Source organism: Pedobacter rhizosphaerae (genome assembly GCF_900111155.1).
Classification (GTDB): domain Bacteria; phylum Bacteroidota; class Bacteroidia; order Sphingobacteriales; family Sphingobacteriaceae; genus Pedobacter; species Pedobacter rhizosphaerae.
Genome location: NZ_FOGG01000025.1, coordinates 1 through 57,671, shown reverse-complemented (window position 1 = coordinate 57,671; position 57,671 = coordinate 1). Strand labels below are relative to the sequence as shown.

At 41.4% G+C, this 57,671-nt stretch carries 45 protein-coding genes (1 of these 45 running past the window's edge); 30 read left to right on the top strand and 15 right to left on the bottom strand.

Going from position 1 to position 57,671, the window contains the following annotated elements:
* The 4 genes in view from BMX11_RS17695 to BMX11_RS17680 are tightly spaced (at most 59 nt apart) and all read right to left on the bottom strand, a layout consistent with a single transcriptional unit that may run on beyond the window.
* Positions 1-56, bottom strand: partial view of a peroxiredoxin-like family protein gene (locus tag BMX11_RS17695; RefSeq protein WP_090886701.1) — the start only. It extends 526 nt beyond the left edge of the window; the window shows 56 of its 582 coding nt (coding positions 1-56); it begins with the start codon at positions 54-56; the stop codon falls past the left edge of the window.
* Between the two features lie 48 nt (positions 57-104).
* On the bottom strand, positions 105-338 hold the full coding sequence (locus BMX11_RS17690; RefSeq protein WP_139180218.1) for a hypothetical protein: 234 nt from the start codon (positions 336-338) through the stop codon (positions 105-107).
* Positions 339-397: 59 nt separating this feature from the next.
* Positions 398-664, bottom strand: coding sequence for a zf-HC2 domain-containing protein (locus BMX11_RS17685; protein ID WP_090886697.1), 267 nt, complete (start codon positions 662-664; stop codon positions 398-400).
* Position 665: 1 nt separating this feature from the next.
* Complete coding sequence (locus BMX11_RS17680; RefSeq protein ID WP_090886695.1) at positions 666-1,259, bottom strand: sigma-70 family RNA polymerase sigma factor; 594 nt, start codon at positions 1,257-1,259, stop codon at positions 666-668.
* 129 nt (positions 1,260-1,388) lie between these two features.
* Between BMX11_RS17680 and BMX11_RS17675 the strand changes: the two genes are divergently transcribed.
* From BMX11_RS17675 to BMX11_RS17665, 3 genes are read left to right on the top strand one after another with little or no spacing between them, the layout of a single operon-like run.
* On the top strand, positions 1,389-2,141 hold the full coding sequence (locus BMX11_RS17675) for a DUF1223 domain-containing protein (RefSeq protein WP_245738698.1): 753 nt from the start codon (positions 1,389-1,391) through the stop codon (positions 2,139-2,141).
* Between the two features lie 47 nt (positions 2,142-2,188).
* Entirely contained in the window at positions 2,189-2,902 is a 714-nt protein-coding gene (locus tag BMX11_RS17670; protein ID WP_090886692.1) for a cytochrome b/b6 domain-containing protein, read from the top strand.
* Positions 2,874-3,665: a molybdopterin-dependent oxidoreductase gene (locus BMX11_RS17665; RefSeq protein WP_090886690.1), complete on the top strand. Its 792-nt coding sequence runs from the start codon at positions 2,874-2,876 to the stop codon at positions 3,663-3,665. The genes BMX11_RS17670 and BMX11_RS17665 overlap by 29 nt, the downstream gene beginning before the upstream one ends.
* Positions 3,666-3,792: 127 nt before the next feature.
* Here the strand turns inward: BMX11_RS17665 and nhaA are convergent, their stop codons facing one another.
* Positions 3,793-5,124, bottom strand: coding sequence for a Na+/H+ antiporter NhaA (gene nhaA, locus BMX11_RS17660; RefSeq protein WP_090886688.1), 1,332 nt, complete (start codon positions 5,122-5,124; stop codon positions 3,793-3,795).
* 80 nt (positions 5,125-5,204) lie between these two features.
* On the opposite strand from nhaA, the gene BMX11_RS17655 reads away from it, so the two are divergent.
* Positions 5,205-6,575, top strand: a complete 1,371-nt coding sequence (locus BMX11_RS17655) for a TIGR00341 family protein (RefSeq protein ID WP_090886686.1) — start codon at positions 5,205-5,207, stop codon at positions 6,573-6,575.
* 25 nt (positions 6,576-6,600) lie between these two features.
* Here the strand turns inward: BMX11_RS17655 and BMX11_RS17650 are convergent, their stop codons facing one another.
* Positions 6,601-7,188, bottom strand: coding sequence for an RNA polymerase sigma factor (locus BMX11_RS17650; protein WP_090886684.1), 588 nt, complete (start codon positions 7,186-7,188; stop codon positions 6,601-6,603).
* 129 nt (positions 7,189-7,317) lie between these two features.
* Complete coding sequence (locus BMX11_RS17645; protein WP_090886682.1) at positions 7,318-7,884, bottom strand: fasciclin domain-containing protein; 567 nt, start codon at positions 7,882-7,884, stop codon at positions 7,318-7,320.
* 412 nt (positions 7,885-8,296) lie between these two features.
* Here BMX11_RS17645 and BMX11_RS17640 point away from each other — a divergent pair, with 412 nt between their 5' ends.
* Positions 8,297-8,848, top strand: a complete 552-nt coding sequence (locus BMX11_RS17640; RefSeq protein ID WP_090886680.1) for a hypothetical protein — start codon at positions 8,297-8,299, stop codon at positions 8,846-8,848.
* 40 nt (positions 8,849-8,888) lie between these two features.
* Here the strand turns inward: BMX11_RS17640 and BMX11_RS17635 are convergent, their stop codons facing one another.
* Positions 8,889-9,770: an alpha/beta hydrolase gene (locus tag BMX11_RS17635; protein ID WP_217643867.1), complete on the bottom strand. Its 882-nt coding sequence runs from the start codon at positions 9,768-9,770 to the stop codon at positions 8,889-8,891.
* A 244-nt stretch (positions 9,771-10,014) separates the two neighbouring features.
* On the opposite strand from BMX11_RS17635, the gene BMX11_RS17630 reads away from it, so the two are divergent.
* Together BMX11_RS17630 and BMX11_RS17625 are read left to right on the top strand one after the other, a co-directional pair.
* A complete protein-coding gene (locus BMX11_RS17630; RefSeq protein WP_090886676.1) occupies positions 10,015-10,587 on the top strand; it encodes a Crp/Fnr family transcriptional regulator in 573 nt (190 codons plus the stop codon).
* A gap of 90 nt (positions 10,588-10,677) precedes the next feature.
* Positions 10,678-11,469 carry a type 1 glutamine amidotransferase domain-containing protein gene (locus BMX11_RS17625; protein ID WP_090886673.1) on the top strand — a complete coding sequence of 264 codons (792 nt, stop codon included), beginning with the start codon at positions 10,678-10,680 and terminating at the stop codon, positions 11,467-11,469.
* 310 nt (positions 11,470-11,779) lie between these two features.
* Here the strand turns inward: BMX11_RS17625 and BMX11_RS17620 are convergent, their stop codons facing one another.
* A complete protein-coding gene (locus BMX11_RS17620) occupies positions 11,780-12,331 on the bottom strand; it encodes a hypothetical protein (protein WP_090886671.1) in 552 nt (183 codons plus the stop codon).
* Positions 12,332-12,767: 436 nt separating this feature from the next.
* On the opposite strand from BMX11_RS17620, the gene BMX11_RS17615 reads away from it, so the two are divergent.
* The 3 genes from BMX11_RS17615 (at position 12,768) to gwsS (ending at position 15,289) form a co-directional block, all read left to right on the top strand.
* Positions 12,768-13,007, top strand: coding sequence for a TIGR04139 family peptide modification target (locus BMX11_RS17615; RefSeq protein ID WP_090886669.1), 240 nt, complete (start codon positions 12,768-12,770; stop codon positions 13,005-13,007).
* Between the two features lie 136 nt (positions 13,008-13,143).
* Positions 13,144-14,046, top strand: coding sequence for a grasp-with-spasm system ATP-grasp peptide maturase (gene gwsG, locus BMX11_RS17610; RefSeq protein WP_090886666.1), 903 nt, complete (start codon positions 13,144-13,146; stop codon positions 14,044-14,046).
* 172 nt (positions 14,047-14,218) lie between these two features.
* Positions 14,219-15,289: a grasp-with-spasm system SPASM domain peptide maturase gene (gwsS, locus tag BMX11_RS17600; RefSeq protein ID WP_090886662.1), complete on the top strand. Its 1,071-nt coding sequence runs from the start codon at positions 14,219-14,221 to the stop codon at positions 15,287-15,289.
* 55 nt (positions 15,290-15,344) lie between these two features.
* On the opposite strand, the gene BMX11_RS17595 is transcribed toward gwsS, so the two are convergent.
* A complete protein-coding gene (locus BMX11_RS17595) occupies positions 15,345-16,625 on the bottom strand; it encodes a PepSY-associated TM helix domain-containing protein (RefSeq protein ID WP_090886659.1) in 1,281 nt (426 codons plus the stop codon).
* 29 nt (positions 16,626-16,654) lie between these two features.
* Entirely contained in the window at positions 16,655-19,144 is a 2,490-nt protein-coding gene (locus BMX11_RS17590; RefSeq protein ID WP_090886657.1) for a TonB-dependent receptor, read from the bottom strand.
* Positions 19,145-19,708: 564 nt separating this feature from the next.
* On the opposite strand from BMX11_RS17590, the gene BMX11_RS17585 reads away from it, so the two are divergent.
* The 3 genes from BMX11_RS17585 (at position 19,709) to BMX11_RS17575 (ending at position 21,777) form a co-directional block, all read left to right on the top strand.
* A complete protein-coding gene (locus BMX11_RS17585) occupies positions 19,709-20,422 on the top strand; it encodes a DUF92 domain-containing protein (RefSeq protein ID WP_090886655.1) in 714 nt (237 codons plus the stop codon).
* Positions 20,423-20,882: 460 nt separating this feature from the next.
* Positions 20,883-21,194 (top strand): hypothetical protein, encoded by a 312-nt coding sequence (locus tag BMX11_RS17580; protein ID WP_090886653.1) that lies wholly within the window; start codon positions 20,883-20,885, stop codon positions 21,192-21,194.
* 115 nt (positions 21,195-21,309) lie between these two features.
* Complete coding sequence (locus BMX11_RS17575) at positions 21,310-21,777, top strand: hypothetical protein (protein WP_090886651.1); 468 nt, start codon at positions 21,310-21,312, stop codon at positions 21,775-21,777.
* Between the two features lie 298 nt (positions 21,778-22,075).
* Here the strand turns inward: BMX11_RS17575 and BMX11_RS17570 are convergent, their stop codons facing one another.
* Positions 22,076-22,780 carry a response regulator transcription factor gene (locus BMX11_RS17570; protein WP_090886649.1) on the bottom strand — a complete coding sequence of 235 codons (705 nt, stop codon included), beginning with the start codon at positions 22,778-22,780 and terminating at the stop codon, positions 22,076-22,078.
* Positions 22,781-22,795: 15 nt separating this feature from the next.
* Positions 22,796-24,232: a sensor histidine kinase gene (locus BMX11_RS17565; protein WP_090886647.1), complete on the bottom strand. Its 1,437-nt coding sequence runs from the start codon at positions 24,230-24,232 to the stop codon at positions 22,796-22,798.
* 254 nt (positions 24,233-24,486) lie between these two features.
* On the opposite strand from BMX11_RS17565, the gene BMX11_RS17560 reads away from it, so the two are divergent.
* The 6 genes from BMX11_RS17560 to BMX11_RS17535 all read left to right on the top strand — a co-directional run bounded on the left by BMX11_RS17560 (position 24,487) and on the right by BMX11_RS17535 (position 34,935).
* Positions 24,487-25,896 (top strand): alpha-L-fucosidase, encoded by a 1,410-nt coding sequence (locus BMX11_RS17560; protein ID WP_090886645.1) that lies wholly within the window; start codon positions 24,487-24,489, stop codon positions 25,894-25,896.
* A 359-nt stretch (positions 25,897-26,255) separates the two neighbouring features.
* Positions 26,256-29,498, top strand: a complete 3,243-nt coding sequence (locus BMX11_RS17555) for a SusC/RagA family TonB-linked outer membrane protein (protein ID WP_090886643.1) — start codon at positions 26,256-26,258, stop codon at positions 29,496-29,498.
* Between the two features lie 11 nt (positions 29,499-29,509).
* Complete coding sequence (locus BMX11_RS17550) at positions 29,510-31,435, top strand: RagB/SusD family nutrient uptake outer membrane protein (protein ID WP_090886641.1); 1,926 nt, start codon at positions 29,510-29,512, stop codon at positions 31,433-31,435.
* A gap of 18 nt (positions 31,436-31,453) precedes the next feature.
* Positions 31,454-32,719, top strand: a complete 1,266-nt coding sequence (locus BMX11_RS17545) for a DUF5000 domain-containing lipoprotein (protein ID WP_090886639.1) — start codon at positions 31,454-31,456, stop codon at positions 32,717-32,719.
* A 13-nt stretch (positions 32,720-32,732) separates the two neighbouring features.
* On the top strand, positions 32,733-33,941 hold the full coding sequence (locus tag BMX11_RS17540) for a DUF4998 domain-containing protein (protein ID WP_090886637.1): 1,209 nt from the start codon (positions 32,733-32,735) through the stop codon (positions 33,939-33,941).
* 40 nt (positions 33,942-33,981) lie between these two features.
* Complete coding sequence (locus BMX11_RS17535) at positions 33,982-34,935, top strand: hypothetical protein (RefSeq protein ID WP_090886635.1); 954 nt, start codon at positions 33,982-33,984, stop codon at positions 34,933-34,935.
* Positions 34,936-35,221: 286 nt separating this feature from the next.
* Here the strand turns inward: BMX11_RS17535 and BMX11_RS17530 are convergent, their stop codons facing one another.
* Positions 35,222-36,394, bottom strand: a complete 1,173-nt coding sequence (locus BMX11_RS17530) for an IS4 family transposase (RefSeq protein WP_262502424.1) — start codon at positions 36,392-36,394, stop codon at positions 35,222-35,224.
* Between the two features lie 1,089 nt (positions 36,395-37,483).
* Here BMX11_RS17530 and BMX11_RS17520 point away from each other — a divergent pair.
* From BMX11_RS17520 to BMX11_RS17475, 10 genes are all read left to right on the top strand, one after another.
* Positions 37,484-38,215 (top strand): aspartyl/asparaginyl beta-hydroxylase domain-containing protein, encoded by a 732-nt coding sequence (locus BMX11_RS17520; protein ID WP_245738697.1) that lies wholly within the window; start codon positions 37,484-37,486, stop codon positions 38,213-38,215.
* Positions 38,212-39,159 (top strand): hypothetical protein, encoded by a 948-nt coding sequence (locus BMX11_RS17515; RefSeq protein ID WP_090886629.1) that lies wholly within the window; start codon positions 38,212-38,214, stop codon positions 39,157-39,159. Before BMX11_RS17520 ends, BMX11_RS17515 begins: the two co-directional genes overlap by 4 nt.
* Positions 39,159-39,680 (top strand): adenylyl-sulfate kinase, encoded by a 522-nt coding sequence (gene cysC, locus BMX11_RS17510; protein WP_090886627.1) that lies wholly within the window; start codon positions 39,159-39,161, stop codon positions 39,678-39,680. Before BMX11_RS17515 ends, cysC begins: the two co-directional genes overlap by 1 nt.
* Before the next feature lie 263 nt (positions 39,681-39,943).
* Positions 39,944-40,855 carry a bifunctional UDP-sugar hydrolase/5'-nucleotidase gene (locus BMX11_RS17505; protein WP_139180217.1) on the top strand — a complete coding sequence of 304 codons (912 nt, stop codon included), beginning with the start codon at positions 39,944-39,946 and terminating at the stop codon, positions 40,853-40,855.
* 50 nt (positions 40,856-40,905) lie between these two features.
* A complete protein-coding gene (locus tag BMX11_RS17500; protein ID WP_090886623.1) occupies positions 40,906-41,448 on the top strand; it encodes a phage tail protein in 543 nt (180 codons plus the stop codon).
* Positions 41,449-42,603 (top strand): ABC transporter substrate-binding protein, encoded by a 1,155-nt coding sequence (locus BMX11_RS17495; protein WP_090886621.1) that lies wholly within the window; start codon positions 41,449-41,451, stop codon positions 42,601-42,603.
* A gap of 11 nt (positions 42,604-42,614) precedes the next feature.
* Positions 42,615-52,445, top strand: coding sequence for a YDG domain-containing protein (locus BMX11_RS17490; protein WP_090886619.1), 9,831 nt, complete (start codon positions 42,615-42,617; stop codon positions 52,443-52,445).
* Between the two features lie 71 nt (positions 52,446-52,516).
* Entirely contained in the window at positions 52,517-53,404 is an 888-nt protein-coding gene (locus BMX11_RS17485; protein ID WP_090886617.1) for a PorP/SprF family type IX secretion system membrane protein, read from the top strand.
* 106 nt (positions 53,405-53,510) lie between these two features.
* On the top strand, positions 53,511-54,023 hold the full coding sequence (locus tag BMX11_RS17480; protein ID WP_139180216.1) for a hypothetical protein: 513 nt from the start codon (positions 53,511-53,513) through the stop codon (positions 54,021-54,023).
* Between the two features lie 1,089 nt (positions 54,024-55,112).
* Entirely contained in the window at positions 55,113-56,387 is a 1,275-nt protein-coding gene (locus BMX11_RS17475) for an ATP-binding protein (RefSeq protein ID WP_090886612.1), read from the top strand.
* A 189-nt stretch (positions 56,388-56,576) separates the two neighbouring features.
* Here BMX11_RS17475 and BMX11_RS17470 read toward each other — a convergent pair whose 3' ends face one another.
* On the bottom strand, positions 56,577-56,852 hold the full coding sequence (locus BMX11_RS17470) for a hypothetical protein (protein WP_139180215.1): 276 nt from the start codon (positions 56,850-56,852) through the stop codon (positions 56,577-56,579).
* Positions 56,853-57,076: 224 nt separating this feature from the next.
* Between BMX11_RS17470 and BMX11_RS17465 the strand changes: the two genes are divergently transcribed.
* Positions 57,077-57,388, top strand: a complete 312-nt coding sequence (locus BMX11_RS17465; RefSeq protein WP_090886608.1) for a hypothetical protein — start codon at positions 57,077-57,079, stop codon at positions 57,386-57,388.
* The last annotated feature ends 283 nt before the right edge of the window (positions 57,389-57,671 follow it).

Below are 57,671 nucleotides of genomic sequence, written 5' to 3'. Positions count from 1 at the left end.
TTTGCAGTTGAAATCACTGCAATAAACGGTGCAATAAATAGTATAACTCTTCTCATAAACTTAAATAAATTTAGGCAGGGGATTGAAAAACCCCTGCCTGTTTTTTACATTTTGCTTTTCGACATTTTGTCTTTTGCCATTTTAGATTTCTCCATTTTGACTTTTTTGGCGGAATCTGCCTTCATTTTCGACATTTTGCTTTTCTCCATCTTATCCATTTTCTTTTTGCCCATTTTATCCTGTTGAGGACTGTTTGCAAAAGTTGATGCAGAAAGGCTTAAAGTAACTAAGGCCGTCAGCACAAGTTTAGCTGCCGATTTTAAGAATTGATTTTTCATGTTATGGTGTTTTTGTTTCCCTCTTTGTCGCGGCCTGTTTAAAATCCTTACAATTAAAATCAATTTTTATTCATTTCTTTTTCAATTCTTTGTTTTAAGCTCGATTTGAAGTCATCATCAAGCTTTAACTCTTCAGTTTTAAAACCGGTAAATAAGCGGTTAATCAGTATGCTTTGTTGCTGAAAAGTTCTGCAAATCGAGCAACCGGCAAGGTGTATCTGTAGTTGCAAGGTTTCTGCGGCTGTAATCTTCCCCAATGTTTTTTTCTCAATTAGAAAAGTTGCCTGCCTGCAATTGTATATTATCTTCTTTAAAGCTCCGGTCATATCAGTTCCAATGTTTTTGAAGGCAAGCCCTCAGGTTTAGTTTTGTGCGGTGCATAATTACCCAAAAATTAGCATCAGTAAGTTTTAGCTCAAGGCAAATTTTTTCCGAGGTATAATCGTCTATGTGTTTCATCGAAAATACGGAAAACCATAGCGGAGGCAGTTTTTTCAGGCAGCCTGACAAAATGTTGCCCAATTCTTTAATCAGCAGCGGATTATCTGTTTCCAAACCAAATGATTGCGGGGCATGTGGGGTGTTCCAATGCCCGTTTTCTGCATCGAAAAAATCCACCTGTTCGGATTCCGATTGCCGGACTTCCTCTAATCCTCTTGATGCCTGGTTTCGGTAAAAATCAGCAATCTTATTTCTAAGTATTGCAGTAAGCCAGGTTTTCTCACTGCTGTTTCCTTCGAACCGGGCTAATTGTTGTAATGCAGCTAAAAAAGTATCCTGCACTAAATCTCTTGCCACTTCCTCATCTCTTAATCTGGAAATGGCAAAACGATAAAGGTAATCCGCATATTTTTCAACCCAGGTTACCGGATCGCTATGAAGTTGATTGGTTGCCGCTAAACCTTGCTTTTCTTCATTCATGTTTTTACGTACATTGTATAAATATAGTGCTTAACCTTTTAGTCGGCAGCAAATTAAATTCCTTACAGATTATTTTATTTTTTTGTAAGGAATAATTAAAACCAGCGACTAAGCCTTAAAATGATTGTCATGGTTGGAAAAATAGCATTTATAGTTATTGCATTTTCTGCAATAAGCCTGGCCTTTACTTTAAAACAAGATAGACCTGCAGCGCAAGGTTTTGCGGTTATCGAACTATTTACTTCTGAAGGTTGTTCAAGTTGCCCGCCTGCCGATGCACTGATCGCAAGGATAGAAAAAGAGAATAAGGAAAAACCTGTCTACATTCTCGCTTACCATGTAGATTACTGGGACAGACTGGGCTGGAAAGATAGCTTCAGCAGTGCCCAAAGCTCAAAAAGGCAGAATCAATATGCAAACTGGCTAAGGCTTAGCAACGTGTATACGCCCCAAATTGTGGTAAACGGTAGCCAACAATTTGTTGGCTCCGAGGAAAAGACCCTTCGCAACGCGCTTCAACATAGCTTATCGCAAACGGGCCAAAACCGCTTAGCAATTACCCTTGAAAAACAGACTGTCACAAATATTACTTTAAGTTATCTAACCATCAGGCAAGTAAAGGATGATCACCTTATCCTAGCCATTGTCAATCCAAACGCAACAAATAAAATTGAACGGGGTGAAAACAAAGGCAGAACACTCCATCATGTACAAATTGTAAATCACTTCGAAACCTTTAGCCTTAACGGCAGGGAAAAAGGCCTGGTCAATCTAGCTTTAGGGAACATCAAAAATGATTTTGAGGTTATTGCTTTCCTGCAAAATGCGAAAAGCGGAGAAATAACCGCGGCCACAAAGCTGCAACTCAAAACGCATGGTTAAATAAATCCTGAACCAACAAAATTCCGTTAATGTTATAAAAAAGCCCAATGAAAGAGATAGAAGAAAAACACGCCTTTTTAATGCGCTGGACGCATTGGGTAAATTTTCCGGTGCTTGCCGTTATGATTTGGAGCGGCATGTTTATTTATTGGGCAAATGATGCCTATGGAATCTCCATATTTGGCGTTACCTACATTAAATTCTTTCCGGAGTGGTTTTACAACTACTTCCACATACCCCAACGCCTTGCCGAAGGCATGGCCTATCACTTTTTATTCATGTGGTTCTTTTTTCTCAATGGATTGCTTTATATCATTTACACTATTTTTTCGGGTGCCTGGCGAGAACTTATGCCCCAGAAAAATTCATTCAAAGAAGCCTGGCTGGTTTTACTTCATGATCTACACATCAGAAAAACCATCCCCCCACATAAAAAATATAACGCTGCCCAGCGAATAGCCTACTCAGCAATCATATTAATGGGTTTAGGTTCCGTAATCACCGGACTTGCCATTTATAAACCCGTTCAATTTTATTGGCTTTGCTGGCTTTGTGGTGGTTATCATTTTGCCCGGATCATCCATTTCGCACTCACTATTGGCTACGTTTTTTTCTTTTTGATACATATCCTTCAGGTTGCGCTCGCTGGATGGAATAACTTCAGGTCTGTTGTATCGGGTTTTGAGGTCATAGGAAATACAGAGAAAGATAAGGACGAAAAATTAACAGCACATGGAACAGCAGAAAAAAAGGAAAGTTAAAGCCCCGCTGAGTATCGAGCAGAAAATAAAACGCCGCAATTTTATTTCCTTCGGAGTTTTTTTTGCACTGGGCGGTAGTGCGATTGCCGGTTGGAAATGGTTACTCCATGCACCAGAGGAAACGCCCGGAATTACAGGTGGTGCGAAAGCACCTTTGAGAAGGGCCTTAAATAAAACTGAACTTTTCTTCCGCAATTTCTTCAGCAACAACCACCTGGTTAAAACCTATCCGAAAGAACGTGCAGCAAAAACCGTTCGGGTCAACAGCCTGATTGGTATTGAAGATGATGGGGATTTTGATATCGGCAAATGGAAGCTGGAAGTAAAGATCAACAGCAGGGAATCATTGAAAATCGGTATTGAAGACATTAAGGCACTACCCAAAACGGAAATTGTATTCGATTTTAAATGCGTAGAAGGCTGGGACCAGATCCAGCATTGGGCTGGTGTAAAACTGAGCGATTTCCTGTCCCACTACAAACTCGATGCGCTCGCCCAAAAAAACTACATGGGCCTGGAAACCCCCAACGGCGAATATTATGTCGGCCTGGAAAGGGACAGTGTCCTCCATCCCCAAACCATTCTAGCCTACCAGATGAACGGAAAGCCGATAAGCAAGGAACACGGTGCCCCACTCAGATTGATCATCCCCGTCAAATACGGGATCAAAAACCTTAAACGGATCGGAACAATGTCCTTCAGCGACACCCGCCCCAGGGATTATTGGGCAGAACAGGGTTACGATTACTATTCAGGCCTGTAAACGCAGGAGAAAATAATGCCTTGTCAATCAAAATATTCTGCTTTATTTCTAACCGGAGTTCGAATAAAGTATCCAGTATTCTTTTCAAAGGCGACAAGCAAGCAGGCGAATGGTTAAGGAACGTATTTCATTCCCCGACAGGCACATCTTTTTTCAGCAGCCTCAGGTAAAGAAAGCCCAATACCCCTGAAACCAGCGAGGCGAGCAGTATGCCATATTTGGCCTGGGTCACCAGTAGCGGATCTTCAAAAGCGAGGCCACTGATAAATAGCGACATGGTAAAACCTACACCGGCCAACAGGGAAATGCCGGCCATGTGTTTCCAGCCAGCGCCCTGGGGCAGCGCGCCCAAGCCTGTTTTGACCATCAGAAAAGAAAAAAGCAGCACCCCGGTAAACTTCCCCACCACCAGGCCAAGCGTTACTCCGATCGATACCGGATTCAGGATAGCCGTGAAAATGTCAGCCCCGATGACAATGCCCGAATTGGCCAGTGCAAAAAGCGGCATAATCAGGAAAGCCACATAAGGATGGAGGCTATGTTCAATCTTTTGCAGCGGTGTTTCTGCAGCAAGACTTAGTTTTTTCACCTTCTGGATGGTATGGTGTTGGGCTGGAGTGGTCAAAGTACTGTTGTTGGGAATTTCCTCTTCAAAGTCAAAGGAAAGCTTTCTGAGCTTTTCGGCATAGACCTTTTCTTCAACCCTGGTCACCGCCGGAATGGTAATAGCAACCAAAACGCCCGCAATGGTGGCATGTACGCCCGAAAGCAGGAACCCGATCCAGACACAGATCCCAAAAATTAGGTAGAAAGCACTGCTGCGCACGCCAAGCCTGTTTCCAATAAGGAGCACCAATAGAAAAAGTCCTGCAATCCCGAGCGCCATAAAGTTTACCTGTGCCGTATAAAAAAAAGCGATTACCAGTACTGCGCCAAGGTCATCCGCTACGGCAAGAGCCGAAAGAAAAACTTTAACAGCAGGAGGAATGTGTTTACCGGCCATGGATAAAAGCGCCAGGGCAAAGGCAATGTCTGTCGCCATGGGTATTCCCCAGCCATGTGTACCGCCGCTATTGATGTTGATGAGATAATAAAGCCCCGCCGGAATAAGCATTCCGCCCAAAGCCGCCGCCATGGGCATCGCCGCTTTTTTGACCGTCGAGAGTTCCCCATTCATAAACTCCCTTTTCAACTCCAGTCCGATCACAAAGAAAAACAGCGCCATCAACCCGTCGTTGATCCAGATGTGCAAGGGTTTGTTTAAGGTATGGGTGTCAAAGGCGATGGAAAGGTGCTTCTCCCACAAATGGTGATAGCTTTCGCCAAAAGATGAATTGGCCCAGATAATCGCGATCACCACTCCCAGCAGCAGCACAATCCCACTGGTATACTCCAGATGGATGAAACGGTTTACCGGTGCAATGATTTTCTCTATCGGGGTCTGTATTTTTTCTTTCATGGGATCGGGGGATAAAAGCAACCAAAGGCTTATAAGGGCCGCCGCTAATTTACATTGGATAAAACAGAAAGGGCAAAGATATGTTTATCCAGCATAAAGATAAACCCCAAACCGTTTTGAGTACACCAGAAAACAAAGAAGAACTTCCAAGGGCATTCCGTTCCTTTTTTTCCAAAAGGTTCAACCTGCAGATGGACAAGGCCGATGAGGCTGGGATCGTAAGCTCGATTTCCAAAAACTCCATATTTGTGGGCAGCAACCTCTGGACACTGATATTTGCCATCATTATCGCCTCCATCGGACTCAACGTCAATTCCACTGCCGTGATCATCGGAGCCATGCTCATCTCGCCACTCATGGGGCCAATTATGGGTATCGGGCTGGGTATCGCTACCAACGACTTTAACCTGGTCAAAACAGGAGGGAGGAACCTGCTCATTGCCACCATATTCAGTATTGTAACCTCTACGCTCTATTTTTACATCACCCCGCTACACGATGCGCAGAGCGAACTCCTTGCCCGTACCACCCCTTCCATCTGGGATGTGTTTATCGCTTTTGCGGGCGGACTGGCCGGCATTATTGCCGTAACCAGGACCGAAAAAAGCAACGTCATCCCGGGCGTAGCCATTGCCACAGCGCTCATGCCGCCCCTTTGCACCGCAGGTTATGGCATTGCCAATGGTAACTGGCTGTATTTTCTGGGGGCTATTTACCTGTTTTTCATCAATTGCCTTTTTATCTGCATATCCACCTACCTGATCATCCGCTTCCTGCGCTTTGATAAAAAACATTTCGAGGACAGGAATACCGAAAAAAAAGTATCCAGATACATCCTGATTTCTGTGCTCATTACTATCCTGCCCAGCATCTATCTGGCTTATGGCATCGTTCAGAAAAGCATCTTTGAAAACAATGCACAGGCATTTACAGCCGGTGAATTCAATTTCAAAAATACCCAGGTGGTCAGCAAATCCTTCCGCTATAGCACCAGGACTAAAGAAATTGATCTGCTGCTGATCGGCCAAGAACTGTCCGGGGAAGAGATAAAAAAAATAGAAAGTCATTTAAAGGATTACCGGCTCGAGGGCAGCCGGCTGCGCATCCGCCAGGGCCTTAGCGCAAGGCAGCAGGTGGATTTCTCACAGATCCGCGCCAGTATCTTAGAAGATGTATTCAAGGGGCAGACAAAAGAAAAGGCCGTAACGCTAAAGAGAACAACGCAGGCTTTTCCAGATGTATCGGCTGAGCTCAAGGTATTGTTCCCAAAAGTAAAATCCTATAGCCTGTCCAATGTGGTCTACCTAAGGGTAGATTCATCCAAAAAGGATACCATTACTCTTTTTTCAGCAGCCTTATCTGCCAAAATGGATATTGCAGAGCGGGGAAAGATGGACAAGTGGATACGTTCACGGGTAAAGACCGATTCACTGAAGGTTATAGTGGAATGAGGCGGGACCTAATGTTCCGGAAAGATTATTTTACATCAAAAACCATACGAAGGTTTAAAATGGCCTGGCGGATGGCAGTCTTAACGCTACCCAGGGGCATCTCCAGCAGTTCTGCGATTTCACTATGGGTATAGCCTTTATAATAAAACAGATCGATCATCTGCTTATGTTTAGGCAAAAGCCCTTCCAAAAGTTTTTTAACCCCCACCGTATCGGTATTAAAAGAATGGCTATGGTTATCAAGCTCTTTTTCGACATCCTCAAAAAGCAGGTTGGAGCGCATTTGCCTGGAAGATTTTAACCTAAGGTGGTCGATGGCAGTATTCCGTGAGATATTCAGCATCCAGGTAAACAGACGTGATTTCTTTTCATCATAACTTCCAATGTAACGCCTGATTTTTAGAAAGGCCTCCTGTAGCAGGTCCTCTGCGGTCTCCTGCTGGTTGACAACCTTCATGATCACCCCAAACAGCGTGGCCGAATACATCTTGTAAAGCTGGGTAAATGCAGAGAGCTCATTATTTCTAAGGCCTGCTATCAGCTGTTTTTCGAGATCGGCGGTAGCTGGTGCCGGATTCTCGGATTTGATCTGGGTGAGTATAAATGCAATCATAAGCGGCAAATTATGTATTATAACAGGCTGCAGGCCAATAAGTTTAGGGTATTCCGGTAAGCTATAGCAATTGGTGCAGAAATGAAAAAAGCCGCTGGAAATTCCGGCGGCCGTAATATCTTGAATAGGCTATTTTGGCATCAGTACGGTATCCACTACATGGATCACGCCATTTTTCTGGTGAACATCAGCGATGGTCACTGTAGACATGCCACCTTTTTCATCTTTCAACATCAGCTTACTGCCTTTCATCCAGGCCCAAAGCTTGCCGCCCTCAACAGTAGTGAATTCCGCTTTCCCGTTTCCTTTTTTGATCGCAGCCGCAATAGCCTTGCTGTCCATATGACCCGCAACCACATGATAGGTCAGCACCTTGGTCAGCATGGCCTTGTTTTCTGGTTTAAGCAAAGTTTCTACCGTACCTTTTGGCAGTTTGTCAAAAGCACTGTTAGTCGGCGCGAAAACGGTGAAAGGACCTTTGCCCTTCAAAGTTTCCACAAGGCCTGCAGCTTTCACTGCAGCAACCAAAGTCGTGTGGTCCTTGGAGTTTACCGCATTATCGATAATATCCTTTGATGGATACATTTTGGCACCACCAACCATTTTTGTTTTTTCCATGGACTGCGCCTGAAGGGAAGTATTTGTTGCAAAAGCAATCGCTACTATAGCCACTGCAGATAAAAGAATTTTTTTCATGTCTTGAGTTTATATTACCTGCATTTACGAAAGGGACATAGCATACGGATTCCCAAAAGATAAAAGTTGGGAAAAAAACTTGAGCTAAGAGACTTTTTATTGAAAAAAATAAGGCTTTACAAAATAATTTTTTTACTATTGTAATAGGTTGAAATAGTCTGTAAAATGCTGTTTCGTATTTGTATCTTTTCTAGTTTAATCTATTGATTTATAGGTATTTCTACTTTCTGTATCGGAAAAATAACCTCCTTAAGTCATAACAATTTTTGATCACCTAATAATACGCTTTTCTTACATTTATTATCAGATATTGTAGCCCGCATTGGGAAATCCCTTTAAGCTTTGTAATTGGCAAGCACAAAAAAATCGGATATCTGTAGCGAGCATGCTTCCATGAACGTTTACTTAGCAAATGAGTAAATATATCCAGAACGCTGTACTGATTATCCTATTGTTAATGAACCTTTCTTGCAGAAAAAATGTCTCTGTTATTGAAGAAAGGGAACTAGATCAGAAGAATTTAACGCCTTGCTCAACAGGCGACTGCTCTTATCGATACACCCGCTGGAATGACCTGGATTCTTTAGTGCATCCTATCACGGGCAGTTTCAGGGTATTTGTGTTTGAGGTTAACTTTGGGGAAGGGGATATGAAAATCTTTCTCAAAGCTCCGATGGAGGGTGTAGCCTTTAGCATAGACCAGCAAGATTTTAAAAATGGTAAAGTTATCTTTCAGCGCAACTGCCCAAGTTGCAGGATAGCGGCCTTAAGTCCTCAAACAGGACGTATACGTGGTTTGCGTATTGCCAGAGACGACCCTTTTGCTCCCGAAACCTGGATCGTTGAGGCAAATCTGGTATTGACTGATAGCGGAAAAACACTTAGCAGGCAGATATATTTCAAGCAAAGATTTTACCCCGATTCAATAAGTCCAAAGGAGAATAAATCTCAGGTTGCAGATTAACTAAGTCTACACCAGAATATGTATTAAAGCTTCAGCTGTACTACTTTTGCGGAAACATTTTCCTAAAAGCATTGAAAACGGCTTGATGGGTTACTGTTGCGTGATTTTCCTGTTTTAAAAAATCAAACCAGAGGGCAGGCTTTCCGCTGCCTAACTTATTGAGCTTTACTGCCAGGCGTTTGGCATCTTTTTCCATAATGTGCTGCTTTGATCCATCGATAGAACCTTCTTTACCAACGCCGATATAAACCGAAGTGCTGCTAAAATTGTAATCTTCGAACACTTTTGGATCGGCCTTGAGTAGATAACCGTCACGCCACCAAAGACTAGGACTAATGATCACATATCGGTTGAAAAGTTGTGGCTTGGTAAGGAGGATTTCCGTAGCCAGTAGTCCGCCAAGTGATTGGCCAATAATCATGTTGTTTCCATCGGTTGCGAATTTTTTATTGATGAAGGGTTGCAGTTCTTCCGCTATAAAAGAAATAAAAGCAGTAGAACCGCCGTTTTCAGGGATCAGTTTCAGATCTGAAGGACGGTTGCTCGGGCTGGTGAAATTAAGCTTTCTCCGCGTATTCGCAATACCCACCACAATAGATTTGGGGATGCGGTTTATCCATGGAAAGGTGTTGAACTGAACCAAACCTGCAACGTGGATGAAGTCTTCATCAGCAGATCCATCCAATAGATAAATCACCGGATACTTTAGCGTACTGTCATATCCCTCAGGCAGGTAGATGTTAAGTATGCGCTCTTCTGAAAGGATTCTGGACTGCAGGGAAAAGATTTTTCCCAGTATAAAATTGCCCTTTTCTTCCCCTTTAAAATCCTGGGCTCTTAACCAGCCGTTCAACAGCAGAAATAAAAATAAAAATGTAGCTCTCATATCAATTCGCCGGTAAAGATACTTTATTAGCTTCATCGCTGAGAAAATTTTACGCTTCCGAAAAATACTAACTAGTCCTATTCACCTCCAGAAATTAAATATTAGGCATGTCTTTTATAGTTTCATGCTCCTAAAATATAGAATTAGCTAAAGGAATAATTCCATCTTTCAACTTGTTCGTCAGTACGGCTGCGGCTCAAAAGCAACGCCGTAAAAAGGGGCATAACAAAAGTTTATAAAGAAAATTTTCTTGTTGAATTTTATTAAATTCGTGCTTTCTATGAAAGACCTGCTCAGAGCCCATTTCGAAAAAATAATTACCCTTACGGATAGTGAGTTTGAATATATAAGCAGTCATTTTACGCATAAGAAACTCATAAAGCATCAATTTCTTATTCAGGAAGGGGAGACGGTAAAAAATGAATTTTTTGTGCTGAAGGGCTGTCTGAAATCATATATGATAGACAGCGATAATAAGATGCATGTGCTTCAGTTTGCCCTTCCAGATTGGTGGATTTCAGACTATCATGCGCTTTACAAGCAAGTCCCTTCGTCGCTATATATTGATCCCGTGGAATCGGCTGAGGTACTTGTAATTTCTTTAGAGGACAAGGAAAAGCTGTGCAACGAACTGCATAAGGTTGAGCATTTTTTTCGGAAGAAAACTAATTTAGGTTATGTTGGCCTTCAGCAGCGTGTATTGGGATTGATTAATACTGATGCCCGCGATAGATATGAGCAATTGATAAAACAATATCCGGCCTTATTTCAAATGGTGCCGAAGCAACTCATTGCATCTTATCTTGGCGTTACCCGCGAAACCCTTAGCCGCCTGTACAAAAACCCAAAATAATTTGATGTATGTCACACTATTTTTTTGACATATGTCCTGTGTGAAAGCCTGAAATCTTGAAACCTTTGTATTAAATAAAATTCAAAGGAAATGAAAATTAAAACAAGTGCAATATTGTTAGGTTTACTTTCAATAGTAAGTTTAGGGGGCTTTTCCCAAAATCAATCTTCGGAACCGGTAAATTCGAAAACTAAGAAAATACTCTTCGTTGTTACTTCTCACGATCAATTAGGTAACACCGGTAAAAAAACAGGATTATGGATAGAGGAGTTTGCTGCGCCATATTTTTACTTTATCGCTCAGGGAGCGGAAATTACCATCGCCTCTCCAAAAGGCGGTCAGGCACCGATAGATCCTAAAAGTAACGATCCGGAATTTCAAACAGAAGCAACGCGAAGATACTTCGCCGATGCAGCTACACAAGAAAAACTGTCGCATACGGTTTTACTATCAAAGGTAAATCAAAAAGATTATGATGCCGTTTATTACCCTGGAGGGCATGGACCAATGTGGGATTTATCTGCCGATAAAAACTCTGCACGCCTAATCGAGTCATTCATCAAAAATCAAAAACCGGTAGGCTTAGTGTGTCATGCACCTGCTGCATTGAAAAATGTTAAAGCCGCCAACGGAGAACCGTTTATAAAAGGCAAAAAAGTATCGGCTTTCACCAATAGCGAAGAAACTGCCGTACAACTGGAAAAAGTTGTGCCTTTTTTACTGGAAGACATGTTAAAATCTAAGGGAGCTGACTATCAAAAGGGAGCAGACTGGCATCCGTTTGCCGTTCAGGACGGGTTATTATTTACCGGACAAAATCCGCAATCTTCTTTGCTGGTAGCAGAAAAACTAATGACTTATTTATCATCTTCTGCCAATTAAAGGGTCAGAATAAATCTTTAAGTCAAATGACTGAAAAAACTCTATGAGTAGAAAAGCGGCTATTTTCAATATCGAAAATAGCCGCTTTGACTTTGGAATATTGGGAATAAAGTACTGGAAAATATAGCTTGGCTGGAAAGTGATAAAACGTTCGTTTCTTTCTCAAGCGTATAAAGAGACTTTTAAAGTCGCGCTCTGGTAGATTTAAACTAGAAGACGACTAAATTCATGATTTACCAGCTACTATCTTAACCTGGTTGCATTTTGCATTAGCAAGAGTGTGCAATTAGCGATACTTTATGCCAACTGATTAGCGGCCCCAATTTACCGGGATATTGTTTGCGGCGGCGTAAGCTTTGCCCTTTTCCATGAGCTCGGTATACTGCTGTTCGAAAGTTGCAGCGTATTTCTGATCTATATCTTTTATTATAGCGTCTTTGGCTTCCTGGCTGCCTTTTTGGTCACATAAGTTGGCATAAGCCAGATATTCGTTCTTGTAAACAGGTATGGCCATTTCATAAAGCGCTGTTGATAATGCCTTTATTTCCTTTTCCTCATCACCAGAGGCCGAAATTTTTTTCACTTTTTCTAATGCCTGCTCCAGGTATAAAATCTTATTCTTAACTGTGGTAACAGCCTCATCACCCTTCTTTTTGCTTGAGGGTATATTGGGATATTCTTTGGCCTCGTCATCAATGTGGCGGGCGAGATCCGGACTGGCGAAATCATTAATTACATTGGTATTGAGGACGGTGATATCAAAGAATTTTTCTGGTGTTTCAGTGCATGACGATAATAAAAAAATACTAAGGACTGAAAAAATGGAAAGGATTTTTTTTACTGAAAAGTGTAACTTGCTCATGATCTAAATGGGATTTTACTAAAAATTTTGCTGGGAGCTGAACAAAGACTAAGCCATTTTTTGCCAAACTCAGGTCTTATAAAAAGAGTGGGTGGCAAGTAATTTTGCTTCAGCTATTTAAAATAATGCGGCCTTTTCTCCGAGTTGTATTGATGCGGATGCAGGCGATTAGCAAGACCTCTAAGTGAGAGTTTGCGTTTACTCCAGAAGACTATTTTGTTTGTTAAATTAAATGTTTGCTATCATACGGCCTATTCGATTTTAATTTTCCCCGCCATTTTACGAATATCCATTCAGAATTAACGAAAAGTTACTCAAAGCGGTCACATATCAACTGTCGCTTGTAATCCCTTTAGTTTGTGTCGAAATTTAAATGAATAAAGCCCAAACGCCAGGGTATGTTGGCGAGTTTACCTAATCGATAAAAATTAATAAAATGAAAAATTTAAAAGGAACGAAAAAGGATTTCTCCTTACTGGAAAACCAAAAACTGACAGATTTATCGTCAATCAATGGCGGAAGGGCATTGGGAGGCTATATGGAGATACAATCTAATGTATTTGTTGGGGAAGGATGTATCGAATATGACCACTATTCGGGCGCAAATGGTACGGGCGAATATCTTTACAGGGAAATCCGTCGTTTAGCACCTGGAGAACCTATTCATAATTACTAGTAGCGGTACAAATGTAATTTTCCCGATCAATTCGGGCTAAATTCCATTTAATCATGCTCATTTAAAAAGGCTATGGGTTGCTTTCTTTACTAGTTGGCACCCATATCCAAAATATCCAGGGATTAAGCGAGTAAAGATGATTTTAATTATATCCAGGAAGCAAGAGACTACCACCAATGAAGTTATCAAATGGCTTTTGGCATTGGTTAAAAAATTTATTCGGGTGGATGAAGACGAAGAGTTTGAGATAAGAGCGAAGGAAAAACGCATCTATATAGAAAGCCATCGAAATTGTTTTTATATCGATGACATCAGCAGTGTTTGGTACAGAAGAGGAGGGATAAGATTTAAAAAAATCCAGTATGATAACCCGGCTGTAGATGTTCACATGCAGGAGCACCAGCATTGGTTGCAGGATTATGTAATCAAAAAACTTGAATCAAAAAAACACGTCAACAAGCAAAGCACCAGCGCTGTAAATAAGCTAATGGTGTTAGAACAGGCCAAAAAGGTGGGACTTGATGTTCCTGAGTTTTATTTAGCTGAAGATACGGCTGAAGTGGTTTTGGATAAGACCATTACGAAGCCCTTAACCGGAAACATAACCATCAATAATTATCAGGATTATGCGGAAAGTATTATGTACACCAACATAGTGGAGCATAAAGAAAAAGATAGCTTTTTTATCACATTTTTTCAGGAAAAGATTGAAAAGGATTTCGAGATCAGGAGCTTTTATTTGAACGGAGATTTCTATTCTACAGCAATAATGTCTCAAAATGATGAGCAAACCAAAACCGATTTCAGAAAGTACAACCTTCAAAAGCCTAACCGAAATGTGCGATATCGACTTCCCGCAAAAATCGAGAAAAAGACCCATCAATTAATGCTGTTACTGGATGTAAACTGTGGCTCAATAGATTTTATCAAGAGCGGAGATAAATTTTATTTTTTAGAGGTAAATACAGTTGGCCAATTCTTAGGGGTTTCGGCCATGTGTAATTATACTGCAGAGAAAGCTATAGCCGAATATTTATGAGATACCAAATCGAAGAAAAAAATAAGTTGCCGCTTACTTTCAAGTTTGTGGATGAATACAGAGGTGAAAAAATTAACCCGAAAAGTACTGATGTAATTTATGGCACATGCAGTCGCTATAAAACCGACTTTCTGATGCTGGTAAAACCATGTAAGCCAATTAGCAGATTGTTATGAAGTACTTTAATTTATTTAGCGATATTTTAATCACCAAGGGGATAAACAGGATCCTGATTTCTGATTTACAGCGAAACAATTCCGAGTTGCAGTCTCTAGAGTTGTACAATATTATTGAAGAGTTCAAATCACACGCTATTGAGGAAGTACTTACCTTTTATGATGAAGAATCACAAGAAATAGTACAAGAATATCTGAATTTTCTGTTAGAAAAAGAATATGGTTTTATTACCGAGAAGGATTGGGATAAAAATTTTGCTCCGCTAGCCCCCGAGTTTAGAGAGGCAAGTAAAATTTCGAATATCTTTATGGAGAGGGCCGATTTATTATTGTCGCCACAGCTGCTGCAATCTATCGCCAATTTAGGGATCAAACATTTGGTCATCTATTGTGATGCTGCGCTTCCTTTAACCTCTTTTGTAGATTTAGAATCTTCATTTAGCAACTCATGCGTAGAAAGCATCGAGATTTTCTCGCACTATCACCCGGAAGTTGATCAGGATTTTATAAAGGCACTGCATGAGAAATCTGCCAGAATTTACAGTTTGATATTTTATAATTGTGAAAATCCTCCTGTTGAACCTTCTGATATTTTTAAATTTAACCTGGTTTTTAGCGATCAAAGTTTAAGGCTGAATTCTTGCGGAAAAGTAGATTTCAAGTATTTTGATACGAACCTGATGAAGGTTTTAGAAGCCCTTAATCATAATTCTTGCCTGAATAAAAAAATAGGTATCGATAAAGATGGCAATATCAAAAACTGTCCGGCAATGCCTCAACGTTTTGGGAACATAAATGACATTGCTTTAGAAGATGCCATCAAGCATGAGGAATTTAAGGCTTACTGGAACCTTACCAAAAATGATATCCTGGTTTGCAGGGATTGTGAGTTTAGAAATGTTTGCACAGATTGCAGGGCATTTACAGAACGCACACACACCAATCAGTCAGGTTTAGATATCTCCAAACCCTTAAAATGTGGTTACGATCCCTCAACCAATGTGTGGGAAGATTGGAGCACAAATCCACTTAAACAAAAAGCGATTGAATATTACGGTCTGAAATAACTCTACAGTTAATGTTAAAACAAAGCCCCGGCTTTTAAGGCGCGAGGCTACGTTTTTATACTTCTGCGAGTAGTTTTTCCGATGATTCTGAAGGGGCAGTATCAGGTTGCTTTGCCAAGCTTTTCTTTGGCTTCTTACTCTTCTTCTTAAACTTCCGGCCATACCATACAAGGAATCCTGTAATCGGCAAACTGGCACCAATGAGTGAAGCCAGAAAAGCCATCACCTTACCCGGAAATCCCAGGATGCTGCCAACATGGATATCGTAATTCATTTTTCGCAGTTTCTGGCCAAACGAGGCTTGCGCATAGTTTACTGAATAGGCATCCTGCCGCTTTAACTCCTTCAGGGAATGTTGGTCAAAAGTGTAGCCCTGGCTATTATAAAACTGTCCTTTATTGGGATACACGGTGATGTTGATAGCCGCCTTGGCCTCTGCCGTATCGGCAAAACTATAATAAAAACCCATCGATTTAGGGTGGCGTGCAATAATCTGATCCCAGGCCATATCCATGGCTTTTGCCGGCGCATAGCCTTTTCCTTTTAGGGTGGAGTCAGAATCCAGCCGCTTGTATGACTCCAGCTTATCGCCACCCGATGTAACCCAGTACAGGCCTTCACTATACCATTTGATACCATAAACCATTCCAGTAAGGGCTATAGCTGCCAGAAACAATAAGGCGTAAAAGCCAAGTACGTTGTGCAGGTCGAGGTTTACCCTTTTAAAGGATGCGCCCCATTTGATCTTGAAACTCTTATCACGGGTTGATTTATTCCATTTTTTCGGGTACCACCAGATCAGGCCGGTGATGAGTAAAACCACAAAGATCATGGTGCCGTAGTTAACAATTGGCCGCCCTATTTCATAAGGCATCCAGAGGAAACGGTGCCCGTTCAATATAAACCTGAAGAAATCTGACTCCCCCGGTTTATGCTCTTCGGTACTAATCACTTCGCCGGTGTAAGGATTTACTTTGAGGATGGTATTCCCCGTACGACGATCCCGCGGACCGGCATTAGCCGCCCGTAAATTTAAGTTGATGGCCCTGCCTTGTTGATAATTCGCATATGAGGGCACTTTGTCAGGGTACAGGTTCGCTGCTATCCGCATCAGCTCGGAGGGCTTAACTACAGGCTTATCCTGCCAGGCTACCTTTGTTTCAGGTTCCAGCAAACCGGTAATTTCTTCGTTAAATACCCAGATACAACCCGTTAGGCATACAATGAGCACAATGATGCCCGATACTAAACCTAGCCACAAGTGCAGCCAATTGTTGATGCGCTTAAAAAGCGTGTCCTTTTGCTTCTTCTTTCCCGGGTTTTGATGGTTAGTCATTGTGCCTTTTTTTTATTGATCAGATATACTTATTTAAAGCGGTAGGTGATACTCAATCGCGCATTGCGTGGAACCTCATAGATATAGGTATAGTAGGAAACAGATGTTGCAGTTTCATTGGCGAGCTTGGTATAAGATCCTTGCGTGAGTAGCCTGCGATCTAAAAGGTTATTCACTACCGCGGCAATAGTGATCTTCCCTTTTTCATAGGAAGCACCTGCATCAAAACGATAATAAGCTGGTAATGTCAATGGAACGGAGGTTGATCCTGCATAACGATCCAGTTGGATCTGATAGCCAGCACTCAATCCAAAGCCATTCAACAAAGACCCTTGCTTCTGGTAGCGGTAAGATAACCAGCCATTGGTAATGTGTTTAGCGGAGTTAGGAGTGTGTCTGCCCACCAATTCTGGTTTAGCGTCTTCACTTATCGTGGCATCTGTCAGTGCATAATTCAGGACAAGGTTCAATCCCGGGGTAACTTCCCCGTTTATATCCAGTTCAATTCCTTTTGAGATGACACCTCCCAACTGGATCTGTGCATTTGGATTCACAGCCAGGTGTGCCGGATCAAGGTCGGCAGTCAGTACATTTTTTTTCTTAATACGGAATGCGGCAGCGGTTAGGTTCCATTTACCGTCAAAGAAATCCTTTTTCAGGCCCAGTTCAATGTTGTTGCCTCGGATAGGCTTGAAAGGGTCTCCGGCGTAATCCTGGCCAGCAACAGGCAGGAAGCTCTGATCATAGAGGGTATAGGCACTGAAATCTTTCGCCAGGGTTACGCTTAAACCAGCCCTTGGACTGAACACATTATCAGATATTTGCGTAAGGTTTGTCTTACCCACGGTTACCGCATGTGTGAAGCGGCCGGCTAAGGTTAAACGCACACGTCCATCCAGCATGCGAATCTCATCTTGCAAGTATGCTCCGGTATAGGTCAGGTTAGTAGCGTATACATTCGACCCTGAACGGTTCTGGATGCTGCGCGAACGATCAAAATAAGGGATATTGGTGAAAGGAATGCCGTAAACCGGGTTATAAATATTAAATGTAGCATTGTTTGCCAACTGAAGATCAGGATGCTGCTTGCTGGAGAAATCGCCCCAGGTTTTCAGGTTACCCATATCAAGCCCGCCTAAAATGCGGTGCACCACAGAACCCGTAGTCAGGTCGCCCATCAGGCTAACCTGGATATTTTTATTAATAGCCAATTCCTCGCTGATGTTCAGGTAACGTTTCATATCGCCATTTGAGGCGATGGTTGAAGGCCATGGGGTTCCGCCATCTAAACCATAACGGAGATAAGCTGCCTGGGCGTTGATCTTCCAGTCACTATTTAAACGGTGGCTCAGATAAACGGTGGCATTGTGGTCATACAGCTTTGCCGGGTCTAGTGCCGGATCGCCCAGAAAGAAAGTCGGATCAGTATCGCCGAAGCCTTTTGGCGAAAAACCGTAAGAACCCAGTGCCTGTGCTTCTACATGTTGAGTAGTATATTCAGCAGTGATTAAAGTGTTGCTATCAATCTGGTAGCTAATTACGGGTGCAATAATGTATTTATCCGTGTAATTGTATTTGTTGTAACTGTCTTTGGTTTGTGCGGCCACATTCAGTCGAAACAGTAATTTGCCATCGCGACTTAATTTACCATCCAGGTCAACAGCGGCGCGGCCCAGGTTGTAACCACCACCGGCTACACTTACCGAACTGCGGTTTTGACCGGTAGGCTTCTTGGTTACCACATTGTAAATCCCGCCAGGTTCACCGTTGGCCATCATAAAGCCAGAAGGACCTTTTACGAATTCAATGCGGTCAATAGTTGCCGCATCGTCAGCTAATGGCCCCCAGGGCATTTTTTGGTTCATACCGTTCCGGAAGGCAGGAATACTGGTGCCACGCATAAAAATATTGGCATATTGCGCATCCCAATGGCCTACGCGCAACGTACCGCTCACATTTCTGGTTACACCATCAACAATATCAAACACCTGCTGATCTGCCATTACCTTGCTGGTTATCACCTGGATGTTCTGCGGAACCTCGATCAGGGGAGATTGTAAACGCAATGAAGCGGATACTTTATCAACCTTATATTTTTTCTTGTTGGTACTCACCTGCACCTCGTCTAACTCTGAACGGTTTTCTTTCAAAGAAAAATCTGCAATTACGGTACCGCGCGATGAAACATGGATCTGTTTTTCCTTTGGATAAAGGCCAACCCCTGAAACTACAAGTGTATAATCGCCAACGGGAACACGCCTGATCTGGTATAAGCCATCCTCGTCGGTTATGGAGCCAAAGCGGGTGCCTTTCAGGACTACAGTTACATGAGCAGCCACGCTACCATCAGCAGTGGTGATCCTTCCTTTCACTACCCCGGTTTGTTCATCATTACGGGTTTGAAGAAGGCTATCGGTAGGATTGGTATCATTTCCTATCGGAGAAATACTAAAATTGGCATGAGCTGTAAACATTCCGCTGCAGCACACACCAAAGAGTAAAATTTTCTTAAATTGCATTACTTTTAATTAGACGTTAAAGGTATCCGGGCTTAGTCCCGGTAACGCCACACGGGGTCGGATCCGTGTGGCATTTTTTTGCAAAGTTAAGTTTATTAAGAATAAATCCAAATAGATAAATCGAGCTGAAATAAAATCTCATGAATAAAGTGTGTATGAATGCCGGTTCGCAAGATTCATAATCAGCTCAAATACCATTAATAGCTTCCGGAGATTAAAGTGATTTTGCAAAACAATTAATCTGTGTTGATCTTCTTTTATCTGCGGGATAACTTATAAATAAATTTCAATGTGATCCCATTTTTACATCCCATCTTGCTATACTTTTTTTAGCATCTTTGAGGTAAGGCTAATCTAGTTGTATCGCTCACTAAGACTTATTCTCATTCAGGGTGAAAATCATATTCAAAATCTATTGAGAGATCTTATAAAAAATCTCGTCTTGCTGAACTCGTTTCAGCATCTTTAGGATAGACCCTGAAATGAATTTACTTTATAGCTTTATTAAGCTGCTACAATTTTAAAATATACTTTTTGGTAAAAACAATTCAAATATATTTGTGAATGTTCAATAGCGACATCCTTTTGCCCATTATCATAATTTCTGGTATTGCTTACAGTATCCTGGCTAAGAAACTGACCGTTCTTGCAGCTCTTACAGGTGGGGTATTGGCATCGCTCATTTTTATCGGTGCTGGTTACACAGGCGTTGCCATGATGACTACATTCTTTATCTTGGGGTCTGCGGCTACTTCCTGGAAACAGCAGGATAAACAGGGTTTTACTGTGGGAGAAGAGACCAAAAATGGTCGCAGCGCTTTGCAGGTGCTGGCGAATGCCGGAGCTGCTGCTATGGGCTGTGTGGTGATTATTTTTTATCCCGAACTGGGCCATTTCATGTTGCCGGCAATGGCAGCTGCTTTTGCCTCGGCTACAGCGGATACGCTGTCTTCTGAACTGGGAACGGTTTATGGGAAAAGGTTTCTAAATATTGTAACTTTCAAGCCTGACCGTTGTGGACAGGATGGCGTGGTCAGCCTAGAGGGTACATTGATTGGTATTGCTGGAAGCAGCATTCTGGCCATAATTTATGTCTTAGGTTACGGCTGGAACATCAACTTCTTCCTTATCATCATTGCAGGTACGCTGGGTAATCTTACTGATTCGTTGTTAGGGGCATTTTTGGAAAGGAAGGGTATAATCGGAAATAACCTGGTTAATTTTTTAAGTACAGTGGCAGCATCACTGGTAGCGTTGCTGTTGGATGCTCTTTTTTAAAGACAGCTATCTTGCCAGGACAAAAATAATTCAAAACTAGTTGTAGCTTCTCCAATGCTATTAAGTTAAGGAGAAAACTAAAATGGATTGTCAATCCTGAGCCTGTCGAATTCGGGCCGGAGAAAGACTGTGCAGGAGAGAAAAAATGTCAATCATATTGATTTATATGAAATAAATTTATCCTCAGACTGGCGAGCTCATGAATACCATTACAGTTTTTTACCTTCAACACCATGTTGAGCGATCATTTCAAGTTTATCACATCATTCGGTTTGGTTGTAAAAAGAAGGTGTAACTATTTTAGATCAAATAGAACGCTATGATAGGACAAATTTGTTTGTATTTTAGATATAGAAAAGAAAGGAAGACGCTAAAATTGTTTGAGCCAAAGGAGATAGGATAGGGATTCCTCAGTTTAATCTATTTAGCATTAAAGCTTTTTTATATTAAAAACGATCAAATGAAAATACCAATTACAAAATTTGTAAGCGCTACAGTTTTATTGGCAATTTTTGTGGTCAATATGATTTGGTGGTTTAGGGTTACTGACCGCTACAGCTCATTCGAAGACAGTAGAACAGCCTATTTATCTGCATTCCCTACTTTTTTACAACATCCTTTATTGTTAACTATAATTGCATTTATTGTTTTAATGATTTCGGGAACACTATTTTTGCAGACCAGAAAAGTAAAGCAGCTTAAAATTTTATCTATTGTAGGGTATTGCATCAGTTTCAGCTTTGCTTTTTGGCAATTGTTTTCCTTGATGTAAAAGGGGTTTTGTAGTGTATTAAATCAGTCAGTTATTCTTTAGAATTCTTAATTGATAGGGACTATTAAATAAATATGAATTAATCACTAAATTAGGTCCGAACCAAATGATTTGTATGAAAAAGATTAACCTGCTTTTTTTATGTTATGCTTCCATCTTCTGTGCCTGCAAACAGGAGCGCCCTAAAACAGAAGACCTATCGGAAAAATTAAAGGGAAGCTGGCAACTGCTATCTGCTACAACAACCGAGAAGGGAAAGCAAACCATTACCGACTTTACCAAAGATCAAAGTATGATCAAGATTATCAATGATAGCCATTTTTCATTTCTGAGGCATAGCTTATCTAAGCAGGCAGGAACGGGCGAAGGCTTTGATGCTGGTGGTGGGCGTTACAGCATTAAAGGAGATGCCTATACCGAATTTCTTGATTTTTACAAAGACAAAAACTGGGAGGGAAAAACCTTTGCGTTTAAAGTTAGCTTTGCCGGTGATACATTGATTCAGACCGGTATTGAAAAAGTTCCCGAAGCCGGAGTAGATCATGTAATTACCGAGAAGTATTTGAGGATTAGGGAAAAGTAGGGGGAGGTGATGTTAATTTTTAACCACCTTAGGCACCTTAGTTTCCAATTACAAAACCAGCTGAGATTAGGTAGTTATAAAATAACGAAAATGGTAGCCGATGTAAAATCGGGACAAGTTGTCGAAGACCTTCTTGATAAGTTGAAAACAAAAATGTATTGCCCTTCGACAGGCTCAGGATGACAATACATTTTAGTTTTCTCCTTAAGTAAATAGCAATGGTATTTTTTTGAAGAAGTTGACCGTTAAAAAGTTAGGCATCCAGCCCCATAACCCACAACCCGCAACTAAAAAAAGATTATTTTATCTTCAAAATATACCCCAAACCATACACGTTTTCTATACTAACCTGGGCCGATGCCTTAAAAAGTCTGCGGAGCCTGGAGATGAAAACTTCAAGGCTTTTGCCATTAAAATAATCATCATTTCCCCACAGGGCCAATAGGATGTCTTTTTTCTTTACTACCTGATTGATGTTGCCTGCAAGTTGATCCAATACCTCGGCCTCTCTAACCGTTAACGATATTTCTCTGCCATCAGGCATCAATACAAACAACTGATCTTTTTGGTACTTTAAATCTCCGATAGGAACAAAACCGGCACCAGGGCTTACCAAAGCTTTTGCATGGTTAGAAAACTTATGGATAATATTTCCTATCCTCAAAACCAGTTCCTCAATTTCGAACGGTTTAGCAATATAATCTATAGCGCCAATTTTAAGTCCGCGGAGCCGATCCTGCTTTTCATTATGTGCTGTTAAGAAGAAAAAGGGCTGGTTCGGGTTAACCTTAACCATTGCCGAAGCCAGGTCAAAGCCATTCATATCAGGCAATTGAACATCCACAATTACGAGTTTATTCTCCTGCTGGTTTTCACGGTAATATTCCAGGGCCTCTGTTGCGGTTTTAAACCATAGTACACTAAAGCCCCTTAATTTAAGGTATTCAGAGATGACATTGCCCAAGTCGAGTTCATCTTCAATTATTACAATATCATACGGCATACTCAAGCATTTAGTTTAATGATTTATAGTCTCAGATTCGATTTGTTTACCCGGAATATGCACCAGAAACTCGGTTCCCTTACCCAATTCTGTTTTTACCGTAATTGTCCAGCCATGAATATCCAAACATTGTTTAACATAATATAAGCCCAGTCCAAGACCGGGAACGTTAGTATCTTTGCTGGCACGAAAGAATTTATCGAATATTTTTTCCTTAACCGCATTATCCATACCCTTACCATTATCTTGAATGTGGAGGCAATAATTGCCCTGATGTTCGGTAATAAAAAGCACCGTTTTTTTAATTTCACGCTGGTTGTGTTTAAAGGAATTATCCAGCATATTCTGCAACATGGTGGTAAACACAAAAGGATCAATCATCATCAGTATTTCTGTACCGTGCGGGTCGAAAGTTAGGCTATGAGGTTCCTGAACCTTAATTCTATAATCGTTCACCAGGGTAAGTACAGCATAATTAAGATCTGTTTCTTCCAGATTGATATTCTTGTTAATTTCCGAAATTTCCAGCATTTGGTTAATGTGAGAATGAAGCCTTCTGGCCTGTCTTTCTACAATATGCACGAGGGTTTCTACGCGTGTTCTATCGTTAAGTACCTCTTCTTCGTGCAGGCTTTTGCTGGCCACCAATATGGTGGTTATGGGGGTGTTAAATTCGTGCTTAATACTGTTCAGGAAATCAGATTTAACATCGGTTTCCTTTTTTTGTCGCATCCAGCTGATGTAGGTATAATAATTAATACCCACAATAATGATAATGCACAGGGCAACCAGCAAAAAGGTGGGCAACATTTGATAGGCGACCTTTAACGTACGGCCTGGAGGGTCGACAAAAAGATTAAAGGTAATTCTATAATCGTAAACCAGCTTACCACTAACCGAAAGATTGGTAACCCTGTTTTGCGTATTCGGATCCCTTAACGTTCCACTAATTATAATCCCGTGAGGACTTTTCTGATTAGCCTTAAACAGCGTATCCGTTTTACTGTCGAAAATGGTAATGTTGCCAATAAGGGGATCAAAATTTACCTCAATAGATTGGAAGGTGAGCAGGTATTGCAGGTTGGAATCCAGACCGTTTCTTTTAACAATGGAGCGGAAAACACTGTCCATAGTGCTTTGCTGTTGCAGGTCTCTTAACAAGGTATCGCTTACACGCTGAGACAGTTTCTCAAATTCTTTTCTGTTAGTGAGGTATGTTCGCCGGAGTGCGGGCATATTTCTGGATAGTATGGAATCAATGATTCTTCCTCCACCTTTGTAAACTTTATCATCAGAAATACTGCGTCCATATTCATCATTAATCAGCGTTTTTTCCTTTAAACTGTAGTCTCTGTCTCTTAATACGTAAGAATTATACGTTAATCGGAGTTGTACCAAAAGTAAGATCAGAAAACTAACCAGTACTACAGACTTATATATGCGATCTTTCATGTTTATCCCTTAAAAATAGCTGTAATATTTAATAAATGCCATAACGTTAAGCTTTTGTTAGGTTTCTGTTACGTTTTCGTTCGATAAATTCTTTGGTTGTTGACTGTAGCTTTGAATAATGAAAATTTGGTGGCGCTCCAAAACCAAATCATGATTAATCATGGGGCGCTGTATCATATTTCAGTAAGTGCCTGGATTAGAGGTGCCCATACCAGCAAACAACACACAATAATAAACTACCAAAAAAAAGAAAAATGACCATTAGAAGGATTGTAGCATTACTACTTATCGTTTCAGGGACAGCATCCCTGTGCCCGGCACATGCCCAGCAGAAAGCAGCCACCAAACCATTACCAGAACTTCAACAAGAATTTGTAGATCTGGGCTTAGGCATGTTTATCCATTATGGTATGCCTACTTTTATGGATCAGGACTGGTCTGATCCAGATGCAGCGTTATCGCTTTTCCAATCGCCAAAGTTAGATGCAGATCAATGGGCAAAGGCAGCCAAATCTGCTAACATGACTTATGGTTGTTTAACCACCAAGCACCACAGCGGTTTTCCTATCTGGGATACCAAAACTACCGATTACAATGTTATGAACACGCCGTTAAAACGCGATGTGGTAAAAGAATATGCAAATGCTTTCCGTAAGAACGGTTTAAAGGTAATGTTGTACTATTCTATATTGGATACCCATCACGGTATCCGTCCGAACCAGATTACCCCGGCCAGTATTAAAATGATTAAAGAGCAGATTACAGAGCTATTAACCAATTACGGCGAAATTACGGCCTTAATTATTGACGGTTGGGATGCGCCATGGTCGAGGATTTCTTATGATGAAGTTCCTTTTGAAGATATTTATTACCTAATTAAATCGTTGCAGCCAAACTGTTTGGTGATGGATTTAAATGCCGCTAAATATCCAACAGAAGCACTCTTTTATACTGATATCAAATCTTACGAGCAGGGTGCAGGGCAGTTTATCTCTAAAGAACACAACAAGCTTCCGGCACTTGCCTGCCTGCCTTTGCAAGAAAACTGGTTCTGGAAAACCTCTTTCCCAACTACTCCGGTAAAAAATGTAACTGAATTGGTAAATAAATTTATTGTTCCCTACAACAGTGCATACTGCAATTTCATACTCAACGTAGCCCCGGGTAAAAATGGTTTGATAGATGACAACGCTGTGCAGGCACTTAAAGAAATGGGTAAGATCTATAAAAAGGCCGCAGATCTTCCACGCATACCTGCTTATGCAGCGCCCATCATCTCAAGTAATGTGGCCAAAAATGTTAAGAGCAACAGTAGCTGGAGCGACGATATGAATATTATGGATTTTGCTAACGATGATAATTTCAGGTCTAGCTGGTCTTCTAATTCAACGGTAAAATCGCCATGGTATGAGTTGAATTTCGAAAAAGCCATTCCCTGTAACATGGTGGTGTTAACCGCAGGAAACAACAGGAAGGCAAGCTATAGCTTACAGTATTATGCCAATGGAAAATGGAATCCACTCGAAGTAAAGAATGAAGGTGGGAAGAAGGTGAGCGTTTACAGGTTCGAGCGCATTTGGTGCGAGAAGATAAAAGTTACCATTAGTGATTTCGACAGCGCACCAGCCATTGCAGAATTGGGCGTATTTAACGAGCGTAGATAAGCGCATCGGGCAAGCCAGATCAGGTAATTGATCTGGCTGCTTTTATGGGTTATGGCATTGCCATTAACCTCAGCAAAAACCAAAATCTATTGTTACCAGGAACTTGTCGAAGGGCAATTCATTTTAGTTTAGACTTATCAAAATAGGTCTTCGACTTAAGCTTGTCAATCCTGAGCTTGTCGAAGGCTTTACTAAAAGTGTACTTAAACCGCTTCGACAAGCTCAACGTGACAGTTTTGATACCTCAGGCAGCAAACGTACTCCATAAAATAATCCATTTAAAAACCATAATGACCACAAATGAAGAAATAATATACTTTTTGAAGATCAATTAAACCCTAAACTACAAACCAAACTTTATGAACCAAATTTTTACAACTAAGTTAAGGCATATGCCTTATCTGGGGAATCTGTGGGTACTGCTGGCAGTATTTGGTACCTGCCTGCTGCTGATTGGCAGCCCCAGCTATGCGCAACAGGACGCAACCATCAAAATTTCCGGAACCGTTAAAGATAGCCTCGGTTTGGGCATACCCGGAGTAAGTCTTCAGGTAAAAGGAAAAACAGGCATGGGAACCATAACCGATGGCGACGGTAAGTATGTTTTAAATGTTACTGCCGGATCTACAGTTGTAGTCTCCTCGATAGGTTTCAAAGCCACATCCTTCATGGCCAGTGCCCAAAAAATCAGGGTAGATCTGGTACTGAGCTCAGATGACAATACGCTTTCTGATGTGGTGGTTACCGCCTTCGGAAAGAAGGAGCGCAAGGAAGCAATGGTAGGGTCAGTTACCAGCATTACGCCTTCCAAACTTAAAATTCCTTCCAGTAACCTCACCAATGCCCTGGCCGGGCAAATTGCCGGGGTGGTGGCTTACCAAAGGAGCGGACAGCCCGGACTTGATAACTCTACCTTTTTTATCAGGGGGGTAACGACGTTTGGTTACAAGCAAGATCCATTGATTTTAGTCGATAACGTAGAGCTTACCCCAACCGATTTAGCCCGTTTGCAGGTAGACGATATTGCCAGCTTCTCTATTTTAAAAGATGCCAGTGCAACGGCCTTGTATGGCGCCAGAGGTGCTAATGGGGTAATTTTGGTCACCACAAAAGAAGGAACAGAGGGGAATGCAAAAGTAAATGTGCGATTTGAAAATTCTATTTCACAGGCTACCCAAAACCTTAAAATTGCCGATCCAATTACCTTTATGAAAATGTACAATGAGGCGATTACCACGAGAAATCCCTTAGGAGTACCGAGATTTAGTCAGAACGACATTTACAACCGGGAGCAAACCTTAATGGGCGCACGGGGAAGCAATCCTTACGTTTACCCTGCAGTAAATTGGATTGATGAGCTTTTTAAGGAAAGCACCAACAACCAGCGACTAAATGGGAGCGTAAGCGGTGGTGGCAAGATTGCCAGATATTACATCGGTACTTCTTACAACCGCGATAACGGGATCTTAAAGGTGAGTCCGGTAAACAATTTCAATAATAACGTGAAGCTGGAAAACTATCAGCTCCGTTCCAACATCAATATCAATGTAACGCCAAGTACAGAAGTGGTATTAAGGCTTTCGGGTACTTTTGATGAGTATAACGGGCCTATCACCGACGACGGTTCTTTTTCTGCCGATCTTTACAGAAAGGCACTACATACCAGTCCGGTATTGTTTCCAGCCTTTTATCCGGCCAATCCCTCGTTAGGGATAGATTCGCATATCCTGTTTGGTAACAGTTCAACAGAGGGAACAGGAAATACGGTTGGTTTCTCCAATCCCTATGCAGATATGATGAAGGGATATAAATCATTTTCCAGATCGAGAATGTCTGCACAGCTGGAGCTGAACCAGGATCTTTCTTTCCTAACCAAGGGGTTAACCTTTAAAGGACTTTTTAACACCAACAGATATTCTTACTTCGACCTGACCAGACAGTATTCGCCGTTTTTTTACAATGTATCGTCTTATGACAGGATCAGCAATCAATATAGTTTAAACTGGATTAACAACCAGCCGGGTCAGGCCTCAGAATACCTGAGCTTTGAACCTGGATTTAAGGATATTAATACCTTTTTGTATATGCAGGCAGTGGTAGATTATGCAAAGCAGCTGGGTAGTAAGCATAACATCAGCAGTACCTTAATTGCCACCAGACAACAACGTTTGTATGCCAATGCGATAGATCCGGCAACAGGACTATCCAGCCTTCAATATTCGCTGCCTTACCGGAATGTAGGTTTATCGGGAAGGGTAGGCTACAATTATGATAACCGCTATTTTGCAGAATTTAATTTTGGATATAACGGATCAGAGCGTTTTGCCGAGAAGAACAGGTTTGGTTTCTTTCCAACCATCGGCGGTTCATGGGTAGTTTCTAATGAAGCTTTCTGGAATGGAGGTCTTAGATATGCGATTAATAAGCTAAAGGTACGCGCAAGCTATGGCCTGGTTGGAAATGATGCTATTGGTGCACAACGTTTCTTCTATCTTTCTAATGTTAACCTGAATGGCGGAAATCCGGCCTATTTCGGGCAAACTAATGGTGTAACACGCCCGGGGGTGAGTATTACCAACTATGCCAATGATGAGGTTACCTGGGAAACTTCCAGACAAACGAATATTGGTTTGGAGCTCACATTATTTAAAAGCCTCAATATTATTGCTGAAGTATACCAACAACACCGCTATAATATTTTAATGCAACGCGCTTCTATCCCTTCCAGTATGGGATTAGAATCTACCGTAAGTGCAAATTTAGGTACGGCAGATTCGAGGGGAATTGACTTATCGGCAGATTACAGTAAAACATTTAGAGGTGGATTTTGGATGTCGGGAAGGTTTAATTTTACCTTTTCTCAAAATAAATACGGGCAGTACGAACAGCCGGCGTATCGTGAGCCCTGGCGCCTTCTTTCCGGTCAGAAAATTGGGGTAAGATGGGGTTATATTGCCGAACGTCTCTTTGTTGATGACCAGGAGGCAGCAGCTTCGCCAAGCCAGCTGTTTGGAGCAGGCGCATCGGCACCTAAGGGTGGAGATATTAAGTATACCGATGTTAACAACGATGGAAAGATTACGGAAGCCGATCAGGTTTTTATTGGCCTGCCTTCGACACCCGAAATAGTGTATGGTGCAGGTTTGTCTATGGGATTTAAAAAGATCGATCTTTCCCTGTTTTTTCAGGGGGTAGGCCGTACCAGTTTCTTTATAGATCCATCGCAGGTTAGTCCTTTCTTATCCAACAGGCAAGTATTACAGCCTTTTGCCGATAGCCATTGGACAGAAGAGAACCAAAATTTATATGCGAAGTACCCGCGCTTGGGAACCACCTCTTCAGAGATCAGCAACAATCTTCAAACCAGCTCCTGGTGGATGAGAGACGGTGCCTTCATCAGATTGAAGTCGGTAGAACTGGGGTATACTTTTCCTGATAAATTGTCGAAAAGGGCATTCCTGTCTAACTGCAGAATCTATTTCAATGCGCTAAATCCCTTTACCTGGAGCAGGTTTAAGGATTGGGATCCTGAACTGGCCTCTAATGGCTTCAGCTATCCGATTCAGAAAGTATATAACATTGGAATCAACGTAAACTTATAAGGAGACCAGTAATGAAATCTAATTTTAAATTTATCATACTCATTGCGGTGATCTCGGGGATGGCCCTGTCCTGCAAGAAATACCTGGATGTAACGCCAGACAATGTAGCGACCATAGATTATGCTTTCAGAAACAGAAATGAGGCAGAGAACTATTTATTTACCTGTTATTCTACTTTACAGAATATGGGCCCATCGAATAGTGATGCCGCTTTTACCACTTCCGGAGAGATCTATTTTCCCAATACGCTAACCGAGGCAACCCTTGGCAGCAGGGAGGCAGAACAGGGGTTTCACCTCATCAGGGGTTTGCAAACTACCGATAATCCATCATTGAACTATTGGGATGGTGAACAACTTGGTCAACCCATATTTAAAGCAATCAGAAGGTGTAATATTTTTCTGGAGAATATCGATCGCCCGAAGGATTTGCCCCAATTTGAACGAAACCGCTGGATAGCCGAGGTAAAATTTCTAAAGGCCTACTATCATTTTTATCTGTTACGGATGTATGGCCCGATTCCTTTAATTAAACAAAACCTGGCCATAGATGCGGGTACAGAGGAGGTAAGGATAAAGCGCGAACCTGTAGATGCAGGTTTCGATTACATTGTATCGCTATTGGATGAAGCTACGCCCGATTTGCCACGTACCATTCAGGACCCGGCACAGAGCCTGGGCAGAATTACCCAAAATATTGCGTTATCGGTTAAGGCTGAGGTATTGACCACACAAGCCAGTCCGTTTTTTAACGGAAACCCTGATTACAAAGGCTTTAAAGATAAAGATGGGGTTAACCTATTTTCGAGTGCTTTTAATGCCGATAAATGGTCGAAGGCCATGCTGGCCTGTAAAGCTGCAATTAAATCATGTGAGGAAAGTAACCTGGGGCTTTATCGTTTTGTTTCACCAGGGAATTTACCAGCTATACCTGCACCTTTACAAACGGTAATGGACATCAGGCAGAGCATTACCGAAAACTGGGAAAAAAATTCGGAAGTGATCTGGGCGCTTAATCCAGTATTCGGTTTACAATCTATGGCCATGCCGAGGCTTACCAATGCCATGGTACAGAACATGGGCGGTGCACCGGGTAATTTTGCGGTGCCTATTGGTATGGCCGAACTCTTTTATTCTAAAAATGGTGTGCCAATTAATGAAGATCTTGGCTACGATTACAGAGGACGTTACACGGTTGCCGCTGTGGGTAGCGAAAGCAAATATTACCTCAAAAATGGCTATCAAACCATCAAAATGCACATGGATAGGGAAACCCGGTTTTATGCCGATCTATCATTCGATGGAAGCTGCTTTTTTGGTAACGGACAAACCGATCCGGAAAATATGCTTTTTGTACAGGCACGCGGCGGATCTTCGCTGGCGGGTCCGAAAGATAATATCAGGGTAAACGTATCTGGATACTGGCCAAGCAAACTGGTTAACTATCAGTCGGTTTTTGGAACTGAAGTTACCCAGGCAGGTTTCAGAATGCCGCTCATCCGTTTGGCAGGACTTTACTTGTTGTATGCAGAAACGCTTAACGAGGTAAACGGCCCTACAGATGAAGTTTACAGCTATATAGACAAGGTACGTGCCCGTGCAGGGTTAAAAGGGGTTAAGGAATCCTGGTCAACTTATTCATCCAATCCGGGAAAAGTTTCCAGTAAAGATGGCCTGAGGTCAATTATTCAGCAGGAAAGACGTATTGAACTGTGCTTTGAAGGAAGGATAGGCTGGGATCTCAGACGCTGGAAGATTATACAGGAGGTGCTGAGCAAGCCCTTACAAGGCTGGAATATTCAGGATACCACTCCTGAAGGTTATTACAGACAGCGGAATCTGGTTATTCCGGCATTCGGTTTAAAAGATTATTTATGGCCAATAAAGTATAATGACCTGATTGTGAATCCTAATCTGGTTCAAAATCCTTACTGGTAAATCCTTAAAAAGACAATTATGAAAAAGAGATTAAGACTATATAACAGTTTCTGCACCATGCAGCTCCTGGTAATGTTGTTGCTGGCCTGTTCGCTATACTCCTGCAAGGAAAGTGAGGGCTTTAACGAGGTTGTGTCTACAGATATGGCTAAGCCCGGTATATTGACCGGGGTAAAAGTGCAGAATCTTGCAGGTGCTGCTATTATTTCTTACGCACTCCCTAATTCGGAAAATTTGCTTTATGTACAGGCAGAGTACAGGATAAATTCGCGTACTGTGAGGCAATCCAAATCTTCGTACTATAGCGACACCATCAGGGTGGAAGGATTTGAAAAAAGCGGCGATTATGAAGTTACCCTTTATGCGGTATCTCGTGCAAATGTGAAAAGCGATCCGGTACAGGTACGTGTAACACCAGCCACACCATCTTATTTATCCGTATATCCAACAGTACAAATTCAGCCCGATTTTGGTGGGGTGAATGTGATAGCCAGTAACCCTGCTAAAAAACCAATTGGGGTGATTGTAATCTCCAATGATAAAACTACAGGGAAAATGTTGCCCATAGAACAGTTTTACACCGAGGCTGAAAATATCAACTTCAGCGTAAGGGGATTTGATACCTTGAAAAGAGATTTTGGAGTGTACGTAACCGATAGGTGGGGAAATATATCCGATACCTTATATAAATCTATCAGTCCGATTTTTGAGATTATGGTGCCAAAAACGCGATTTAGCGAATACAGATTGCCTTCCGATTCTCCATTGGGTGCTACCGGACTTGGCTGGAATACTTCCAGACTTTGGGATAACAACACTTCCGATCCTGGATGGCATACCGAAGCGGGCTTTGGTAAGGCACTTCAGCTTTGTACTTTCGACATGGGCGTACTCACCAAACTGAGCCGCTATAAACTGTGGGAAAGGGGAGAAGCTTATGGTAACGATTATTCTTATAACCATGGCAATCCAAAGGCATGGACACTCTGGGGCTCAGCCAAAACCGCTCCCGCAGATGCCGATTTGCCAGTAAACTCGGCCAAGGGTACCATGGTAGGCGACTGGACCAATCTGGGTAATTTTACTTGTCCACCACCCCCATCGGGCAATTCGCCAGGGCAAACCACACCTTTAGATCTGGCTGCGGTTAAGGCTGGATTTGAATTTAACATTGCGTTAGATGTGCCGAAGGTCAGATTTATCAGGCTTGCGGTGAACTCTACCTGGGGAAATGCAGATTTTGCCCACGTTATGGAATTATCTTTCTGGGGAAATACCAACTAAAATTTGATAGAAGATGACAACTAAAAATATAAACATTATTGTGATGGTTTTTATGGCCATAGCAGTATTATTCGGCTGTAGCAAGGATGCCCTTGATTACAGAAAATATCTGGATGGAAAAGAAAGAGTTTACCCGGGTTTTCCCGGCAAGGTTGGTGCAGCACCGGGAAATTACAGGGTGAGGTTAAACTGGAAGGCCAGTCCCGATCCGAGTGTAACCCATTACCGTATCTTCTGGAACAATTCGGCAGATTCACTGGAAATGAAAGCCCCGGATAGAAGTATTACTGATGTTTCGGTGATTATCCCCAACCTGGTAGAATACAATTACTCCTTTACCATCTATTCTTATGATAAGGCAGGCAACAAATCGGTTCCGGTGCAGGTTAACAATGTAAAGGTTTATGGCGATAGTTATAAAACGAGTTTAACGAATCGGTTTTTAGTGGCCGCAGATCCATATCAGCTGGACGACACTGGAATAACCTTAAACTTTGAAAAGCCCGATACCATAAATATTGCAACAGAAATACGATATACCTACAAGGATGGCAGTATTCAAAAGCGTTCGCTAGGCCCCGATGAGCATTCTATCAGGCTTGCCGATTACAAGGTAGGTACGAAGGTTTATTTTAGATCGGCCTACGTACCGGTAAGATCGGCGATAGATACTTTTTATACAGCAGATTTCGACTCCCTGAGCAATATCATGGTTCCTGTAGATAAGTCGTTGTTTAAGCCCTTAAAGCTAACTAATGATGTGGGTACTTATTCTGGCGAAACTTCACTTTCCAAGCTTTGGAATGGAAATAAGGCCCCTACAGGGTACCCGGATATTTTCCACAGCGATGACAAGACCCCAATTCCACATCATTTTACCTTTGATATGGGCAAAACGATATCCAACCTGGCACAATTTGAAATTATTGGTCGCGACTGCTGTAATAATCCAACCAAATTTGAGATCTGGGGAATTGCAGACCTGACAGGTGCCGAAACACAATCGCCTGGAAATTCTCCGGGATGGACAGCAGAATCAAGAGGACGGGGATGGACACTACTCAAAACCGTTGAACGGACCGATGATGGATCGGCACCCTTTAAAGTGATACTTCCAGCTGGATTGCCTGCCATGAGGTATATCCGTATTCGGGTATTGCAAGTGGCCAGTGGTGATGCTTATTACAGTAATATCAGTGAAATATCATTCTGGAACAGATAAACATTCTCTCTTAAAGATAAAGTAGGGAACTAATATAATTATGAAGAAAACAATTGCTAAAACGCTTATTTACACACTTATTCCTTGCTTTATTGGTGGTTTTGTTTCCAAATCTACAGCACAGGGAAATAGTCAATCCACTATTCCAAAAAGTACAATGCCACCAGACTCCATTTGGAAGGAGCATTGGTTTGAACATCAGGAGGAATTAAAACTGGTAGGAAGCAATCAACATGTGGCCGTTTTTTATGATAAAAATATGTCGCAGAAGGTTAAATGGCCAATTGCTGTAATGGCCGATTGCTGGTCTTATGTTAAGCGCAACTATGGCGATTTCGGAGCAGATCCGAAGCTTTACGTTATCCTGCACCGTTCTACCGGAAAGGACTATGCAGGCGGGCACCCATCGCCATTTTTTGATGCAAGCCATGATTATAGAAATGTAATTGATTGCGGATTAACCCACTGGGACAGCCCTACCGGAGAGCAGATTGGTATGCCGGTTCATGAGATGGGGCATATTGTAACCAGTGCCAGTCATGGAACCAAAGGTTCGCCTTCTGATGTATTGTGGGGAGACAGTAAATTTATGGAGATCTTCAATTATGATGTGCTCCTAAATATTGGAATGACTGAGGAAGCGCAAAAGGTATTTACACAGATGCAAACGCAGTATGATGATTTTCCGAGATCGGGCACGCAGTGGTTTAAAAATTGGTTTTTCCCCATTTACAGCAAATATGGAGAAGGGAAGGTGCTGAACAATTATTTCTTGTTGCTGGCACAAAACTTTCCGAAGCGCAGGGATGGGCGTTACAGCCGAAACCTCAACTTCGGTGAGTTTATTCACTTTTGGAGCGGGGCATCGGGGGTAAACCTACAGGAAGTAGCTGAAAAGGCGTTTGGATGGCCTCCAGAATATGATCTTCAATTTAAACAGGCCCAAAAGGATTTTCCCAGGTTGCCGTATAAAATTGGAAGTGCTACGAGATAATTTCAGGAGGCTTCCATAGTTAAAGTTTTTCCGTTTTGCTTTTCATTCAAGTAAAACAGAATCTATGAAGGGGGTAGAAATACCTGCGGTTAGAGGACCGCTCATAGTTCAATTAAAGAGAGGTTTTGTTTTCTCATTTAATTGATAGTTAGTTGGTTTAAACAAGGTTGCGGCGGATGCCCAACCTTGTTTTGCAAACAGGAATATTCCCTATCCTCTTAGGGGTCGTCATTTCTTTCCTCACCGCTTTTCTAGTTGTAGCGTCTCCAATGCTATTAAGTTAAGCTTATTTATATGTTTGTTGCAACCTGCTCTTATTTTGCCGAACTTTAATTCTGGGAAAGCTCCTCCTTGGCTTTACCGCAACTACAGTTTCTGAAATCTGCTTGACTAGCCCTTTAGTTATTGTTTTTATTTTTAATCCCATCAGCAACTCAATTAGGCTGTTTCTAACAAATCTGAATGCATTTTGCCAGTTGAAGATATAATTGTATCTTCTTTTATTCATGTTTTTTTCAATCGTATCCTGTACGGTAATCCCCAGTAATGCAACAAGGTTCATCATAAAAATATGGGCCTTAAATTCCTGGTTTATACCTTCTGGCTTACGACTACCAAACTGCTCGAGCTCCATTTGGGGCTTAAAACCCTCTTCAATCCCCCATCTTAGAGCATACAGCTTGTCAATATCTGCTAAGCTGATGTCCTTAGGCTTAAGTGAGGATATCAATAGTTCAATCTCTCCAGTTTTGAGTTTGATTTTTGAAACTCTTACTTTTATGGGTTCGCAATCCTGTCCGTGCTCGGCACATGTTCTTTTTTCCCTTTCACTTGGTTGCCACTCAGTAATGAAATCCTCACATGGATTACTCATTACCTGTTTGGCAAATGTAGAATTCGATGAGCTAACCCTAATGCAAAAGTCCCTTTTCTGTATAATAAGCCTCTTGAATATATTGAAGTAACCAAATCCCCTGTCTAATACAAAAATGGCCTTGTCGACCGCCAGGTTATTTAGGCAATCCTTGAAAAGAGTTCTCTCTGAGTTCTTCATCTCGCTTATCCTACTCGCCAATACCGTCTTTGTGTTGATATCAAAAAGCATAAACAATTGGGCAAGACAGCTCTTGGCTCCATTTTCATTCTCAGAATAAACGCCAAAGTATTTTTTTATGGCTGGTGATGCGGGCAGGGAGACCGTTGAGCCATCGCCAGCGATCAACTGAAATCCTTTCCAGCGTTTGACATAGTGTCGCTGATGAAAGTCCACAAGTATGCTGTTCAGATCCTGAAAAAATGAAATTTCAACCTTATAACGTGCCAGCGAGAAAGCTGCCCCAGTAACTGTTTTGACTTTGAATTTGGGCAATAGAGTTGAAATATTGTACTCAACAGATTCCTTGAATAGATTTAAAATTGAGGTAACAACGATCGGAAAGGTGAGCGAGCGATCTCTGATGAAAAACTTTGCTTTGGTAATATATTTCTCAGGAGTAGGATTTTTTTGAATAAAATCACATGTTTTTTTTAAGAGAAACGAGATGTTTCTCCTTTGAAATATTGCTGGAAATTATACTCATGTATTTTTTAATGATTGTACATAAATATACGGAAAATTATCGAAAAAAGCTCCAAAAGTCCTTAACTTAATAGCATTGGTAGCGTCTCGCTACGACCTAATGGTTTCTTTTTCCTCGCCGCCGGAAGGGCTCGTACCTTTTTCTTTGCAAAAAGGTAACCAAACCGAGCCTTGGCGAGCTCATGAATGCCATTAAAAACAATAAATACTAATGAATAAACCCAAGGCTTGCATCCTTTCTTGACTAGGATCATCCGAATGCTACTTGCGGTAATGTTTGTGTTACAGGTTGTGAGTTGCCTGTTATGGGTATGAAAAACTCAGCATGGCTATGCCCCCAGACTCGTAACTCATAGCACGCAACCCGTAACCCATTGATTTCCTATCCTGCGAAATGCTGCTAGGCCGGATCCGCATTTAGGAAAGGTGGTGTGAACTGATGAACTTTAGTTAGCATAGTGCAGAAACCTTGTGGGATACTGTATTATTGGTTGATTAGCTTCGCTTATATTTTTCTTCTATGGCTTATATGGTTAAAAAGTGTTATGGGTTGCGTGTTATGTGTTACGGGCTGCTGCACTAAGCCTCTTTTTCTCTGTGAAAACTTGGTGTTCTTCGTGGTTAAAAATGTTATGGGTTATGTGTTGCGTGTTATGAGTCAATGCGCAGAAACCACCCCCGCCACAACACAGGCTTACACACCCCCTCCTTGAAAATAAGTAGGGGAGTTGCATGGTTCAGAGCCAGGCATGGTGGTTAAGCTGTATTTATCTCTATTAATAGTCCGTCATCCTCACGCAGGCGGGGATCTTAATGCGAAATTAGTCTCTGGTTAAATATTATAAAATAAGTAGGGCTTATTTGTTTATTAGCATTGCTTATATCTTTCTTCTATGGGCTTATATGGTTAAAAAGTGTTATGGGTTGCGTGTTGTGAGTTACAGGACCGATAAAAACTGAAATAAATACTTGCGCAATAAAAAACACTTAACTAATATTACAGAAAACATCTCAACCTTGCTAAAATACATCCAGTTTAACCAGCAATATAACATTTCATTACTCAAAGCCGAGCTTGACATTGCGTTGCAGCAAGATTGGGTAGATCATTTCAATAAGAAAGATTACGAAGGCGATTGGCAGAGTATTTCACTGCGTTCTGCCAGTGGGAAGGAGCAGGATATTTTGGCCAATTATGGTGTTGATCAATATCAGGACACGCCATTATTGAATCAATTGCCTTATATCAAATCCATAATTGAAGAGTGGCAATGCCCGAAAGAAACCATTCGTTTACTGGCTTTACACCCGGGGGCAGAAATTAAACCCCATAGAGATAGGGGCTGTAACTATGAGGCAGGTGTGTTGAGGATACATATTCCAATTCAAACCAACAACCAGCTGAAGTTTATAGTGGGAGATGAGCAGTTGATACTGGAGGAAGGTTCTTGTTGGTATATCGATTTTGATCAAACCCACAGCATTATTAATGGGGGAGAAAACATTCGGGTTCACCTGGTAATTGATGCCCTGAGAAATGAATGGACAGATCAGTTATTCGAAGCCAATGGCTATAATTTTGCGCAAGAAAATCAAGCTCCGGATCGGGATACTACCTTAAAAATGATAGCTGAACTGGAACAAATGGATACGCCAGTGGCTAAAACGTTGGTAGCACAATTGAAGAAAAATCTGGAATGAGCGCACTAATAAACTGGATTCCTTATAAACTATCGTATCAGGAAAATGACTGGCAGCTTTTGTGGCTGGATTTACAGGATAAGCATATTGAAGAGCCTTTTTTTGATGAAACCATCCAGCATTGCCACATTAAAATGAGGGAAAGGTCTAGATATTCGCCAGCGAGCAACCTAGACTTTTTAGTAGAAGCAGCAAATGGGATTGATTTTATACCACCAGCTGCATTTATCTTCCATGTTTCCCGGTGTGGCTCTACCTTATTATCGCAGGCTTTGGCAACTGCCGAAACCAATATTGTTTTTGCAGAAGCCCCCTTAATTGATGAGCTTTTAAGAATGAAGGAACAAGATCCGTCGATAACGGAAGAACAGCAAGAACTTTGGTTTAAATCGGCATTAGCCTTGATGGGCCAGAAAAGGAAAAGAGAATATAAACAACTACATGTGAAATTGGATAGCTGGCATATTCATTTTTACCCGTTATTGCGAAAATGGTTTCCAGATACCCCATTCTTTTTCCTTTCCAGAGAACCGAAGGCCATTATTGCCTCTCATCAGCAAAGAAGAGGCATTCATAGCGTGCCAGGTATGGTTAATCCAAGTATTTTAAAGGTTGATATAGCAGAAAAGCACTATGAAGACTTTAACTTATTCACCGCGGAAGTATTGGCCAAATATTATGATGCTTTAAAAGATATTGTCTTGCTCAATCATCCAAAAGATAGTTTTTATGATTACAGCTGGGGAACGAACTTACTGTTGTCTCAGTTTTTAAAGGTAGTGGATTTATCAGATTCGGCAGATGAAAGAATGTTTAACAGGTTAAACTTCTATAGTAAAAGTCCGGGGGAAAAGTTTAAAGGCGATAATAAGTTAACACTAGCCAGCTATCCGGTAGCCAACATGGCATATGAAGATTTTTTGAAACAATTAACTAAACCCTAATGGCTAAAATTATTCAATTTACAGGACTCTCTGGCGCAGGGAAATCTACTATTGCACAGGAGTTTGAAAGGCTGAGTAAGGATTTAAGGGTTAAAATTATTGATGGGGATGTGTACCGGCAAAGCCTTTGCAAAGATTTAGGTTTTAGCAAAGCAGATAGGATAGAGAACATTAAGCGACTTGGGCAGTATGCTAAAAGTATAGAGAATGACTTCGATGTGATCATAATAGCTGCCATTAACCCGTTTAATGAAAGCAGAGATTATTTAAAGGCAAGTTATCATGCAGCTTTAATATATATAACTTGTCAAATCAATGTCTTGGTACTACGGGATACCAAAGGCCTTTACAAGCGCGCCTTATTGCCTGATGAAGATCCAGATAAACTGCATAATTTAACGGGGGTAAATGATATTTTCGAGGAACCTGAAAGTGCCGATTTGATTATAAACACAACGGCGCAATCCTTAAGTAATAGTGTAAAGCAACTTACACACTTTGTTTATAGTGTACTAGAATAGATTTTTTGTAGTACTTATTGTACTCATATGTATGGGTTTGATAGGCTGTAAAAGACTTATTTTACGGTATTTTATAACTAATTGATATATGTCAATAACTAAAAACGCTCATTTAAATCTACTAAAATGAGCTTTTTGTATACTATTTTAGGTATTTGATCTACCAGAAGGGGCTATTTAGATAATTGAAAGTTTGTAGTATTTGTACTATAAGCAATTTTATTTCATCTTTACAGAAACAAACATTCCTTATTACACTTTTTATGAATACCAATAGACGCTCTTTCCTAAAGAGGAACGTCTTGTTAAGTAGTAGTCTGTTATTGGCTGGTCCAATAGACGCGCTCTCTAAGGCAAGCCGTACTATTAACACTAAATCTGTCAATCAAAAACAGGTCAATATCATGTATAGCAATGATATTAACGGGGCTGTTGATTCGACTTCAAAAGGGTTTGGTGGCTTAAAATCTTTACAAACTACCATCAATAACGAACTTCTTTCTACTTTATTATTGGATGCCGGAGGATTTTTAAATTTTAATCGGAATAACCATGCAGAAACCATCCAATGGATGAATAGGGCAGGTTACCATGCGGTTAACTTGAGTGTTGCAGACCTTAAACAAGGGCTAGACGCATTTTCCGATTTACTTCCATACATGGCATTTGATCTGCTAAGCTGTAACTACCATTTTGAGCACCCGAAATTACAAAAAGCTGTAAAAAGCTATCAGGTAATTACTTATGGTAAATACCGTGTAGGGGTTACTGGTGTTGGGGAAGTAGCGAAAATCGATGGTTTGAAAGTATCTGATCCAAATGTGGCATTAAACAAAATTGCCCAATTCTTAAAAGAAGAAAAGGGCTGCGATTTAGTTGTTTGCTTATCACACCTGGGCTTTGATACTGAAGCAGAACAACATAATAAGCAACTTGCTGCTAACACAAGTTCAGTAGATCTTATCGTTGGTGGGAATACTTCGAAAGGTAAAAACCTGCTTCATGTGCTTAGAAATAAAGATAAGACTGAAGTGTTGATGGGGACGAGTCATGCAGGATTATATTCCTTATCTCAAATTTCATTTGGTTTTGACCTGGATAAAAATACGTACAACTTGGCGTTCAAGCGACATATGTTTGGCAATCCTCTAAATGATACGTTCGTGAATACCTAAGAATTTTAATTAAACAAAATATATAACTATAAACCCAAAACTGAATTAACATGGATTTTTATTTAGCTCAAATTATTTTATTTGCCGGAAATTTTGCTCAACGAGGCTTTCAGTTCTGCAATGGACAAATTTTGTCTATTGCCCAAAATACGGCCGTATTTTCTTTATTAGGAACGACTTATGGCGGGAACGGTCAAACAACTTTTGCACTTCCCGATCTTCGCGGTAGAGCGCCGATTGGGGCAGGTCAGGGCTTGGGTTTACCCAATATCAGCTTGGGAGAAGTGAGCGGAACACCAACTACCACACTTTTAATTACCAACATGCCTATGCATAATCATACACTAACGGCAAGTTCACTTGCAGGAACTGTTGGCGTACCTTCAGCTAATGTTTTATCTGCGAGTCCTAAAACAGGATCAGGCCCTAATGCTACCACGTTAAATACTTACAATGCAGGTCCTGTTGATTCAGTATTAAACCCACAAAGTATAGGCCTTTCAGGAGGCAGTCAACCATTTAATAATATGCAACCTTATTTAGGTATAAATTATACAATTTGTGTAGAAGGTATGTTCCCATCAAGAAACTAAATGAATAAACCACTTAAAATTGGTTTTTTAATGCCTTATTCAGGAGTCTATCCGTATTATGCACAGCATATTACGGCTGGATTTCTGTGTGCAGCAACCAAAATGTCACACACCGCTACAGACTTTGCTTTTGTACCTACCTATATTGGGCAGGGTGGGAGTAAAGCCATTTTAGAAGCCGCACAAAAGCTGATTTTCTTTGAAGGTGTTGATGTGTTGATGGGGATGATTAATCCAAAAATGTATCCGGAACTAAGGCCTATATTGGAAAATCATAATAAGCTTGGCTTATTTTTCGATTTTGGAGAATCAGTACCTCCTGTGGGAGGATATGGTAGTCATATCTCTAACCTTTCTATTGGGCTTTGGCAGAGTGAATATGTACTGGGCCAATGGGCTACTAAAGAATTTGGACATAGAGGCCACATGATCTCACCCATATATGAAAGTGGGTTCAACTTGAGCTCATCTTTTCTTAGTGGTGTAGGTTCAGCAGGGTCTAATCAACTTAAAAGTACAGTTTTAAAAGAAAGCCATGCCAGTAAAGATCTTTTAGATCTGAATGATTTTTTTAATGCCATAGACGCAGATGCTCCAGATTATGTACATGCCATTTTTGTAGGTCAAATTGGAAATGAGTTTCTAAAACAATGGAGCGCAAGTAAATTCAATAATGTTATTCCTTTGGTAACCGTAGAGAATATGGCCTACCCGGATATGCTGGAAGATATAGGTCATCTGGGGTTAAACTTTTACAGTGCCTCTACCTGGAGTAAGGAACATAAAACAGGATCCAACCCTGCTTTTGTAAGGGGTTTTGAAAACTTTGGCAAACAGCAAGCCAACTTATTTGGCATGCTGGGTTATGAAGCAGGCTTAATACTTGGCCGAATGAAAGCACAACTTACGATTGGGAATACTGCTACTGCAATAGCTCATTTTAATCAAAGTGGTACTGTAGGGCCAAAGGGAGTACTTTACTTTGGCAACCCGGAACAACAAAGTTTTCCATTGATAGATATTGTGAAAATCAATACTACCAATAAAAAAAATAACGCAACTATTATTGCTCAGGGTACTGCCCTGGGATACGATATATCAACTGTTTACAGTGAAACTGAAAGCGGTTGGCAAAATCCATATTTATCAGTCTAATTAACGCTTTTATGAAGAGATTTTTTACTAAAGTAGCATTTACGTTTTCTGTGATTGTTCTTTTTCTGGCATTAGCTCCCGCATATGCACAATACACTAAAAGTCAGTTACATGTACAAGGTTTATATACCGCCCTGGCTAAAGATGCCAGTGGGAATGTTTATGTAACCAAAGCCTCATCGCCAGGGGTTTACCATGTGGTAAAATATGCCAATGGAGCCGGAACACCTACAACCATTTACAGTAACTTAACCTCACAACCAGGGGAATACCCATGGGGATTAGCTGTTGCTTCAAATGGCGATGTTTACATCAGCACCGATTTTACTTCGAGTGGTGGAGCCATTATCAGGTTAAATGCAGCATCGGCCTATTCAGCCACTACGGTACAAACCGGGAGGTTTTTTACAGCGTTGGCTATGGATGCTACAAATAATTTGTACGCTATAGAATATAACAACACCAACTCAGATTTTGCCGTGGTTAAATATACAGATCCATCAACCGCAAACTCAAACAGTAAAACCATGATTTATCATGGAATTGTTTCTGGTTCAGGGCTTAGCTACGCTACTGGATTAGCAGTGGCTACAAATGGAGATGTTTTTGTTTCCAAAAGTTTTAATGTAGACGGTGGATCTGCTCAAACCGGTGGGATTACTAAACTTACTGCACCAGGTTATACAGCTAGTCAGGTAGCAACAGGCACCTATACCACCAGTATTGCAGTTGATGACTTTGGTAACCTATATGCTAGTGAAAATGCTGGTACCGGTTACAAACTATATAAATATACCGGCGCTACCGGAACGCCCACGGTTTTTTATACGCCATTAACTGCCTCCCATCCATTTTATCCTTATGGAGTAGCTTTTATCGGTACTACAGGATATATCGCTGATGGAGATAATGGTTCGGGAGGAGAGCTAATCAAATTAACCCCAACAGACGGAACAGCTCCAACTACACCTACAGGATTGGTTGCTAATGCAGGTAGCTCGCAAAATACCTTAAACTGGACTGCCAATACAACTCCAGATTTATTGGGTTATAAAGTTTATGGGGGTACCACTTCCCCTCCAAGTACTTTATTGGCTGCTATACCAGCAGGAACTACTTCTTATACCCATACAGGCCTTGTTAATGGAACACCATATTTCTATAGCATTTCGGCTGAAGATATTTATTTTAATGAAAGCGCAAAAACTGGCATTGTTACCGCCACCCCAATACCACCAGCCATTACTTCGGCTACTTATGATGCCTCAACAGGTGCACTGGCTGTAACAGGAACATCATTTCCTGCATTAGCCGGAGCCACCAATGATATTGTAACCACTAAGTTTACCATTACAGGCGAGGGAGGAGCAAGCTATTTGCTTACTTCTGCTAACGTAGAAATCACTTCGTCAACACTGTTCACCATTAATTTAAATGCAGCAGATAGAAATGCGGTTGAGTTAATGTTAAACAAAAACGGAAACAGCTCTACTGGGGGCACAACTTATAATCTGGCAGCAGCCGAAGATTGGGCAGCAGGAGAAAATCCGGCCTCCGTCATTGCAGACGCAAGTAATGCGATTACCGTTTCTAACGTTGCCGTGCCAACCATTACCAACGCTACTTACAATGCTTCAACAGGTGTATTAGTAGTAACCGGAACAGGATTCGTATCAAGTAGCGGTGCTACCAATGATATTGTGGCTAATAAGTTTACCTTAACCGGCGAGGGAACTTATGCATTAACCAATACCGCTAATGTAGAGGTAGCTTCGACAACCAGCTTTACTTTAACATTAAGCGCCACAGATAGAACAGCCGTTAACCAGCTGGTTAATAAGAATGGTACTTCTTCTACAGGAGGAACCACCTATAACCTGGCAGCAGCCGAAGATTGGGCAGCGGGAGCAAATGCGGCGGTGAATGTAGCAGATTTAACTGGGAACGGAATTACGGCAAGTAATGTTGCCGTTCCAGCCATAACATCGGCAACTTATGATGCTTCGACAGGTATTGTTGCCGTAACCGGAACAAACTTCCTTTCTTTAACCGGAGCAACTAACGATATTGTTGCCAATAAGTTTACCGTTACCGGAGAAGGTGGATCTACTTATACTTTAACGAATACGGCCAACGTAGAGATTAGCTCAGCAACGGCTTTTAGTTTAACATTAAGCCCGGCAGATAAGGCCGCAGTTGACCAAATCGTTAATAAAAACGGAACATCATCTACTGGTGGAACAACTTATAACCTGGCAGCGGCTGATGATTGGAATGCAGGAGCGGATGGAGCGCTAAATATAGCCGATGCAGCTGGAAATGGTATCACAGCTAGTAATATTGCCATTCCTGCAATTACTTCAGCTACTTATAATGCCAACACTGGCGTACTTGCCGTAACCGGAACAGGATTTTTAAAGTTAAATGGCGCAACCAATGATATTGTAGCCAATAAATTTACTTTAACGGGCGATGGAGGTTCAACCTATACCTTAAGCAACACCTCGAATGTGGAAATAACTTCAGGTACTTTGTTTAGCTTAACTTTAAGTGCAGCAGATAGGGCAGCAGTTAACCTTATTGCTAATAAAAGCGGAACGTCATCTACAGGTGGAACCACCTATAACCTTGCAGCCGCAGACGATTGGGCAGCTGGTGCTGATGCAGCAGTTGCTGTTGCAGATTTAACCGGAAATGGAATAACGGTGAGTAATGTTGCAATCCCAGCCATTACATCAGCAACATACAATGTTTCAACAGGAGCTTTTGTGGTAACCGGAACAAACTTCCTTTCTCTTTTTGGCCCAAGCAATGATATTGTGACTAATAAATTTACTGTAACAGGTGAAGGAGGTACAACATATACATTAACGAATCTTACCAATGTAGAAGTTGCGTCTGCAACGGCCTTTACGTTAAACTTAAGTGTAGCAGACAAGGCCGCAATTGACCAAATCTTTAATAAAAACGGGTCATCATCAACAGGAGGAACCACTTATAACCTGGCAGCAGCCGAAGATTGGGCAGCGGGAGCTGATGCGGCAGTTACTGTAGAAGACTTAACTGGAAACGGAATTACAGTTTCTAACGTTGCCGTTCCTACCATTACAGCTGCAACTTACAATGCCACTACAGGGGTACTTGATGTTACCGGAACAGGTTTCTTAAAAGCAAGCGGAGCGTCAAATGATATCGTAGCCAATAAATTAACTTTTAAAGGGCAAGGAGCAGCAACTTACATACTTACTAATTCGCCTAATGTGGAGATCACCAATGGAACTTCATTTAGTATCACCGTTAGTGCAACAGATAGAAATGCTTTGGCCGTGTTAATGAGCAAAGATGGTTTAAGTGCACTAGATGCAACAGTATATAATCTGGCAGCAGCCGAAGATTGGAATGCAGGCGCAGATGCAGCTCTGGCCATTGCAGATGCAACAAACCCTATTACGGTTTCAGGTGCAAAATCTAGAAATGCCGATTTAGCCTCATTAACCACCAGCGCAGGAACATTTACACCAGCTTTTGCAGCAGGAACCAACAGCTACAGTATTAATGTTCCTTTCACCACTACAACGGCAACAGTTACTGCTACAAGGGCAGAAAGCCACGCTACATTAACTTCAAGCTTGGGAGCAGGCACATTTACAGTCCTAACAGATGGTGTAGCTTCTGCAGCTTACACACTTAATGATGGAGCGGCAACGCTTATCAATGTTAAGGTTACAGCAGAAGAACCTACGGTAAGTAAAACATATACCCTTACCGTAAACAAACAAGTAGCAGCATCTGTTGGCGATTTAGTTTGGTTAGATTATGATCAGGATGGATCAAAAGATGCTGGCGAGCCTGGTGTATCTGGTGTTACAGTTACCTTAACAGGAAATGATATTTTTGGAAATGCAATCAACTTAAGTACAACAACAAATGCTACAGGAAACTACAGCTTCGGTAGCCTGAATCCTTCAAGTGCGTATAAAATAACAATATCTGGTTATCCGGCACGTTATACCACAACTTATGATTTTGATGGTGTTGGAACGGTAGGAGCAACCTTCGCATTAGCATCTGGTCAAGATAGAACAGATATAGATTTTGGCGTGTATGATCCTCATTATGCTAATGCCGATTTATCAGCATTGAGTACTACCGCAGGATTAACGCCGGTATTTGCAGCAGGAGCAACAACTTATACTGCCAGTGTTTTAACAGCTACAAGTACAGTGAAGTTAACGGCTACAGCACTTGCAGCAGGATCTACGCTTCAAATTAATGCAAACGGAGCAGGTTTTGTTCCATTAACAAGTGGGGTAGAAACTGCAGATTTAGCTTTAAACTTTGGCAATAATACATTTGATGTTAAAGTTGTAGCACAAAACGGTACTACTACTAAAACTTATACCATAACTGTTAACAGACCAAATGCAAGTCAAACGATTACATTTGCAAGTACTGCATCAACAACTTATGGTACCGCCGATTTTGATCCTGGAGCTACCAGTGCAACATCAGCAACTAATGGGATTACTTATACCAGTAATAATTTAGCAGTAGCTACAATAGTAGCAGGTAAAATTCATATTGTTTCTGCCGGATCAGCAGTAATTACCGCAAAACAAGCGGCAAGTACAGGATATAATGCAGCAACAGATGTAACCCAAACCTTAACTGTAAATGCAAAAGATATTACCGGTAACTTCACTGCCGATAATAAAATTTATAATGGAAACAATTCCGCAAGCATATTAACCAGAACACTTACTGGTGTAGTAACCGGAGATGAACTCACCGTTACCTTAACCGGTGGAACAGCAACCTTCGATAATGCGAACGTAGCCACTGGCAAAACAGTAACCTCGGCAGGTATGACCTTAGCGGGTACTAAAGCAGCCAACTATACTTTAACATCAGTAAATACCACAACAGCCAACATTACGGCTAAAGATCTTGCTGGTAACATTACCGCAAGTAATAAAGTATATGATGGTAATAATACAGCCAATATTTTAACCAGAACTTTAACAGGAGTGGTTACAGGAGAAGAAGCAGATGTAACCTTAACAGGTGGAACCGCTACTTTTGCAGATGCATTGGTAGGTACAGGTAAAACCGTTACCGGAACAGGATTAGCCCTAACGGGAACAAAAGCAGCCAACTACAACTTAACAGGCGTAGGTACTGCAACAGCCAACATTACTGGCTTAGCCTTAACAGGTAACTTTACTGCCGATAATAAAGTTTACGATGGTAATACCACAGCTACGGTATTAACCAGAACATTAACAGGTGTTTTACCTGCAGATGTAGCCGATGTGACCCTGAATGGTGGAACAGCAAGTTTTGCTACTGCCGATGCAGCTACAGGCAAAACAGTAACTGCTGCGGGCATGACCTTAGGCGGAGCCAAAGCGAGCAACTATACCTTATCTTCTGTTGCTACAACCACGGCTAACATTACCGGACTGGCCTTAACAGGTAGCTTTACAGCCGATAATAAAGCGTACGATGGTACCAATACGGCAACCATCTTAACCAGAACATTAACAGGTGTATTACCTGCTGATGTAGCTGATGTAACCTTAAGCGGCGGAACAGCGGTATTCGGAGGTGTCAATACCGGAAATGGTAAAGAGGTTACTTCAACGGGAATGATATTAACGGGTGCAAAGGCAGGAAACTATACCTTATTTGCGGTAAATAACGCAACAGCCAACATTACGCCAAAAGATATCACCGGAACCTTCACAGCAGCCAATAAAACTTATGATGGTAACACTACCGCAAGCATCTTAACCAGAGGTTTAACCGGTGTATTAGCTGGTGACGTTGCTGATGTAAGTTCAACTGGTGGTACAGCTACTTTTGCCACAGCAACTGTTGGTACTGGTAAAATGGTAACCGCAACAGGACTAGGCCTAACCGGTTTAAAAGCAGATAATTATAACTTAACAAGTGTGGCCGGTACTACAGCCAACATTACTGGCTTAGCCCTAACGGGTAACTTTACTGCGGGTAACAAAGTTTACGATGGTAATACTACCGCTACCATATTAACCAGAACATTATCAGGTGTTTTACCTGCTGATGCAGCCGATGTAACCTTGAATGGCGGAACAGCAAGCTTTGCTACTGCCGATGCAGCTACAGGCAAAACAGTAACGGCTACAGGCATGACTTTAGGAGGTGCCAAAGCAGGTAACTATACTTTATCGTCTATTGCTACAGCTACGGCTAATATTACCGGGTTGGCTTTAACAGGTAGCTTTACTGTCGATAATAAAGTGTACGATGGTACCAATGCGGCAACAATTTTAACCAGAACATTAACAGGTGTATTACCAGCCGATGTAGCTGATGTAACCTTAAGTGGTGGAACAGCAGTGTTTGGAGGCATCAATACTGGAAATGGTAAAGAGGTTAGCTCAACCGGAATGGTATTAACTGGTGCTAAGGCTGGTAACTATACGCTATTTGCGGTAAATAACACTGCAGCTAATATTACAGCAAAAGATATCACCGGAACCTTCACTGTAGCTAATAAAGCGTACGATGGGAACACCACGGCCAGCATCTTAACCAGAAGCTTAATTGGTGTAGTAGCAGGCGATGTGGCTGATGTAACTTTAACTGGTGGCACCGCTACTTTTGTCTCTGCAACTGTTGGTACAGGTAAAATCGTTACCTCAACTGGTATGATCATTACTGGAGCTAAAGTAGAAAACTATAACTTAACAGGTGTAGCCACTACTACGGCCAATATTACAGGCTTAGCTTTAACTGCTAACTTTACTGCGGCAAACAAAGTTTACGATGGAAACAATACCGCAACCATCTTAACCCGAACCTTAACCGGTGTACTTCCGGCAGATGTTGCTGATGTGACCATTAATGGTGGTACAGCTACTTTTGCAGATGCAGATAGAGGAACTGGGAAAACTGTTACCGCTACTGGTTTAACCTTAGCTGGAGCCAGGGCCGCTAACTACAGCCTGTCTGTGGTTAACACGACCACAGCAGACATTAGCGCTAAAGACATTACCGCAGGCTTTACAGCCGATAATAAGGTGTATGATGGCAATGCAACAGCAGCTATTTTAATCAGAACCTTAACAGGTGTTTTGGTTCCAGATTTGGCAGATGTAACCGTTAACGGCGGAACAGCTACATTTAACAATGAAAATGTTGGTACAGCTAAAGCAGTAAATGCTTCAGGCTTAGTTTTAGCAGGCGCAAAAGCAGCCAACTATAACATTAGCACCGTAAATGCAACAACCGCAAATATTACGGCTAAGAATATCAATGGAAACTTTACAGCCGATAATAAAGTGTATGATGGCAATACCACAGCAACGGTATTAACCAGAACCTTAACAGGCGTATTAACTGCCGATGCTGCTGCGGTAAACCTAACCGGTGGAACAGCAGCCTTTGCTACTGCAACTGTGGGTACGGGTAAAACGGTAACTGCAGCTGGTATGAGCATAACGGGAGCAAGAGCAAGTAACTATAGCTTAACAGGTGTAGCCAACACAACGGCTAATATTACGGGCTTATCTATTACCGGAAATATTACCGCCAGCAATAAAGTTTACGATGGCAATAATACAGCAACCATTTCAGGCAGAACCTTAACCGGTGTACTAACGGCTGATGTTGCCGATGTAACCCTAACCGGTGGAACAGCCACTTTTGCCGATGCCAATAAAGGAACTAATAAAACAGTTACGCCAACAGGCTTAGTCTTATCAGGAGCAAAAGCAGCTAACTATACCTTAGCATCTGTAGCCAACAGCACAGCAGATATTACCGCTAAGGATATTTCTGGCGCGTTTACCGCTGATAATAAGGCTTATGACGGCAACACCACGGCAAGTATCTTAACCAGAACCTTAACAGGTGTATTAACTGCTGATGTAGCGGATGTTACCCTAACCGGTGGAACCGCAACCTTTGCTGATGCCAATATAGGTACGGGTAAAACGGTAACTTCAGCAGGGATGACCTTAACAGGTTCGAAATCTGCTAACTATAACTTAACAGGAGTGACCACCACAACTGCCAATATCGGAGTTAGAAACATTACCGGGGTATTTACCGCCAGCAATAAAGTTTATGATGGCAATACTACTGCTACAGTATTAACCAGAAGCTTAACGGGTGTTTTAACTGCTGATGTAGCAGATGTAAATCTAACTGGTGGAACAGCATCATTTGCTGATGCCAATGTAGCCACAGGTAAAACGGTAACCGCTGCAGGCATGACCATTACTGGTGCCAAGGCAGCCAACTACAGCTTAACCAGTGTAGCCACCGCAACTGCATCTATTACTGCTAAAACAGTTAATGGTAGCATTACTGCGAGCAACAAAGTTTACGATGGTAACACTACAGCCGCTATTTCTGGAAGAAGCTTAACCGGAGTTTTAACAGCCGATGTAGCTGATGTAACCTTAACTGGTGGCACTGCAACCTTTGCCGATAAGAACGTTGGAACAGCGAAAGTGGTAACTGGAGCAGGCTTAGCCTTATCAGGCGCAAAAGCAGCCAACTATACATTGGCCAGCCTGGCTACAACAACTGCCAACATTACGGTTAAACCAATTACGGTTACAGCAGATGCCAAAACAAAGGTGTATGGTGAAGCAGATCCTGCATTAACTTACACCTTATCTACAGGTGCGCTAGCTACAGGCGATAATGTTACAGGTGCGCTAAGCAGAGCAACAGGTGAAGGTGTAGGTACTTATGCCATCGCGCAAAACACGCTTACTGCAGGTACAAACTACAGCATTACCTATGTGCCAGCCAACTTACAGATTAACAGAAAAGCTTTAGTTATTACAGCAGATAATAAAAACAGAAACTTTGGTGAAGCTAATCCGGCACTTACCGCAAGTTACAGTGGTTTTGTAGGTACAGAAACTGCAGCTGTGTTAACGAGTCCGGTGGTGTTAAGCACTACAGCTACCATAACCTCTACAGCTGGTAACTATCCAATTACAGCAAGTGGTGCAGCAGCAGCAAACTACAGCATTACTTATGTTGCCGGAACACTTACGGTGAACCCAACAACGCAAACCATCACATTTGCAGCATTGCCAAGTAAGCTGGATACTGACGGTACCTTTACCTTAACAGCCACTGCAAGCTCTGGCTTACCGGTAACTTATACCAGCAGTAACCCGGCTGTTGCCCGAATTATTAATGGTAACCAGGTTGAGATCTTAAGGGCAGGTGTAATCAATATTACAGCCAGTCAAGCGGGAAATGCAGATTACCAGGCAGCAACTCCAGTTGTTCAGTCGTTTACGGTAATTGAGAATCCGCCACCAGTAATTAACATTTCTAGTAACAAAGGCAATAGCATCAGTAAAGGTGAAATTGCAACGCTTACAGCAACCGGAGCGGTAACCTACCAATGGTCAAATGCAAATGGTATCATCAGCGGGCAGAATACAGCAACATTAACGGTTAGACCATCTCAAAATACAACCTACACCGTTACAGGATTTAACCAGTACGGAAGAAGCAGTACCAAAACCTTTACTTTGGAAGTAAGGGCCGACTTCCAGGTGTTAAACATCATGAACGTACTTACGCCAAATGGTGATGGTAAAAATGATACCTGGAAAGTAGAGAACATTGATATGTATCCAAACAATACGGTTAAAGTATTCGATCGTTCTGGAAAGAGTGTATTTGAAATGAAGGGGTACGATAACAGTTGGGGTGGTACCTACAGAGGTTCGGTATTGCCAGAAGGTACTTACTTCTTCATCATCGATTTCGGTCAGGGAATAGGAGTAAGAAAAGGATATATCACCATAGTAGGTCAACAATAAGAGATTAACCAGTATGATCAGTTCTATAACAATAGCTATAAAACTGATCATCAATTGCTAAACGTATAAAGATGAAAACAAAAAGAATTTTTATCACATGTTTGATGATTAGCATCGGCATGACAAGCTTTGCGCAGCTTAACCCGATGGGCAGCATGTACTACCAAAACCTTTACCTCAGTAACCCTGCTATGGCTGGTATTGAAAAGGGGTGGGAAGCCAATGCTGGTTACAAGGCACAATGGACATCTGTAGAAGGCGCGCCATCTATGCAGGCAGTAACGGCAGCCTATGGTTCAGAGAACAATAAGGTTGGGGCAGGTGTATCATTTTATAATGAAAACGCAGGGGTAATTCAGCGCACCAGTTTAAAGGGTACTTATGCCTATCACTTACCATTGAGCAGCGGATCAAGCTATCTTGATTTTGGTCTTTCGGCTGGTATCATGAATGAGTGGATAGATTTTAGTAAGGTTAGGGGAGATCAGAGCGATATCTCTTTAACGAACTTCAATCAGCGTAAGCTATATTTTGATGGTGATTTCGGAATCGCCTTTCGCAATCAAAACATAAATATCCAGGCCGCATTACCCAATATGAAAAGGTTCTTTAACCGCGATTTATCCAGAGCAGTAGTAGACAGGGCAACCTATTTTGCTGCGGTAAGCTACAAGTTCATTAACCCCAATAAAGTGCTAAGTTTAATTGAACCGAAGTTTGCTTACAGGGGGATAGATAACTATAGAGATATTGTAGATATAGGAGTAAATACTCAGTTTTGGACGAACAAGTTTTTGCTAAGTGGAATTTACCATAGCAGCAGCAGTTTTTCTGTAGGTGCCGGAACAACGTATCAAAATCAGTTAGCCATATTGGTGATGTATACAACCAATACTTCTGGTTTACAAAACTATGCCAATGGTGAATTTGAAATCGGATTGAAATACAATTTTAGATAAATGGATTACATGGTCATTCCGATTGTTTATTGAGTTCTGAAATGGATTCTTCACTACACTGAATGACAACACTTTCATTAAACAACTCATTTGCTTTACCAGTTTCATGATGAAACCCATATTAGAACAAATTACGCCGATCCTATCTTTTTTAGATAGGGTCGGTGTTGTTTATAAGCTTACCGCAATAGATTCCCAAACCTTTCTTCCGGGCTTAAAACTAAGCCAAGGTACATTGATTATCGATTTAGCACAACTGCTTTATCCCGGTGATATTTTCCATGAGGCAGGACACCTCGCCTGCATGCCGCCCGAAATCAGGCAGGAGATGAGTGATGATCTGGAAAATTCAGATCTGCATCAGGGAGGGGAAATGATGGCCATCGCATGGTCTTACGCGGCGTGTATTCATCTCAATTTAGATCCAGAATTTGTATTCCATGAAGAAGGATATAAATCGGGTGGTAAAGCCATCATAGAAAATTTCCGGCAGGGAGGTTTTATGGGTGTTCCTTTATTGCAATGGTGTGGCATGACCTTCGATAATATACAGGCAGAAAAACATCAAACAGAACCCTTTCCTTATATGCAATCATGGGTGTGTAAAGCCAGACCATAATAAATATTCGTCTTGCAGAGCCGCAATTGTCCTGCTGAATTTATTTTTCGTAACCGTCCTGCTGAACTCGTTTCAGCATCTTTACCGGAAGCAGAATAGAAAGACCCTGAAACAAGTTCAGGGTGACGAGCGTATAAGAGATCATTTAAGCCCCCCAATCCGTAACCGCCTTGCTGAATTTATTTCAGCATCTTTACCGGAGGCAGAGTAGAAAGGCCCTGAAACAAGTTCAGGGTGACGGATTTTTGAGGGGATCATTTAAGCCCCCCAATCCGTAACCGTCCTGCTGAATTTATTTCAGCATCTTTACCAGAAGCAGAGTAGAAAGACCCTGAAACAAGTTCAGGGTGACGGATTTTTGCAGGGGTCATTTAAATAAATCCCATCCGTAACCGTCCTGCTGAATTTATTTCAGCATCTTTACCAGAAGCAGAGTAGAAAGGCCCTGAAACAAGTTCAGGGTGACGGATTTTTCCAGGGATCATTTAGATAAATCCCCTCCGTAACCGTCCTGCTGAACTTGTTTCAGCACCTTTAGCGGAAGCAGAATAGAAAGGCCCTGAAACAAGTTCAGGGTGGCGAGCGTACCAGAGATCATCTAAGAAACCCAATCCGTAATCGTCTTGCTGAATTTATTTCAGCATCTTTATTGTAATGTGTAAAAGGCCATGAAACAAGTTCAGGGTGACGAGCGCACCAGAGTTCAACTAGGAAACCCAATCCGTAACCGTCCTGCTGAATTTATTTCAGCATCTTTACCAGAAGCAGAGTAGAAAGGCCCTGAAACAAGTTCAGGGTGACGGATTTTTGAAGGGATCATTTAAATAGAACCCCTCCGTAACCGTCCTGCTGAATTTATTTCAGCATCTTTACCGGAGGCAGAGTAGAAAGGCCCTGAAACAAGCTCTGGGTGACGAGCGTATCTGAGATCATTTAATAGACCCCACTCCGTAACCGTCCTGCTGAATTTATTTCAGCATCTTTACGGAAGCAGAATATAAAGGCCCTAAAATAAATTCTAAGTGACGCGCATACCAAGACCCAAATCAAATAAAAACCCTTATATTTGCTAATTAAATTAGTAATTACATGGCGCAAAACGTAAACATCACCTCAAAAGGTATTCAGAAAGTATTAAAAAACTATAACGAAAAACAAGCTATAGCAGAATATATCTGGAATGGATTTGATGCCAATGCCGATCAGGTAGCCATAGATTACGTAGCCAATGAGCTGGGGCATTTAGAAAGTCTAAGCATAGCAGATAATGGCTATGGAATCAACTTTGAAAGATTACAACAAAAGTTCGATCCATTTTATGAATCGGAAAAAGCCATCCAGATTACAACACCCAAGCATACATCCAAAATGCATGGAAGGAACGGCGTAGGGAGATTAACCTTTTTTACCTTTGCGCACACCGCAACCTGGTTTACCACCTATCAATCAGAAAAAGGATTGCAAAAGGGAAGGATTCAAATCAATACAGGAGAACTCAATAATTATAACCATGATTTCTCTGAGGCCGCAAGCCCAACGGGTACAACAGGAACTAGAGTACGTTTTACCAATTTACGCATGGGTTTACAGGAATTGGAAGTCTCAGTGATTCCCTTCTTAATTAATGAGTTCTGCTGGTTTATAGAACTGAATAGAAACAAAAACTTTTCCATTAGCATAAACGGAGAACCAGTTGATTTTAGCAGTAACATCAGGGCAACTGAAACCTTTAGCATTAAACATCCCGACACCTCCACCACATTTAATATCAAATATGTGCATTGGAAGGAAAACCTTCATAAAGAGCTTTCTAAGTATTACTTCACATCTGCTGGAGAGGAGATTTATAAAGATTACACCACTCTAAATAAAAAAAGTGATGAGTATTATCATAGTGTATATATAGATAGCGATTTCTTTAAAGACTTCGATTTTAGAAGTGCAGAGAATGAGCATGGACAGGTAACTTTATTTAGTACGGCTAAAGCTTCTTTGGCTTATAAGTTTCTAATTAAAGAGTTAACGGAGTACCTCAGGTCAAAGAGAAAACCATTCTTAAAAGAGTACGCCGATCGGTTAATCGAAAACTATGAGCAAGAGCAAATATTCCCGCTAAACTATAACGAACCCGCCAACAGCAAACAGAAAAGTGAACTTGTTGCCTTAATAAAGGCACTGTATGAATTGGAACCCAAGTTATTCAGCGCGCTAAGTATAGATCAAAAGAAAATGTTGGTGAGGCTTTTAGGTATGTTATTAAGCACGCAGGCACAAGATGCTATCTTTCAATTGCTCAATGATATTGTAGCATTTACCCCAGAAGAACAAGATGAGTTAACTGAAATTTTGACTGCCTCCCGTTAGTGAGGTTACGAGTTGTGAGTTATGGGTTGTGTGTCCTGGCGTTTATTGTATAGGCGTCTACGTTTTTAGGCATTTTGCCTCATATCCTGCAACTGCTTAGTTGGGTTACGTGTTTGGACGTTTATGGTATAAGTGATTAGGTTTTTAGGCAATTTGACTCATAACCTGCAACTCGCAACCCATAACTCCCTACGAATGGGTTTTCAAGTAATTCTCCAAAGCTGCAATAAGTTCTTTTGCGGGTACGCTGTTACTGCGATTATCAAGGCTGTGCTGTGCAGAATTATATTTTTCGATAAATGTTGCTTCAGCAGAGTTGAACTTCAGATAACCCTGTTCAAAATAACGTTCTTCAATAGCTGGAGAAGAATCGAGAGAGCGAAACCACAATTTGATTAAGGCACCCGATTTCCTATCTAGAAAAAGCCAATGAAATATTTCTGATAGTTCGGCATCTTCAGGCATGTTAAGCCTTTTAATTTCTGTGATAAATAGGGATGGACTTTCAAAAAGATATAGAATCTTATAAGCTGGTAACATGGCTGCAAAAATACCCAGTAGAATCCATAAATTATAGGTTTTTTAATTAATTTGTTCATTTTTTAAAATCCAAGTAAATATTTTTCCTCATTCTCAGTCGCTTACGAATTTTGACTTGCTAATGTAATATATCCGTATAAATTTGTTGCATGACTGTAACAGTATTGGCAATTCTGGAAACTGATTTCGTGCCTGATAAGGCATTGGGGAGGGTAATGAACGAGCGTTTGCAGAAAGCTGCTTTCGAACTTCAGGAGGTACATCTTGCTGATCTAAAAAGCATGGGAGAAAGAAATGAAGATGTTGTGGTTTACATCAGTTATAACCCCAAATATAAAATTCGTTTCCGTGTAGTAAACGATGTACCCGAGCCGATAGAAAGTCTGGTTGGGGAAATCTGCGGCAATCTCGGCTATCTCTTCTGGAAAACTGCAACGGTTAACGTTTTCAAAGGAAATTAGGGTAGGGAGTCTGTAGTCCACAGTCATTAGTCTTGAGTCTGTTTACCGCACGTTAATGTTTTGGGTTATGTGTTGCGTGTTACGGGTTTAAGCGCCTAAATTGCAACCGGAACTTTAGACTAACGACTCCAGATTTTGAACTAAAAAAAAAGGTTACGGGACCAAGCGCCTCGCTGTAATTCAATTTTCATGCTGATTAAATTAGCTTCTTGAAAGGATTATACATCCAAGACTCTTGACTAACGACTCTTGACTCCGGACTAAAAAAGTGTTACGGGTCTAA

Coding starts and splice junctions, on each gene's coding strand:
- BMX11_RS17690 (WP_139180218.1), bottom strand. CDS start 338: ATGAAAAATCAATTCTTAAAATCGGCAGCTAAACTTGTGCTGACGGCC.
- BMX11_RS17685 (WP_090886697.1), bottom strand. CDS start 664: ATGACCGGAGCTTTAAAGAAGATAATATACAATTGCAGGCAGGCAACT.
- BMX11_RS17680 (WP_090886695.1), bottom strand. CDS start 1,259: ATGAATGAAGAAAAGCAAGGTTTAGCGGCAACCAATCAACTTCATAGC.
- BMX11_RS17675 (WP_245738698.1), top strand. CDS start 1,389: ATGGTTGGAAAAATAGCATTTATAGTTATTGCATTTTCTGCAATAAGC.
- BMX11_RS17670 (WP_090886692.1), top strand. CDS start 2,189: ATGAAAGAGATAGAAGAAAAACACGCCTTTTTAATGCGCTGGACGCAT.
- BMX11_RS17665 (WP_090886690.1), top strand. CDS start 2,874: ATGGAACAGCAGAAAAAAAGGAAAGTTAAAGCCCCGCTGAGTATCGAG.
- nhaA (WP_090886688.1), bottom strand. CDS start 5,124: ATGAAAGAAAAAATACAGACCCCGATAGAGAAAATCATTGCACCGGTA.
- BMX11_RS17655 (WP_090886686.1), top strand. CDS start 5,205: ATGTTTATCCAGCATAAAGATAAACCCCAAACCGTTTTGAGTACACCA.
- BMX11_RS17650 (WP_090886684.1), bottom strand. CDS start 7,188: ATGATTGCATTTATACTCACCCAGATCAAATCCGAGAATCCGGCACCA.
- BMX11_RS17645 (WP_090886682.1), bottom strand. CDS start 7,884: ATGAAAAAAATTCTTTTATCTGCAGTGGCTATAGTAGCGATTGCTTTT.
- BMX11_RS17640 (WP_090886680.1), top strand. CDS start 8,297: ATGAGTAAATATATCCAGAACGCTGTACTGATTATCCTATTGTTAATG.
- BMX11_RS17635 (WP_217643867.1), bottom strand. CDS start 9,770: ATGAAGCTAATAAAGTATCTTTACCGGCGAATTGATATGAGAGCTACA.
- BMX11_RS17630 (WP_090886676.1), top strand. CDS start 10,015: ATGAAAGACCTGCTCAGAGCCCATTTCGAAAAAATAATTACCCTTACG.
- BMX11_RS17625 (WP_090886673.1), top strand. CDS start 10,678: ATGAAAATTAAAACAAGTGCAATATTGTTAGGTTTACTTTCAATAGTA.
- BMX11_RS17620 (WP_090886671.1), bottom strand. CDS start 12,331: ATGAGCAAGTTACACTTTTCAGTAAAAAAAATCCTTTCCATTTTTTCA.
- BMX11_RS17615 (WP_090886669.1), top strand. CDS start 12,768: ATGAAAAATTTAAAAGGAACGAAAAAGGATTTCTCCTTACTGGAAAAC.
- gwsG (WP_090886666.1), top strand. CDS start 13,144: ATGATTTTAATTATATCCAGGAAGCAAGAGACTACCACCAATGAAGTT.
- gwsS (WP_090886662.1), top strand. CDS start 14,219: ATGAAGTACTTTAATTTATTTAGCGATATTTTAATCACCAAGGGGATA.
- BMX11_RS17595 (WP_090886659.1), bottom strand. CDS start 16,625: ATGACTAACCATCAAAACCCGGGAAAGAAGAAGCAAAAGGACACGCTT.
- BMX11_RS17590 (WP_090886657.1), bottom strand. CDS start 19,144: ATGCAATTTAAGAAAATTTTACTCTTTGGTGTGTGCTGCAGCGGAATG.
- BMX11_RS17585 (WP_090886655.1), top strand. CDS start 19,709: ATGTTCAATAGCGACATCCTTTTGCCCATTATCATAATTTCTGGTATT.
- BMX11_RS17580 (WP_090886653.1), top strand. CDS start 20,883: ATGAAAATACCAATTACAAAATTTGTAAGCGCTACAGTTTTATTGGCA.
- BMX11_RS17575 (WP_090886651.1), top strand. CDS start 21,310: ATGAAAAAGATTAACCTGCTTTTTTTATGTTATGCTTCCATCTTCTGT.
- BMX11_RS17570 (WP_090886649.1), bottom strand. CDS start 22,780: ATGCCGTATGATATTGTAATAATTGAAGATGAACTCGACTTGGGCAAT.
- BMX11_RS17565 (WP_090886647.1), bottom strand. CDS start 24,232: ATGAAAGATCGCATATATAAGTCTGTAGTACTGGTTAGTTTTCTGATC.
- BMX11_RS17560 (WP_090886645.1), top strand. CDS start 24,487: ATGACCATTAGAAGGATTGTAGCATTACTACTTATCGTTTCAGGGACA.
- BMX11_RS17555 (WP_090886643.1), top strand. CDS start 26,256: ATGAACCAAATTTTTACAACTAAGTTAAGGCATATGCCTTATCTGGGG.
- BMX11_RS17550 (WP_090886641.1), top strand. CDS start 29,510: ATGAAATCTAATTTTAAATTTATCATACTCATTGCGGTGATCTCGGGG.
- BMX11_RS17545 (WP_090886639.1), top strand. CDS start 31,454: ATGAAAAAGAGATTAAGACTATATAACAGTTTCTGCACCATGCAGCTC.
- BMX11_RS17540 (WP_090886637.1), top strand. CDS start 32,733: ATGACAACTAAAAATATAAACATTATTGTGATGGTTTTTATGGCCATA.
- BMX11_RS17535 (WP_090886635.1), top strand. CDS start 33,982: ATGAAGAAAACAATTGCTAAAACGCTTATTTACACACTTATTCCTTGC.
- BMX11_RS17515 (WP_090886629.1), top strand. CDS start 38,212: ATGAGCGCACTAATAAACTGGATTCCTTATAAACTATCGTATCAGGAA.
- cysC (WP_090886627.1), top strand. CDS start 39,159: ATGGCTAAAATTATTCAATTTACAGGACTCTCTGGCGCAGGGAAATCT.
- BMX11_RS17505 (WP_139180217.1), top strand. CDS start 39,944: ATGAATACCAATAGACGCTCTTTCCTAAAGAGGAACGTCTTGTTAAGT.
- BMX11_RS17500 (WP_090886623.1), top strand. CDS start 40,906: ATGGATTTTTATTTAGCTCAAATTATTTTATTTGCCGGAAATTTTGCT.
- BMX11_RS17495 (WP_090886621.1), top strand. CDS start 41,449: ATGAATAAACCACTTAAAATTGGTTTTTTAATGCCTTATTCAGGAGTC.
- BMX11_RS17490 (WP_090886619.1), top strand. CDS start 42,615: ATGAAGAGATTTTTTACTAAAGTAGCATTTACGTTTTCTGTGATTGTT.
- BMX11_RS17485 (WP_090886617.1), top strand. CDS start 52,517: ATGAAAACAAAAAGAATTTTTATCACATGTTTGATGATTAGCATCGGC.
- BMX11_RS17480 (WP_139180216.1), top strand. CDS start 53,511: ATGATGAAACCCATATTAGAACAAATTACGCCGATCCTATCTTTTTTA.
- BMX11_RS17475 (WP_090886612.1), top strand. CDS start 55,113: ATGGCGCAAAACGTAAACATCACCTCAAAAGGTATTCAGAAAGTATTA.
- BMX11_RS17470 (WP_139180215.1), bottom strand. CDS start 56,852: ATGCCTGAAGATGCCGAACTATCAGAAATATTTCATTGGCTTTTTCTA.
- BMX11_RS17465 (WP_090886608.1), top strand. CDS start 57,077: ATGACTGTAACAGTATTGGCAATTCTGGAAACTGATTTCGTGCCTGAT.